The sequence below is a fragment of the Paenibacillus marinisediminis genome, from assembly GCF_054343325.1.
On sequence record NZ_JBTGUH010000010.1, the window covers coordinates 1 to 57,671 of the forward strand.

General features: G+C 44.3%; 53 protein-coding genes (1 of these 53 running past the window's edge). 13 read left to right on the forward strand and 40 right to left on the reverse strand.

Annotated elements, in window-relative coordinates:
* Window positions 1-226 precede the first annotated feature (226 nt).
* The 4 genes from ACXX53_RS18625 to ACXX53_RS18640 all read right to left on the reverse strand — a co-directional run bounded on the left by ACXX53_RS18625 (window position 227) and on the right by ACXX53_RS18640 (window position 3,843).
* Entirely contained in the window at window positions 227-1,264 is a 1,038-nt protein-coding gene (locus tag ACXX53_RS18625; protein WP_458570191.1) for a hypothetical protein, read from the reverse strand.
* A 439-nt stretch (window positions 1,265-1,703) separates the two neighbouring features.
* Window positions 1,704-2,465: an ABC transporter permease gene (locus ACXX53_RS18630; RefSeq protein WP_458570192.1), complete on the reverse strand. Its 762-nt coding sequence runs from the start codon at window positions 2,463-2,465 to the stop codon at window positions 1,704-1,706.
* A gap of 72 nt (window positions 2,466-2,537) precedes the next feature.
* Entirely contained in the window at window positions 2,538-3,236 is a 699-nt protein-coding gene (locus ACXX53_RS18635; RefSeq protein ID WP_458570193.1) for an ABC transporter ATP-binding protein, read from the reverse strand.
* Window positions 3,237-3,318: 82 nt separating this feature from the next.
* On the reverse strand, window positions 3,319-3,843 hold the full coding sequence (locus ACXX53_RS18640) for a PadR family transcriptional regulator (protein WP_458570194.1): 525 nt from the start codon (window positions 3,841-3,843) through the stop codon (window positions 3,319-3,321).
* A gap of 262 nt (window positions 3,844-4,105) precedes the next feature.
* Here ACXX53_RS18640 and ACXX53_RS18645 point away from each other — a divergent pair, with 262 nt between their 5' ends.
* A complete protein-coding gene (locus ACXX53_RS18645; protein WP_458570195.1) occupies window positions 4,106-4,582 on the forward strand; it encodes a hypothetical protein in 477 nt (158 codons plus the stop codon).
* Window positions 4,583-4,837: 255 nt separating this feature from the next.
* Here the strand turns inward: ACXX53_RS18645 and ACXX53_RS18650 are convergent, their stop codons facing one another.
* From ACXX53_RS18650 to ACXX53_RS18670, 5 genes are all read right to left on the reverse strand, one after another.
* On the reverse strand, window positions 4,838-5,299 hold the full coding sequence (locus tag ACXX53_RS18650; protein ID WP_458570196.1) for a DMT family transporter: 462 nt from the start codon (window positions 5,297-5,299) through the stop codon (window positions 4,838-4,840).
* 20 nt (window positions 5,300-5,319) lie between these two features.
* Window positions 5,320-6,018 carry a Crp/Fnr family transcriptional regulator gene (locus ACXX53_RS18655; protein WP_458570197.1) on the reverse strand — a complete coding sequence of 233 codons (699 nt, stop codon included), beginning with the start codon at window positions 6,016-6,018 and terminating at the stop codon, window positions 5,320-5,322.
* Between the two features lie 55 nt (window positions 6,019-6,073).
* Entirely contained in the window at window positions 6,074-6,502 is a 429-nt protein-coding gene (locus tag ACXX53_RS18660; RefSeq protein WP_458570198.1) for a DMT family transporter, read from the reverse strand.
* Between the two features lie 139 nt (window positions 6,503-6,641).
* Window positions 6,642-8,555 carry a threonine--tRNA ligase gene (gene thrS / locus ACXX53_RS18665; protein WP_458570199.1) on the reverse strand — a complete coding sequence of 638 codons (1,914 nt, stop codon included), beginning with the start codon at window positions 8,553-8,555 and terminating at the stop codon, window positions 6,642-6,644.
* Between the two features lie 656 nt (window positions 8,556-9,211).
* Window positions 9,212-10,288, reverse strand: a complete 1,077-nt coding sequence (locus ACXX53_RS18670) for an FAD:protein FMN transferase (RefSeq protein ID WP_458570200.1) — start codon at window positions 10,286-10,288, stop codon at window positions 9,212-9,214.
* Between the two features lie 365 nt (window positions 10,289-10,653).
* Here ACXX53_RS18670 and ACXX53_RS18675 point away from each other — a divergent pair, with 365 nt between their 5' ends.
* Window positions 10,654-11,124, forward strand: a complete 471-nt coding sequence (locus ACXX53_RS18675; RefSeq protein ID WP_458570201.1) for a ferritin-like domain-containing protein — start codon at window positions 10,654-10,656, stop codon at window positions 11,122-11,124.
* A 462-nt stretch (window positions 11,125-11,586) separates the two neighbouring features.
* Entirely contained in the window at window positions 11,587-12,603 is a 1,017-nt protein-coding gene (locus ACXX53_RS18680) for a LacI family DNA-binding transcriptional regulator (RefSeq protein ID WP_458570202.1), read from the forward strand.
* A gap of 96 nt (window positions 12,604-12,699) precedes the next feature.
* On the opposite strand, the gene ACXX53_RS18685 is transcribed toward ACXX53_RS18680, so the two are convergent.
* The 4 genes from ACXX53_RS18685 to ACXX53_RS18700 form a co-directional block, all read right to left on the reverse strand.
* Window positions 12,700-15,150, reverse strand: a complete 2,451-nt coding sequence (locus ACXX53_RS18685) for a glycoside hydrolase family 31 protein (protein WP_458570203.1) — start codon at window positions 15,148-15,150, stop codon at window positions 12,700-12,702.
* Between the two features lie 84 nt (window positions 15,151-15,234).
* On the reverse strand, window positions 15,235-16,077 hold the full coding sequence (locus ACXX53_RS18690) for a sugar ABC transporter permease (RefSeq protein WP_458570204.1): 843 nt from the start codon (window positions 16,075-16,077) through the stop codon (window positions 15,235-15,237).
* Window positions 16,074-17,465 carry a carbohydrate ABC transporter permease gene (locus tag ACXX53_RS18695; RefSeq protein ID WP_458570205.1) on the reverse strand — a complete coding sequence of 464 codons (1,392 nt, stop codon included), beginning with the start codon at window positions 17,463-17,465 and terminating at the stop codon, window positions 16,074-16,076. The genes ACXX53_RS18690 and ACXX53_RS18695 overlap by 4 nt, the downstream gene beginning before the upstream one ends.
* A gap of 116 nt (window positions 17,466-17,581) precedes the next feature.
* On the reverse strand, window positions 17,582-18,865 hold the full coding sequence (locus tag ACXX53_RS18700; RefSeq protein WP_458570206.1) for a sugar ABC transporter substrate-binding protein: 1,284 nt from the start codon (window positions 18,863-18,865) through the stop codon (window positions 17,582-17,584).
* Between the two features lie 276 nt (window positions 18,866-19,141).
* On the opposite strand from ACXX53_RS18700, the gene ACXX53_RS18705 reads away from it, so the two are divergent.
* Together ACXX53_RS18705 and ACXX53_RS18710 are read left to right on the forward strand one after the other, a co-directional pair.
* Window positions 19,142-20,170 carry a LacI family DNA-binding transcriptional regulator gene (locus tag ACXX53_RS18705; protein WP_458570207.1) on the forward strand — a complete coding sequence of 343 codons (1,029 nt, stop codon included), beginning with the start codon at window positions 19,142-19,144 and terminating at the stop codon, window positions 20,168-20,170.
* A 40-nt stretch (window positions 20,171-20,210) separates the two neighbouring features.
* Window positions 20,211-21,959 (forward strand): alpha-glycosidase, encoded by a 1,749-nt coding sequence (locus tag ACXX53_RS18710; RefSeq protein WP_458570208.1) that lies wholly within the window; start codon window positions 20,211-20,213, stop codon window positions 21,957-21,959.
* 88 nt (window positions 21,960-22,047) lie between these two features.
* On the opposite strand, the gene ACXX53_RS18715 is transcribed toward ACXX53_RS18710, so the two are convergent.
* The gene (locus tag ACXX53_RS18715) at window positions 22,048-22,626 is read right to left on the reverse strand and encodes a hypothetical protein (RefSeq protein ID WP_458570209.1); all 579 of its coding nucleotides are present in this window, start codon (window positions 22,624-22,626) and stop codon (window positions 22,048-22,050) included.
* A gap of 268 nt (window positions 22,627-22,894) precedes the next feature.
* Between ACXX53_RS18715 and ACXX53_RS18720 the strand changes: the two genes are divergently transcribed.
* Window positions 22,895-24,628 (forward strand): methyl-accepting chemotaxis protein, encoded by a 1,734-nt coding sequence (locus tag ACXX53_RS18720; protein WP_458570210.1) that lies wholly within the window; start codon window positions 22,895-22,897, stop codon window positions 24,626-24,628.
* Window positions 24,629-24,796: 168 nt separating this feature from the next.
* Entirely contained in the window at window positions 24,797-26,344 is a 1,548-nt protein-coding gene (locus ACXX53_RS18725) for an FAD-dependent oxidoreductase (RefSeq protein ID WP_458570211.1), read from the forward strand.
* Between the two features lie 227 nt (window positions 26,345-26,571).
* Here the strand turns inward: ACXX53_RS18725 and ACXX53_RS18730 are convergent, their stop codons facing one another.
* The 4 genes from ACXX53_RS18730 to ACXX53_RS18745 all read right to left on the reverse strand — a co-directional run bounded on the left by ACXX53_RS18730 (window position 26,572) and on the right by ACXX53_RS18745 (window position 28,923).
* Complete coding sequence (locus ACXX53_RS18730) at window positions 26,572-27,261, reverse strand: PspA/IM30 family protein (RefSeq protein ID WP_458570212.1); 690 nt, start codon at window positions 27,259-27,261, stop codon at window positions 26,572-26,574.
* Between the two features lie 82 nt (window positions 27,262-27,343).
* Window positions 27,344-27,604: a PspC domain-containing protein gene (locus ACXX53_RS18735; protein ID WP_458570213.1), complete on the reverse strand. Its 261-nt coding sequence runs from the start codon at window positions 27,602-27,604 to the stop codon at window positions 27,344-27,346.
* A 45-nt stretch (window positions 27,605-27,649) separates the two neighbouring features.
* Window positions 27,650-27,976 (reverse strand): LiaF transmembrane domain-containing protein, encoded by a 327-nt coding sequence (locus tag ACXX53_RS18740; RefSeq protein WP_458570214.1) that lies wholly within the window; start codon window positions 27,974-27,976, stop codon window positions 27,650-27,652.
* Window positions 27,977-28,206: 230 nt separating this feature from the next.
* A complete protein-coding gene (locus ACXX53_RS18745; RefSeq protein ID WP_458570215.1) occupies window positions 28,207-28,923 on the reverse strand; it encodes an AraC family transcriptional regulator in 717 nt (238 codons plus the stop codon).
* A gap of 174 nt (window positions 28,924-29,097) precedes the next feature.
* Here ACXX53_RS18745 and ACXX53_RS18750 point away from each other — a divergent pair, with 174 nt between their 5' ends.
* The 6 genes from ACXX53_RS18750 (at window position 29,098) to ACXX53_RS18775 (ending at window position 34,093) form a co-directional block, all read left to right on the forward strand.
* Window positions 29,098-30,372 (forward strand): ABC transporter substrate-binding protein, encoded by a 1,275-nt coding sequence (locus ACXX53_RS18750; protein WP_458570216.1) that lies wholly within the window; start codon window positions 29,098-29,100, stop codon window positions 30,370-30,372.
* A 2-nt stretch (window positions 30,373-30,374) separates the two neighbouring features.
* Window positions 30,375-31,679: an ABC transporter substrate-binding protein gene (locus ACXX53_RS18755; RefSeq protein ID WP_458570217.1), complete on the forward strand. Its 1,305-nt coding sequence runs from the start codon at window positions 30,375-30,377 to the stop codon at window positions 31,677-31,679.
* A gap of 431 nt (window positions 31,680-32,110) precedes the next feature.
* Entirely contained in the window at window positions 32,111-32,833 is a 723-nt protein-coding gene (locus ACXX53_RS18760; RefSeq protein WP_458570218.1) for a glycosyltransferase family 2 protein, read from the forward strand.
* On the forward strand, window positions 32,830-33,165 hold the full coding sequence (locus ACXX53_RS18765) for a DUF2304 domain-containing protein (protein WP_458570219.1): 336 nt from the start codon (window positions 32,830-32,832) through the stop codon (window positions 33,163-33,165). The genes ACXX53_RS18760 and ACXX53_RS18765 overlap by 4 nt, the downstream gene beginning before the upstream one ends.
* Window positions 33,158-33,502 (forward strand): EamA family transporter, encoded by a 345-nt coding sequence (locus ACXX53_RS18770; RefSeq protein WP_458570220.1) that lies wholly within the window; start codon window positions 33,158-33,160, stop codon window positions 33,500-33,502. Before ACXX53_RS18765 ends, ACXX53_RS18770 begins: the two co-directional genes overlap by 8 nt.
* Before the next feature lie 135 nt (window positions 33,503-33,637).
* Window positions 33,638-34,093: an AraC family transcriptional regulator gene (locus tag ACXX53_RS18775; RefSeq protein WP_458570221.1), complete on the forward strand. Its 456-nt coding sequence runs from the start codon at window positions 33,638-33,640 to the stop codon at window positions 34,091-34,093.
* Window positions 34,094-34,157: 64 nt separating this feature from the next.
* Here ACXX53_RS18775 and ACXX53_RS18780 read toward each other — a convergent pair whose 3' ends face one another.
* The 22 genes from ACXX53_RS18780 to ACXX53_RS18885 all read right to left on the reverse strand — a co-directional run.
* Window positions 34,158-34,631: a hypothetical protein gene (locus tag ACXX53_RS18780; protein ID WP_458570222.1), complete on the reverse strand. Its 474-nt coding sequence runs from the start codon at window positions 34,629-34,631 to the stop codon at window positions 34,158-34,160.
* A 39-nt stretch (window positions 34,632-34,670) separates the two neighbouring features.
* On the reverse strand, window positions 34,671-35,474 hold the full coding sequence (locus ACXX53_RS18785; protein WP_458570223.1) for an extracellular solute-binding protein: 804 nt from the start codon (window positions 35,472-35,474) through the stop codon (window positions 34,671-34,673).
* Between the two features lie 391 nt (window positions 35,475-35,865).
* Window positions 35,866-37,344: an Lsa family ABC-F type ribosomal protection protein gene (locus ACXX53_RS18790; protein ID WP_458570224.1), complete on the reverse strand. Its 1,479-nt coding sequence runs from the start codon at window positions 37,342-37,344 to the stop codon at window positions 35,866-35,868.
* Window positions 37,345-37,868: 524 nt separating this feature from the next.
* The gene (locus tag ACXX53_RS18795) at window positions 37,869-38,030 is read right to left on the reverse strand and encodes a hypothetical protein (RefSeq protein ID WP_458570225.1); all 162 of its coding nucleotides are present in this window, start codon (window positions 38,028-38,030) and stop codon (window positions 37,869-37,871) included.
* Window positions 38,031-38,126: 96 nt separating this feature from the next.
* On the reverse strand, window positions 38,127-38,855 hold the full coding sequence (locus ACXX53_RS18800; RefSeq protein ID WP_458570226.1) for a hypothetical protein: 729 nt from the start codon (window positions 38,853-38,855) through the stop codon (window positions 38,127-38,129).
* Between the two features lie 176 nt (window positions 38,856-39,031).
* A complete protein-coding gene (locus ACXX53_RS18805; RefSeq protein WP_458570227.1) occupies window positions 39,032-39,838 on the reverse strand; it encodes a MerR family transcriptional regulator in 807 nt (268 codons plus the stop codon).
* Between the two features lie 367 nt (window positions 39,839-40,205).
* Window positions 40,206-40,550, reverse strand: coding sequence for a putative quinol monooxygenase (locus ACXX53_RS18810; RefSeq protein ID WP_458570228.1), 345 nt, complete (start codon window positions 40,548-40,550; stop codon window positions 40,206-40,208).
* Window positions 40,551-40,843: 293 nt separating this feature from the next.
* Window positions 40,844-41,296: a GNAT family N-acetyltransferase gene (locus tag ACXX53_RS18815; RefSeq protein WP_458570229.1), complete on the reverse strand. Its 453-nt coding sequence runs from the start codon at window positions 41,294-41,296 to the stop codon at window positions 40,844-40,846.
* Between the two features lie 217 nt (window positions 41,297-41,513).
* Window positions 41,514-42,320, reverse strand: a complete 807-nt coding sequence (locus ACXX53_RS18820; protein ID WP_458570230.1) for a class I SAM-dependent methyltransferase — start codon at window positions 42,318-42,320, stop codon at window positions 41,514-41,516.
* A gap of 325 nt (window positions 42,321-42,645) precedes the next feature.
* Complete coding sequence (locus tag ACXX53_RS18825; RefSeq protein ID WP_458570231.1) at window positions 42,646-43,185, reverse strand: cysteine hydrolase family protein; 540 nt, start codon at window positions 43,183-43,185, stop codon at window positions 42,646-42,648.
* Between the two features lie 48 nt (window positions 43,186-43,233).
* Window positions 43,234-43,611, reverse strand: coding sequence for a VOC family protein (locus ACXX53_RS18830; RefSeq protein ID WP_458570232.1), 378 nt, complete (start codon window positions 43,609-43,611; stop codon window positions 43,234-43,236).
* A gap of 224 nt (window positions 43,612-43,835) precedes the next feature.
* Window positions 43,836-45,080 (reverse strand): DUF4153 domain-containing protein, encoded by a 1,245-nt coding sequence (locus ACXX53_RS18835; RefSeq protein ID WP_458570233.1) that lies wholly within the window; start codon window positions 45,078-45,080, stop codon window positions 43,836-43,838.
* A gap of 24 nt (window positions 45,081-45,104) precedes the next feature.
* Window positions 45,105-45,326, reverse strand: coding sequence for a helix-turn-helix domain-containing protein (locus tag ACXX53_RS18840; protein WP_458570234.1), 222 nt, complete (start codon window positions 45,324-45,326; stop codon window positions 45,105-45,107).
* Between the two features lie 10 nt (window positions 45,327-45,336).
* A complete protein-coding gene (locus ACXX53_RS18845; protein WP_458570235.1) occupies window positions 45,337-45,819 on the reverse strand; it encodes a DUF2975 domain-containing protein in 483 nt (160 codons plus the stop codon).
* Between the two features lie 269 nt (window positions 45,820-46,088).
* Window positions 46,089-46,985: a hypothetical protein gene (locus ACXX53_RS18850; RefSeq protein ID WP_458570236.1), complete on the reverse strand. Its 897-nt coding sequence runs from the start codon at window positions 46,983-46,985 to the stop codon at window positions 46,089-46,091.
* A gap of 56 nt (window positions 46,986-47,041) precedes the next feature.
* Window positions 47,042-48,706, reverse strand: coding sequence for a DUF4091 domain-containing protein (locus ACXX53_RS18855; RefSeq protein WP_458570237.1), 1,665 nt, complete (start codon window positions 48,704-48,706; stop codon window positions 47,042-47,044).
* A 31-nt stretch (window positions 48,707-48,737) separates the two neighbouring features.
* Window positions 48,738-50,792 carry a hypothetical protein gene (locus ACXX53_RS18860; RefSeq protein ID WP_458570238.1) on the reverse strand — a complete coding sequence of 685 codons (2,055 nt, stop codon included), beginning with the start codon at window positions 50,790-50,792 and terminating at the stop codon, window positions 48,738-48,740.
* A 203-nt stretch (window positions 50,793-50,995) separates the two neighbouring features.
* Entirely contained in the window at window positions 50,996-51,883 is an 888-nt protein-coding gene (locus tag ACXX53_RS18865; protein ID WP_458570239.1) for a carbohydrate ABC transporter permease, read from the reverse strand.
* A gap of 14 nt (window positions 51,884-51,897) precedes the next feature.
* A complete protein-coding gene (locus ACXX53_RS18870; RefSeq protein ID WP_458570240.1) occupies window positions 51,898-52,755 on the reverse strand; it encodes an ABC transporter permease in 858 nt (285 codons plus the stop codon).
* Window positions 52,756-52,862: 107 nt separating this feature from the next.
* Window positions 52,863-54,542 (reverse strand): extracellular solute-binding protein, encoded by a 1,680-nt coding sequence (locus ACXX53_RS18875; protein ID WP_458570241.1) that lies wholly within the window; start codon window positions 54,540-54,542, stop codon window positions 52,863-52,865.
* Window positions 54,543-54,699: 157 nt separating this feature from the next.
* Window positions 54,700-56,352: a response regulator transcription factor gene (locus ACXX53_RS18880; protein ID WP_458570242.1), complete on the reverse strand. Its 1,653-nt coding sequence runs from the start codon at window positions 56,350-56,352 to the stop codon at window positions 54,700-54,702.
* Window positions 56,336-57,671, reverse strand: partial view of a sensor histidine kinase gene (locus ACXX53_RS18885; protein WP_458570243.1) — the 3' portion only. 452 nt of this gene lie beyond the right edge of the window; the window shows 1,336 of its 1,788 coding nt (coding positions 453-1,788); the start codon falls outside the window, past its right edge — the gene reads right to left on this strand; the stop codon is at window positions 56,336-56,338. The genes ACXX53_RS18880 and ACXX53_RS18885 overlap by 17 nt, the downstream gene beginning before the upstream one ends.

The window sequence follows — 57,671 nt, forward strand, 5'->3', positions numbered from 1 at the left end:
TAGACGACTCTTCAATGTTCCATAAAGCAATGTAAAAACTCGAAATAACGAGCTATTCAATGCATGAGTAATTACTGTAGGGTAGGACTCCAGATTAAAGGGGCTTAGCCGCAGAGTACAACAATATCTCGAAAAACACGCGTGACGAGGCTTATCACGACTAAATTGTTGTATGATGTACAACAATTTAGTCGTTTCTGAGGAATACAGGTGAAAATGTTGTACTTCATACAACATTTGGATTCGCTGATAGAATATTCTCCGCCACATCCCACAATCTAGGCATAAAATGTAGAACCTCATTAGCACGGTGGTTTAACGCATCAATTGTGGGAATTCCAAGGTCGGCGATCAAGTCCTCAAAGGCCGGCGCGAGTGAACGCTGCAGCTCAGGCGGCGCGTCGGCGGCCAGAATCTTATGGCAGCGCGCATAGGTCGCGGCGATCCAAAATACCGCCTCGCGATGGCATCCGTCGCGGATGAGCGCGCGGCTGCCGTCAATCGCAACCGGACGAGCCGCCGGTGCGATGTCGCTGCTGAAGAAGAACGGCGTCTTAGCCGCCGCTGCAGCGGCATCAAACGTTCGGGCAAGCCCGTCGAGATGATGCTCGACTCGCTGCGGCGACAGATGCGCACAGCCTAACAGCTCCAGCAGCTCCGGGTAGAAGTCCGCTCGGCCGTATGCAATCAGCACATCACGCGCGGCGAGATAGCGTAGCCGCACAGTGGGGTTCCGCAGCGCGGCCACGAGCAGGACATGCGTGGTCACGCCTGTCGGGAACAGCCACGACGTGACCAGATCGTGCAGCGGTGCTGAAGGATCAATCGTCTGCAGTCCGCCCACGATCTTCTCCCTCACATTCTCGCAGCGGCGGCGAACCCATACCCGCTCCGCATAATGGCGAGACACGAGCGCTTGCAGCTTGCGAAGCTCCCCGCTTGGATCCGCAATGATCGTGTCCACGCGAAAGCTGCCTGCTAGATGATAAGATCGCAGAACCTCTTCGTAGGAAGCGATCTGGCTCCAAGAAAGATACGTCACTTCGATCAACACGCCGCGATAGATGAACTTCCCCAGCTTTAACGGAGGCTCAGCCTCTGTCGTTACGATCACGACGTCGATATCACTCACTGCTGGCAGCTCTGTATCATCTGACTGACCAACGGTGGAGCCGCTGTAATAGGCCCCTAGAAACCACGACTCCCGACTGGCATGCTGCGCGACCCATTCCACTGCTGCATTTCTCGCACAACCAATTTTCATGCGTATCCCCCTCGCATCAAGCATTTCTACGGACATTACTGTGCCCCTATGAAATAGAATACGCTCCGCAGATCAGCGTTCAGAATAACAAAACATCATTATTATCTTGTGTTCAATTATCAAAATGGGAGAACTGTGATCTGAGCATTCCTCGGATTAGCGTTAGGAGGTACTATGTTGCATTTCATACAACAATATGAACGATTAAGGGCATTGCTCAGTAGAATTGTTGTACAGAATACAACAATATCTAGAAAAAAACGTGAGATGGGTCTTATCAAGACTAAAATGTTGTATGGAGTACAACATTTTATCGTTTCCTAAGGAGTTATGGTGAAATTGTTGTACTTCGTACAACATTTCTACTGAATTTCTCGAATCGGACAGGTCCGATGACAAAATAGCCTCTGCCGGAAGCTCAAATACTTATATACGCCGTTCACGTCACCTGAATATGCTTATTTCTACGCGCTGCCGGACGCTCATGATCCCACCGGAAGGTTAGTGCGGCGATGACCAATAAGGCAACCGTAAATAAAGAAAGAATACCGAGCGGCAGCCATATGTCCGAGATCGAGCCCGCAGGATTCACGGCTATCCCCATCGCCTTAACTAGATAATAGAACGGCTGAAGCTCACCGATCACACGGATCCATTGCGGCGCATGCTCAAGGGAATAGAATGCCTCACTCGTAAATAGAAGAGGAAAGCTCATCAAGTTGGAAATCATGTTGACGTTGCTCTCATCTCGTGAGAGGTTTGCAGCTATGAAGCCAAGCGAGGTAAAGCATATAGTTCCGATCAGCAGTACGATCAACATAAGCAGCAAGCTGATGGGTTCAAGCTGAATATCAAGAAAGACAACACCGGTCACAATTACACATACGCTTACGAGCAAAGCAAGCACCGTTCTTGCCCCAGTCATTGCCGTTATAAACGATAGAGTAGAGAAAGGTGTCACCCGCAGCAATTTAAAGATCCCCCGATTACGATGCGACATCACGTAGAAGGCCGTCACCATTGTAGCGCTGAACAGCAGATTCGTCGTCAACACACCGCTAAGCAATCGATTCGAATAGTCAGGATTGTCAAAATATAACCCCAGTCCCACCAGCATGGCGATCGGAAAAGCGATATTCCATACAATCGTATGGATGTCGCGAATAATTCCACGCAGAAGCGTTGTTAATACAGTGAGCATCTTTATGTTCCTCCTTCAATAGTTGAATTAGCAAATGGATAGTTAGCTGCTAGTCATCCTCAAGGCATCCTATTAACCTCCGGTTAATGAGATATACAGATCTTCCAGCGTGTTCATCTCATATCGATCAAGCAGAGATGCAGGTGATCCCGATGCTTGGATCTGCCCATCCTTGAGCATAACGATACGATTGGCCAGCTTGTGTACCTCCTCCATATCATGAGAGGTGAACACGATCGAAGTTCCGCTTGCAGCGAGTGACTGGATCAGCTCGCGAATCTCGCGACGAGCCCGAGGGTCAAGCGCAGCGGTCGGCTCATCAAGGAACAGCAGCTTTGGTTCATGCACAAGCGCCATAGCGATAGCCAGCCGCTTCTGCTGTCCGCCCGACAATCTCAAAGCATTCGTTCGTGCGGCTTCGACCAGACCGCAGCGTTCCAAATGAACCATCAGCTGCCTATCCTTCAATCGAAGACCATAGAAGGCAGCGAACAATCTTAGATTCTCGATAACCGTAAACCCGGGAAAGAAAGGGGTAGACTGCAGCTGCAAGCCTATATAACGGTTAGCCTCAGACGTCCAGTAGGCTACGGAACCCTCATCCGGACGCCGAAGTCCTAGAATTAGATCTAATGTGGTTGATTTCCCCGCTCCGTTAGGACCGATGATCGCAACCACTTCCCCCTCTTCAATCACTAGATCCAGTCCATTTACCACCTGCTTCTTGCCATAGGTCTTCACTAGCCCTTGCGCTTTAATCAATGTGCTCATTAGAATCATCTCCTTTAACCAATGTTTATTATCCAACGTTGGATATATGCTTAAAATAAAAATCGCTCTTAACAAGCGACTTTTATTGCTGTAACAGTGAAATAATCTGCTTAAGGAAAGCAATATCCTGTTCATGCAGCGCGATCGCATTATCGAAAGTGGCAATTACAATTGGAGTCAGCCCATTCTGCCCCTTAATCTCCTTACCTAATTTCCACTGTGCCAGTGACTGCTCAACTTGTGCCAGATTCTTTTCAAGTAAACCAATCGCTTCTGGTTTCGGAATATCCTCTATCCAGATCAATCCGAGCGAGAATTCTGATTTGGCGGAATGGGGGGTTGAGGTGAGCGTTTCGCGGATCATTTGTTGATATAACTGCTCGCCTTGCTCCGTAATTCCGTAAACCTTGCGAATTCTTGCGCCGGTTCGTTCTTCAGCAACAGCTTCAATAAGTCCCTCATTCTCCATCTTGTTCAATGCATAGTAAATGGAGCCTGAGAGCACATTCGCCCACACATCCATTCGGCTCAACTGGATCAGCTGTTGAATCTCATACCCGTGCATCTGACGTTGTCGTAAAAATGAAAGTATGATTAGATTAGTCACTCGTATTACAACCTTCCTGCATCAGCCGTTAACTCATAGTTTGAATACATAAGTTTGTATATCCAACATTGGCTATTTGTGTAATAATCACACTATACTCCATTGTGGATTTTATTGTCAATCCCACAGTTTACTTTATGCAATGGCCACTCCTTATTTATGAACAGCTAAGACCAATGACGGTGCAAGTTATTATAATTTCCTTCATTGCATTACAATATAAATTATTGAAGAATATTACATTTAATTTGGAGGAGTAGATATGAAATACTTAAAATACTTATTTCTATTAATTTTGATATCATTAATAAGTTCCTGTTCAGATGTAGATTTTGAGACTAAGCTACACCCAAATATCTTCTTTAATTTAAAATATGAAATAATAACAGATCAAAATAAAATTATTGAAGAACACCATCTTAATAATGGATCACTAAAGGATGGTGAAACAGTAATGATAAAAGTTTATATCTATGCATACGAACATGAAAAAGCTAGTTCTCCAATTTCTAATATCGAATTATTTTTTAAAAATCCTGATAACTATATCTCTATAAGTGGAGGAGGATTTATGAACCCTCCCTTTGAGTCTAATAATTCGGATCACGCAATACGAACAATTATCATGTATGGTGGGTATGCTGATGCCATAAACTACTTGAATAGCGTTGATTTTGTTTTGAAGTGGAAGGAAGATGAAAATAGTAAATCGATTATTTTAAAGCCTGATACTGATTAATTTATATACCTTTATTAATACTGAGCATTTTGCATACCGGCACCCTTGGGTGTCCATTTTTACTGTTTTATAGGACTCAATGTAGGTTTCTTTTTCAATGTGTTTGTCGCAGTAGTTCTAACCATAACCTCAAGAAACTTAACTCGAATGACCTCCATTTCACTTACCTCCTAAATGATAATGCCAATCTTAATATGTCATGGAGCAATATATGGGGACATTAGAGTTCACGCACAGTGTCTCTTCGTCGTACTCTCAACTCACGCTCACTTGCTTCACGCGTGCGCCGCCTAATTTGAAGACCAAGATGCCACACGCGATGACCGTTACACCTAACAGCTGTTGAAGCGTAAATGGAACCTGTTCCAGACCGAACAAGCCAAGTGAATCCCACAGCAAGGCGAACCCTAGCTGGGAAGTCATAACGATAGAGGTGGCATACGTAGGACCAAGCAGCTTGATCCCATTCATCATGCAAATGACTACCCCGACGCCTATCATTCCGCTGAACCAGTACCATCCCTGCATATGCTGCAAGTTAAATAGATTTCCCCCTTCAACGATCAGGCCAATCGTCAGGGAAGCCGCGAATCCTAAACCCAGCACGATGGCAGTAGCGGTCCAAGATCCGGCATGCTGATTCATTTTACTATTAAAAATATTCTGCACACTAACTAATGAACCTGCGACCAATGCCATCAGCAAACCTGTAATCATGAGCATCACCCGCCTTTCCTTTATTCATAAATATTGTTACCAGCCAGCGCACGCAGCCCTTCCTTGTTCTTCACGATGATGCAATCCTTATTACGCTCAATTAGTCCCTCAGTACAGAGCTGATGGATAACTCGATTCACATGTCTATAGCTCGTTCCGATCAGGTCCGCAGCATCTCTCAAATTGCTCGTACTAAGCTGTCCTATGAAATGCTTATCTGATTCATCAAACGAGACCGACAACAGATAGCTCGCCAACCGCACTTCGACCGGATACATCAGATTAAAGCTCAACGAATTGGATTTCATGCAAAACTTTTGGGTAATAATCCGCAATAAGAACTGCAACAGAGGTGTGTAGTCGCTTCCGTATCTCTTCAGCCAGCGTTGATGAATCCCGATCATATGGACCTGCGATACAGCCTCTACAGTATTGATCATGTCATTGCCCGCTACGTATTCAATCTCCCCAACAACATCAAGCGGTTTCTTAAAGGATACAATCAGCTTCTTGCCTTCAGGAGAAGTAACATAGACTTTCACTTTCCCCTTCACCAATATATATAGAACCTGCGAAGGTTCTCCTTGTGAACAGATAATTTCTCCTTGATCATAGCTGTACAGCGACAAATGAGACATTAGCGGTTCATTAAATATACCCTCGATGCTATAAGCATGCAGATACTGCATCAGCTGCTCCCGATCTTGAATCTCTTTCATAGCTTGGCCTCGCCTTCTCTTCTTGCATTTCTCCCAAGATAACATAAATATCTGATCAAATTCCCAATATCACTACGCCCGCTATCATCATGCCGATGCCGATGAACTGCGGCAGTCTCATCTGCTGCTTCAGCATCCCAAACCATCCCCGACTGTCGATGAGAAAGGTTAGACTTAATTGGGCAATCAATACGGCGGATATCGTAATCGTAGCACCAACCTGGTGAATAGCTGTAATATTACTAGAAATAATGATTGCCGCAAAGGCTCCGCCCGACAAATATAACGGTCGTACCTGCTTTAGCTTCCGCCATTGTCCTCCGTCACGTCTAAATATCAGAATCAGCAAGGCTGTCATGAATCCGGTCCATTGCGTCAATGTCGCTGCTTGCCAAGTGCCAATATCTTGGCTGATCCGCGCATTGGCAACACCTTGCAGCGTAATAAAAGCTCCCGCCATGAATGCGAATAGGATTCCTCTCATGCTGCTCTCCCCCATATCCATTTATTTATTATTTAATAATGGATTCGAGGATTCAGGGAAGGACATATGTCCTCGGCTAATCATCGATTACATACAAATAATGCTGCCCCGCAGCAGCATTGTGCGGGACAGCATCTATTTACTTTCTTGATTGTATATCTGCTTTCATCTGCTCGATCATCTCTTCAATACTTACGATGCCGAGGTCGCCTTCACTGCGTTTTCTTACGGATATACGGCCCGAGCTCTTCTCATTCTCGCCAAGCACGAACATGTACGGCACTTTCTCGAGCTGCGCTTCGCGTATCTTGTAGCCGAGCTTCTCATCGCGCGCGTCTACCTCCACCCGAATCCCGGCATCGTCCAGAGACTTCTTCACTTGGAAGGCATAATCAACATAATTCTCAGACACCGGCAGCAGCTTCGCCTGAACCGGAGCCAGCCATAGAGGGAACGCCCCCGAATAGTGCTCGGTAATGATCCCTATGAATCGGTCAATCGAACCATACACGGCGCGATGAATGACGACCGGCCGATGTTTAAGACCATCCTCACCGATGTATGTCAGATCAAACTTCTCAGGCATCTGGAAATCCAGCTGTATCGTCCCGCACTGCCAGCTTCGCTTCAATGCATCTAAGATGTGGAAGTCAATCTTAGGACCGTAGAATGCTCCATCGCCTTCATTGATCCGATATTGGATGCCTCGCTTATCTAATACGTTCTGAAGCGATTGCTCCGCTTGATTCCACAGCTCTTCTGAGCCCATATAATCTTCAGGCCGAGTGGACAGCTCGATCTTATATTCAAATCCAAATACTTGATAGATATGGTCAATCAGCGCGATGACCCGGCTGATCTCATCCTCAATCTGCTCCGGCAAGACGAATAGATGCGCATCATCCTGACAGAATGTGCGGACTCGCATCATTCCGTTAAGAGCACCTGAATATTCATGGCGATGCACTTGGCCGAATTCCGAGAGACGGATAGGCAATTCCCGATAGGAATGTAGGCTGTTCTTGTAGATGAGCATATGCCCTGGGCAGTTCATCGGCTTCAGCGCGAACTTCGTGTCGTCCACGTCAGTAAAGTACATATTATCCTTGTAATGATCCCAGTGTCCGGACTGCTCCCACAGCCGATTATTCATCATCAGCGGAGTGCGAACCTCTTCATAATCCCGCTGCCTCTGTATTTCACGCGAGAAGTTCTCAAGCTCTGTGCGAATCGTCATCCCCTTCGGCAAGTAGAAAGGCATCCCAGGTGCTTCTTCCGAGAACATAAACAGACCTAGCTCTCGGCCAAGCTTGCGGTGGTCACGCTTCTTCGCCTCCTCAAGAACGTGCAGATACTCTTCCAGCTGAGCTTTTTTTGGAAATGAAGTCCCGTATATTCGCTGCAGCATCTTATTATTGGAATCCCCGCGCCAGTACGCACCCGCTACATTTAACAGCTTGAATGCCTTGATTCGTCCAGTAGCCGGGAGGTGCGGACCTCTGCAGAGGTCCAAGAATTCACCCTGTTCGTATAGGGATAGGACTTCATCCTCCGGCAGGTCGCGGATCAACTCCAGCTTGAGCGGCTCTTCCAGCTTCTCGAATAGTTGTATAGCTTCTGCTCGGCTTACGACTCGACGAACGATCGGAATATTCTCTTGGATGATCTTTTCCATCTCACGTTCGATCGCGACAAGATCTTCCGTAGACAACGGATTAGCGATGTCGATGTCATAATAGAATCCATCTTCGATTACTGGACCTATTCCAAGCTTAACAGCCTGAGCTCCATATATTCGCTTGATCGCTTGAGCCATCAGGTGCGCAGTACTGTGTCTATAGATATCTAGGCCCTCTTTACTGTCGAGTGTAACTATTTCAAGGAGGCAATCATGCTCAAGCGATTGATTAAGATCGACGAGCTTGCCATCCAGTTTACCAGCTACAGCCAGCTTCTTCAGTCCGGTACTAATAGATTCCCCCACTTGCATAATGGTCGTTCCTTGTTCTACCCTCCTAATTGTTCTGTCTGGCAAAGTTACATTGATCTCCATGATTGTGCCTCCATTTCTCCATTACTGGTTATCGTTGAACGCAAAAAAACGCATCTCTTCCCCCAAGGGACGAGTGCGTTCAGCTCGTGGTTCCACCCTAATTCGACCTCCAGCATGTCATTCGATGGCATTCGCCAAAGTATGCAGCAGCAAGGTCCTTATTAGTATCCGTTAACGGGGATAAGTCGGTGCCGCTTACAGCCGTGATCTATTCCGATCAACGGGTTCAACGCCACGGCTGCAAAGGGGTAATTCCACAACCGATATCTGGAGAAGCTTTCAGCCTGAACTTCTCTCTCTGGACAGCTCGCGTAGGGAATCATGTCTTTGGTCATTGCCTTGTATGTGATTATTGGATCAATAATACATATTACTCTTGTTAAAGTCAAGGTTAAGAAGGAATAGCTTCGAAAACATCGGAAGTAAAACTTATAATTAACCGAGACGTTTCCACCAACATTCGTGTCTATAATTATACGTTGATGTTATGCTGGAAAACGAGTGTCCAATGTGTTAGTCCCAACTTCTGAATGCATTCTTTAACAAGTTGATTCATATATAATGCTCCTTTCGTGTTGTCTTCCCAAATAGGCTAGACACTCTAGAAGATAGAATCACACCAGACATACAGAATCATAAGACTCTCCATTATGGAATCAGTTTGTATCAACCACTGTGTATTGGGGATTTGTTAAGTTAATCTTCCCTTTCAATCCCGGTGTCATATAAATCTTGTTATCTTCCATAATGAACATCGCTTCAAGACCAGGCTTCTGATTGATATAAGCGAGCCCTTCTTCAAGTCCCATTACAACGACCGCTGTTGAGAGTACATCGGCATCGGTAGCGGTTCCGCCGATGATCGTCACACTCTTGATCCCGTTCTGTGTAGGATAGCCTGTCTTAGGATCAATAATATGATGATAGCGGACGCCATTTTCCATGAAGAACCGTTCATATATACCGGAGGAGTCAATCGTCTCGTCCTTAAGCTGAACGACGGCTAATTGTTTTCCCCGTTCCCGGTCTGGATCTTGGAGACCAATGCGCCACGATTCTCCATTAGGTTTGCTACCAATCGCAATGATACTGCTGCCACCGAGGTCGATAATCGCACTCTTCACCTTCTCTTGACGTAAATAATCAGACACCATATCTGCCGCATACCCTTTACCGATTCCGCCAAGATCGAGAGACATACCTTCTTTGACGAGCTTGATCGTTAAGTTCTTATCATCCATCTCAATATCATGATAGTTCACAAGTGACTTGGCCTGTTGAATGAGACTATCAGCAGGAGGATGCTCTCCTCCATTGCCAATTTTCCATAAATTCACGAGTGACCCGATACTGGGATCAAAAGCTCCCTTGGTATCGATCGCATAGTCTAGAGATACTTTGACGAGATCGTACGTACCTTGTGAAACCTTTACCGCTTCTTTTCCTGCCGCAGCATTCACTTGGTAAATTTCACTCTGTTTATTGCTCATATTAATTTGTTCATCGATTTGATCCAGCATCTTCTCAATTTGTTTGAGATGCTTCTTCGATTCTTGATCCCCGTATAACTTCAGATTAATAATCGTATCGAACTTAAAGAGGGTTTTGGTCACCTGCTCATTCGACATTTCTTTCTTGCTGGAATTGCTGCTCCATTGAAAGTATCCGATTCCAGCCGCTGCGAACAAAAGGATTGCTGCCGCTGCTATTATAATCTTTGCTCTGTTCGCCATATTAAAGATCGCTCCTTACGAAATGTTGCCATGAAAACCATCAAAATTATCGTCGATGAGGCATTTGAATGTATGTGGTATTTATCACATTACAAGTCTTGCGATAATTCCAGCTCCAGAAACCAGTTATAGCTTCTTCCTGCTTCCATTTTAGCAACTTTCCCTTGAATCAGCAGATCTTAAAATCATCTCCCAAAAATTGACCTTCAAAACATCATTCGCTGGGGTGAATCCCCTATCGGGGACATGTGTCAGCAGTAATCGTAAGGCCGGCTGCACCTTTAAATACAAAATGAATAGGCTAATGTGAAATGCCTAGAAATTGAGGTCTTCCGTGACATTCGATCCTTGAGGGGGTATTAACATTGTATCGGGCACATTCGAATTTTTATCGAGCTAATTTTCAGCCGGTATGGGCAACAACTTATGCTCAAGCATTGGAAGGTATCTATCATGCTGTTCAGGGCGAGAAGCATGATGAATTGTTTTACGATGATCTAATCAATATGGCGCCGACGAAGGAACAGAAAGACATCATCGCATCGATCCGCAATGACGAACGAGGACATAATCGAATGTTCCGAGAGATGTACACCGAACTTACCGGCCGCCATATTCCAGCGAGCACCGATGTATCCTATACGAAACCCGCTTCTTATAATGAGGGACTGGTTACGGCGCTGTTCGGCGAACTCTCAGCTGTTGAGAATTACCGAAAAATATGGTCCGGTCTGCCTGCTGGCATTTACAAAGACACGGTACTCGGAATTATCATGGACGAACAGAAGCACGCATCAAAATACAATTACTTGTTCACACTGAATCATTCAACTTGATCTCCAACTACCAACTATTGATTAGACGTTCTATGTTGTATTTCATACAACAATATGAACGGTTAAGGTGTAGCTCAGCAGAATTGTTGTATAGAGTACAACAATATCTAGAAAAACACGTGAGACAAGGCTCATCATGACTAAATTGTTGTATGAAGTACAACAATTTATCGTTTCCTGAGGAATGTTGGTGAAAATGTTGTACTTTATACAACATTTCTATCCAACTCCTCGCCACCTCACTCTACTACCCCTTAATATCTGAGTTCGCTGGCAGAATAGCCTCCGCAACCTTCATCAATCAAGGCATAAACCTTAGAACCTCATTTGCTCGGCGGGTTAACGCATCAATTGTGGAAATTCCGAGATCGGCGATCATACCGCTCTATAGGTGTAACGTTTGCGCAATACTAGGATATAACTTATACTCGGAATATATTAAGCTAAGCGAGGATAATCCAAATGGCAGTAACTATTGTAGATGTAGCGCAAAAAGCAGGTGTATCGCCTTCTACGGTATCGCGCGTCATATCGAATGATGTACGCATCAGCCAGAAGACGGTCCGCAAAGTCCGCAAAGTAATGGAAGAACTCGGCTACCACCCTAATATGCTGGCAAAGAGTCTTGTCACCAAGACAACTAACAACATCGGCATCGTCCTGCCACGACCCGCAGATGAGTTATTCCTGAACCAATTTTTCTCTGAGATTATACGAGGTATTGTTACAAGAGCAGCTGCAAGCAGCTATGATGTGCTCATGACAACGGCAACGAATCAGATTGAAGAAAAACAGGCCATAGAACGTCTTGTTCAAGGCCGATACGTAGACGGCATTATCCTGCTGTCATCACGCCGTGATGACCAGATCATTTCATTTCTGCGGGATAAGAAGTTTCCGTTCGTACTTGTTGGACGAAGCGAACACTATGCTGACATCATTTCGATAGACAACGATAACGTTGCAGCCGCCTATGATATGACACGCAATCTCATCCAACGGGGGCACCGCAAGATCGCATTTGTGAGCGGTCCGTTTAACCTGACTCTGTCCAAGGATCGCCTGGATGGATACAGCAAAGCATTGCTTGAAGCAGGCATTCCAGTCCGCAAGGAGCTTATGTATGAAAGTGAATTCACGCAAGAATCTTCTATACATATAGCGGAATGCATAGCTAAGCTGGAAGATCGGCCAACCGCTATCATCACAATCGATGACCTTGTCGCCTTAAGTGTGATCCGCACCTTAAAGAACAACGGTTTGCGCGTTCCAGAGGACTGCAGTGTGGTCGGCTTCAATAATACGCTATTCTCTGAAATGGGCTCGCCTCCGATCTCAAGTGTCGATATCGGTATCTATAAAATGGGCAGTTCAGCCTCACAGGCGCTCATTCAGTCCATAAAGGGAGACGGCTTCGACCAAGCGCGTATTATTGTTCCGCATAAGCTCGTATGGCGGGAGTCTGTGAGCTCGATATAGTAAACTAGTAAACTATGTATTCACATGTAAACAGCGATGGACATCATCGGTATGAACCGATATATCCATCGCTGTTTTATTATTTCCTATTTATGATTACAGCGTAATGTTCAACTCATGACCGCCAGCGTTCTCTGGCAGCTTCACAAGCAATTCACCGCGTTCCGCATCATAAGCCCAGCCTGTCGCCAGACCAGCAAGCTGATCCATCTCCACCTTCTCGCCCATACCCGCAATCGCGGAAGGCGCAGAGGACAAGCCGATCAAACGGATACGCAAGCTGTCGCGCTTCGGCTCATATCCGCGTGCTGTATAAGCTGCCTTCACGTTCAACGACTGCACAGACTCTGTCACTTGGATGAGCATCTTGTTCCATTGCCCGTCTTCATAGGCAAAGGTCAGACCATCATCCTCGTACCATTCCAGCTCGGAAGTCCCGCTTCCGCCCTGCAGATAGATTGATGCCGTCACGTACTCGTCGGCAACCGTTTCCTCCGCATGCTGGCGAACCGGTCCTTCAAGCAGCACTGCGCCTGCGCGCACATAGATCGGAAGCTTCGAGAGCGGCGCATGTACATGGATGTGCTGCTTGCCTGCATAGCGCTCGCCGCTCCAGTAGTCGATCCACTCGCCTTCCGGCAGGTAGACCGAACGCCATTCCGTATTCGGACGATAGATAGGTGCGATCATCACGGAATCGCCAACTAAGAACTGGTCGCATAGGTTATACACCTGCGGATCGTTCGGATATTCAAGCACCACCGGACGCATAACCGGAAGCCCTGTCTTAGAAGCTTCATAGAACCAATGATACAGATAAGGCATCCATTGATAACGCAGGGCGATATACTGCTGGCAGATATGCTCGATCTCTTCGCCGAACGACCATGGCTCTTGGCGAAGCATATCAATGGCGCTATGGTTGCGGACGTATGGGAAGAAGACACCCATCTGCGTCCAACGCGCCAACAGCTCGCCGCTTGTGTGATGGGCGAACCCGCCGATATCAGGACCGGCAAATGGTACACCTGACATCCCCAGATTCAGCACCATCGGCATAGCCATCGACATATGCTCCCAGAAGCTGCGGTTATCGCCTGTCCATACAGCCGCATAGCGCTGAATACCGCTGTATCCAGCACGCGTGAGCACGAACGGACGCTTGCCATCGAGCAACGCCTTCAGCCCTTCATAGCTCGCCTGCGACATGCACATCCCGTACAAGTTATGAAGCTCGCCATGTGTCTTGCGGTCGCCTTCATTGCCGTGCATGACATTCACGTCCATCGTCTTCGTTTCATTGAAGATCGCAGGCTCGTTCATATCGTTCCAGATACCGTCAATGCCAAGGTCCGTGTAGAAGCGCTGGTTCTCCTGCCACCAGTCCCGCACACGGGATTCGGTGAAGTCTGGGAACGCACTCTCCCCTGGCCACACTGGCCCCGTATAGATGTCGCCCTCTGCCGTCTTGCAGAAGCAATCGTTATCGACGCCATCCATATAGACCGCGTACAGCGGATCTTTCTTCACGCCTGGATCGACGATCGGCACGATGTGGAACCCAAGCTCACGAAGCTGTTCCATCATCTGCTCCGGATTCGGAAAACGGTTCTCGTCAAATGTAAACACCCGATACCCGTTCATATAATGAATGTCGAGATGGATGACATCGCATGGAATCTCCTTCTCACGGAACGTATGAGCCAGGTCCAATACTTCCTTCTCATCCATATAGCTGTAACGCGATTGATGATAACCTAACGCCCATTTCGGCGGCAGCGGCATGCGTCCCGTCAGATCCCCGTATCGAACAATAACGTCCTTCAAAGTTGGACCTTCGATCCAATACAGATCGAATTCTCCCGTCCACGATTGAAGCATCGCCATATCCGCATAGGTACGCATATCGAATACCGTTTTACCCGGATTATCCAGGAACAAACCGTAGCTTTTGCCTTCATTCAATACCGTCAAGAAAGGAATCGATTGATAGAGAGATTCCATCTCCGGCACATGCGGCGCATACACATCGGAGTTCCACATCGTATATCGCTCACCGCGCTTGTCAAGGAATCCGGTCTTCTCCCCTAGCCCGTAGATATGATCCTCTTGATTCAATTTTACAAATGCCGTATAGTCGCCCACCGCTTCACGATTGCGCTGCAGACCTGCGATCTCCACGCTCGGCTGTGCTTCCGTTCTAATACTTAAAGTACCTGTACGACGGTTAACTTCAACCGTAGAACTGCCTATCGTGATCAACACTTGCTCATCGTTCTCCGTCCAGTGCAATGGCGATGGCTTACGAGCTTCTGAAGCGATGACAGCCTGTGTGGTCTTCCAATTCGGCTCTTGTCCACGATACGTCTTGAAGCGAATGACCCCGTTCCCTACCGAAGTGATCGCCAGATTAAACTGCTGTCCGACAAGCATTAAGGATTGATCTTTCTCTATCAGATTAGTAATGGTGCCAAGCTGAGCGCCGGTATGACCTTGCGTCTGCTGGGCTGCATTCTCTGGATGTATAGCTGCGCTTGTATCTTGCATGTTATTTCCCCCTACTCCCCGATCCTATAAGGTTTAGCTCTATTATTTATAGTGAACTGCGGTTCTAATTATTGTGCGATTTCCTTAGCCCTTGCTCGCCCCAGCCGTCAACCCTTCAACTAGGAAGCGCTGCAGGAATAAGTAGAGAAGCGCGATTGGAATAGCGATTAAGACAGCCCCAGCCGCAAACATCGTAAAGTTAGAAGATGCGTTGTTGACCATATCCCACAGTCCGATCGCAAGCGTCCATTTCTCTTTCGTACGCAGAACGAGTCGAGCAAAGATGAAGTCGCCCCAAGCGCCTGCAAATGTCATCAGTCCAATGTACGTAAGCATCGGCTTCGAGAGCGGCAGCATGATCTTAATAAATACCGTCCAATGTGTAGCACCGTCGATACGTGCCGACTCTTCCAAGCTCTTTGGAATCGTATCAAAGAATCCTTTTACGACAAAGGCACCAAGCGGCGCCCCCGCTGAGTACACCAGAATCAAGGCAAGATGCGTATCCAGCAAGTTCAATTGCATCAGCAAGATGTAGATGGCAATCATACTCATAAATCCAGGGAACATCCCGAGTACAAGCATACCTGACATCAGATTTTTCCGGCCGTAGAACCGGAAACGAGACAACGCATAAGCCGTCATCACGACTAGAATAACGCCGAAGATCATGTTAAACGTCGCAATCTTTAACGTATTGAGATACCATCGCCCATATTGATACTGCTCCGATGTAAACAAGTTGATAAAATGCTCAAATGTCGGCTGTCTCGGAATAAGCGTCTCGCTGTAGATGGATGTCCCCGGACGAATCGAAGACATCAATATCCAAAACGTCGGATAGAGGACGCAAAGCGCTATGATGATAAGCAGCGAATAGCTGAATATTAGACGAATACGCGAATTTTTCTTAGCACCTACACTCATTGGATGAGATCCTCCTCTCGGAACGATTTGGTACGACGATAGCTCCAGATCGATAACGAAGCTACGATGATAAAGATGATAATACCGATGGCCGCTGCCATATCGAACTTGTTATTATCCAAAGTCAGCTTATACAGCCATGTTACGAGCAAGTCCGTACTGCCTGCATACTGGTATTCACCGTTCGGTGGATTACCGTTGGTCATCAAGAAGATAACGTTGAAGTTGTTGATGTTGCCCGCGAATTGTCCAATCAAAATAGGAGCTGTTGAATACATAATCATCGGCATCGTGATGGCTCTGAACTTGTGCCAAGCCGTCGCGCCATCGACGTCTGCCGCTTCGTACATATCCTTTGGAATGGTCGTTAATATACCGATAACGAGTACCATTGTAACCGGAATACCGACCCACATATTAACTAGTAATACCGTTACCTTCGCCCAGAACGGATCTGACAGCCAAGGCAGCTTGCCTAAGCCGAAATAGCTCAAGTATTGGTTAATCGGTCCAAACTCACCATTAAACATGTTGCGCATAATCAGGAACGATAACATTTGCGGAATGGCATAAGGAATGATAAAGATCGTGCGCCACATTGTCTTGAATTTAATACCCGCTTGTTGTACGAGAAGCGCTACAAGAATACCGCCAAAATAGCAGCTAAACGTAGCTAGAACTGCCCATATAATCGTCCACGTCAATACGCCATAGAATGTACTGCTCCATGTACCAAGCTGAAGCAGATCCTTAAAGTTCTGCAGACCAACCCAATCTACAAGTTTCGCAGGCGGGATGTGGTCAGGTGCCGAATAGTTGGTAAATGCCAGCAGAATCATGAATATAATCGGCATTATCGTAAAGAACAACACCGCCGCTGTCGGCAATGCCAAGAACAGATACGCGAATTTCTGCTCTTTCACATATTCCACGCTTTGCAGGAAATTGTTCGGTTTTTCGCCTTTAGACCGCAAGAGTCCCACTGTATAGGCATTCTTTACAACAAGCACATACACCCATACAAAGATAAACAGGACAACCAGCGTAATTAATCCTTGAATGATCAAGTGAATCGAATGGTCTCCTGGGACCATTTGGTATATCTTGCCAACCTTCTTCATCTGAGAAGGTGTTTCTCCGAGTGTAAACAAACCCCATATCGCGCGCGGTAAATTGTTAATCAAATAAAACAAGCCTATTGCTTCGATCAGCATGAGCAAACAACCTTTTATATATTGACGGTTGAATATTTGCCCAAGACCCCAGAATACACCTGAAAGCAATGCAGCTTTCGTTGCGGTATTCGATCGTGTATCACTTGGCGACGGCTGAGGTGTAGAACTGTTCTTCACAGCACCGTTGGATATAGCCGAATGTATAGTTGCCATGAGGTCCTCTCCTTTTTTCGCTATCCATTATCGTAATCGCATGCGCATATCCGCGACTCTCTTATGAAACGACCCGGACAAGCATTAGACACTTCCCCGGGTCCCCTTTATCTTGTTTACTTAACTGCGTCTTTTATTTGTAGTACGGCATTATCAAGAGCCGCTTTTGGATCTTTGCCTTTGTTAAGCACATCTGCCAGACCTGCTGCCATTGGACTCCATACTGTACCCATCTCTGGGATTGAAGGCATTGGGTATGAATTCTTGAATTGTTCAAGTACAGCTAATGTAAACGGATCGTTAGCTACTTTAGGATCAGCTGCCGCTTCATTATTGGAAGGAACAGCACCGGTCATTTCATAGCTTTTCATCTGCGCTTCTTTATTAGATGCGAATTCTGCAAACAGTTTGGATGCGTTAGGATATTTCGTATAAGAGTTTACATACCAGGATTTAACGCCTGAGAATGTCTTGGACGGTTGACCTTCAATGCTAGGAATCGGTGCAGCGCCAAGGTTCACACCAGATGCTCTCAGGTCTGCAATCGCCCAAGGACCATCAATATTCAATGCCAATTGACCGCTTGCGAAGAGTCCCTTCTTCACGTCATTCGTTACATCGGATGTTGTCAACGGAAGCACTTGCTTAGCGAATTGCTGCAGGAACGTCGCGCCTTTGATCGCACCTTCGTTATTCAAGCCGATATCCGTCTTATCACTGCCGTTGTTGCCGAATACATAACCGCCAGTTGACGCTAGGAACATGTAGTCAAAATAGAAGTTGCCAATCTCCCACATGTAAGTATATTTTTTATTCTTTACGTCGTTCATCGTCTTGGATAGCTCCATTACTTCTTCCATCGTCTTAGGAGCTTCAGCAATCAAATCTTTGTTATAGAACATGATGAGCGTTTCTACCGAACGTGGATAACCGTACAAGATGCCGTCGTAGGAAGATGCATTAACCGCCAACTCAGAGTTCTCGGCACGCGTCTTCTCTTCATAGAAGTCATTTGGCAATAAAAGTCCTGCTGTCACCGCTTTGCCCAGGTTATCGTGCGGGAACACGACGACATCTGCCGCAATACCAGCTGGTCCGTCATTTACAAGCTTGTTCACTTGGTCAGGTGATGCGACTTCCTCATATTTCACAGGAACGTTATATTTTGCAGTAAATTCCTTCGCAATCGCTTCAGCGAATGGACGAGCTTCTTTACTTTCCCAGATAACTAGACTCGCTCCATCCTCTGGCTTCAACTCATCGCTTCCTGCTGCTCCGTTATCTGTCGCTGCTTCTGTTTCTGTCGTTGTCTTTGTCTCCGTAGAAGCATTCTTACTGCCACAAGCCGTAATTGAAAATACCATCATGACTGACAACATCATTGCTACCCATTTCTTCATGTTCTTGATTGCCCCTTTCAGTTCTGGTTCATATTGTGGAACAAAGCGCGCAAAGGTTTAGATAGAATAGATTTGCTATATTTGCACGAAGTTTGTGCAAACCTTTGCATAAGTGCCTAAAAAAATATTTCCTTGCTATTAACTTGATTGTAAGCGGTTCCGCTCAAAACGAATTATACACACAGCCAAACATCTTGTAAACCGTTTGCACAAAAAAATATTTTACTCTATACTTTGACCATAGTAGGAATAGTATTTTTAAGCGAGGTTTTACCTATGGCAGTAACCATTGTAAATGTAGCAGAAAAGGCTGGTGTTGCACCCTCGACTGTTTCTCGTGTCATCTCCAATGATTCACGCATCAGTCAGAAAACGAGCAAAAAAGTGCGTAAAGTGATGGAAGAGCTGGGCTATCATCCGAACATGCTGGCGAAGAGCTTAGTTACGAATACAACTCACAATATTGGTATCGTGCTCCCCCGTCCCGCAGATGAAGTGTTTCAGAATCAATTCTTCTCCGATATTATTCGAGGCATTGTCGCGAAAGCCGCTGCATCTCAGTACGATGTCATGATGACGACCGGAGCGAATGGAGAAGAAGAAATAAAGGCCGTAAAGCGATTAGTGCACGGACGCAATGTCGATGGCATTATTCTGTTAGCCTCTCATATGATCGACGCCAATATCTCCTTTCTGCGGGAAAAGAAATTCCCGTTTGTGCTTGTTGGTCGAAGTGAGGACTACAGCGACATTACTTCCGTCGATAACGACAATATCGCTGCTTCGCAAGCGATTACACGCCATCTTATTGAGCTCGGCCATCGCAAGATTGCGTTTGTCAGCGGCCCATTTGAGCTGACGGTATCCAAGGATCGTCTCGATGGATTCAGCAAAGCGTTGATGGAGGCAGGCATTCCGTTTGATATCGATTATGTATATGAAGGCTCATTCACGCCGGAATCGGCCGCGCAGATCACGGAACGTATTCTAGAGCTGGAGGAACGGCCTACTGCGATCATCGCAACCGACGATGTCGTAGCGTTTGGCATTATCCGCACGTTATGGAACAACGGCTTCAACGTGCCTGAAGATTGCAGCGTAGTCGGCTTCAACAACACATTGCTGGCTGAAATGTGTCTGCCGCAGATCTCAAGTGTAGACATCGGCACTTATCAGATGGGACAATCCACTGTCCAAGCGCTCGTACAAAGTATTAAGGGTGAGGGCTTCGATCAAGCGCGAATCATTATCCCTCATCAGCTCGTATGGAGAGATTCCGTCAGAGCACCAGTAATCAATTCGTAGTAGTCAACAATCTATAATCCAATCAAAGGAGAGTCACATTATGCTGCTGGAAGCCATCTATCACCGCCCGAAGCAGAACTGGGCGTACGCTTATGACCGCAAGACGATTCATGTTCGAATCCGCACGAAGAAGAATGACGTTAATCGCGTAACTGTGTACTATGGGGACAAGTTCAATTGCTGGGGGAGCTTGGACAAGACGGAATCGGTGTCCATGATCCGCTTGTATCAGGATGAGTTGTTCGACTACTGGCAAGCTGAGATCGTACCTCCTTTCCGACGTCTGGCGTACGCCTTCAAGCTGGAGTCTGAATCAGATACGATGTGGATGACGGAGCGAGGATTTCAGAAGGACGAGCCTGAGCCTACAAAGAACTGGTTTGAGTATCCTTTCCTGAATCCTGCGGACATCTTCACTCCGCCTGCTTGGGTGAAGGATGCGGTATTCTATCAGATCTTCCCTGAGCGCTTCGCGAATGGAGATAAGAGCAACGACCCGAAAGGCGTGCTGCCGTGGGGCGGTGAGCCGGAGCCGGACAATTACTTCGGCGGTGATCTGCAGGGAGTTATCGATCACCTTGATTATTTGGAGAAGTTAGGCATTACGGCTATTTATTTTACACCGATATTCGAAGCGACAACTAATCACAAATACGACACAAAGAACTATCTGAAGGTTGATCCTCACTTCGGATCCAACGAGAAGCTGAAAGAACTGGTTGAAGCATGCCATCGAAAAGGCATTCGAGTGCTGTTGGACGCGGTGTTTAATCACTGCGGCCATAAGTTTGAGCCGTATCTCGACGTGCTGGAGAAAGGTGAGCAGTCCGCCTATAAGGACTGGTTCCATGTCCGCCAGTTTCCACTGGAAGTCATTGATGACATTCCTACCTTCGATACGTTCGCTTTCACTCCGATGATGCCGAAGTTAAATACGGAGAATCCGGAAGTGAAGCAATACCTGCTGAATGTGGCCCGCTACTGGATCGAAGAAGTCGGCATAGACGGCTGGCGTCTGGATGTCGCCAACGAGGTGGATCACCAGTTCTGGCGGGAGTTCCGGCAGACGGTCAAAGCGGTCAACCCGGATGCCTACATCCTCGGCGAGATGTTCCATGAGGGCATGATGTGGCTGCAAGGAGACCAGTTTGATTCGGTGATGAACTATCCGTTTACTTACGCCATGCATGACTTCTTTGCAGAGGGAACCATCGATGGTCTGCAATTCGCGCAGGCGATTGAGCATCAGTTGGCATCTTATCCGCAACAGGCCAATGAAGTGATGTTCAACCTGCTGGACAGCCATGATACCGCGCGACTTCTTACCTTGTGCGGCAATGACAAGTACAAGATGAAGCTGGCATCGCTGTTCCAGTTGACGTTCTTAGGTACGCCGTGTATCTATTACGGCGATGAGATTGGGATGGATGGGGACAATGATCCCGGGTGCCGCAAGTGCATGGAGTGGGACGAAGCGAAGCAGGACCAAGAGCTGCTGCAGCATTATCAGAACATGATTGCGTTAAGACATCAGTATTCTGCGATGCGCAGCGGCAGCTTCCGATTCTTATACGCGAAGGAGAATGACCAAGTCATCGCCTATGAACGCGCTGATGAACATGGCCATGTTATAGTGCTGATCAACAACAGCTCGAGTGAACGCTCTATACACTTGCCTATTGCTGCAGGAATCTGGAAGAACGTGATCACAGATGAAACGCTTGAAGTTACAGACAGCAGCACACTGTTCTCTATTGATCCTATGAGCGCAATCATCTTACATCGCTAATCGATCCAACCATATCCTTCAATCACACGAAAGCCCTGAACGCCTCCTTTCGGAAGCAGTCAGGGCTTTGCTTAATGTTATATAAGAATTATTCGGTCACCTTGAAATTGTTCTTAATGTCATTGAGGCCTACTGCCATGTCGTCGAACTTCTTGTTTTCATCGGATGATTCCTCGTAAGGATTCGATTGCGGCGTAGTCATGACCCAGACATACTTATCGTCCTCGGCTAGTTTATCACCGATTGGAGGTCCCTCTTCTATCGACATTTCATCGTAGTTTTCCCTCGTTATCTTACTGATGGTCACTAGAGCTTCAGCGTTTTCGTCTGCTTTTCCGTTTACAACAAGATGGAAGGATGTTTGCCACTCTATAGCCGCCATTTGCTCATCCTTTCCTTCAACGGCGCTAACGTTGTTCTTCCACTTATCTGGTTGCACCAAGGAGAAGCCGCCTTCTTTGCTGGTGAACGTCTCAAGGTCAGCCTCGTTCTCATGACCATCCTTATGCTCTTCTTTGCTTGGTTGCTTGTTATCTTTCGATTCTACCTGCTTGTCAGGTGTTTTTGGCGTTTCTGCCGATTTATTATCAGAGCAGCCAGCGACGAGCACCATCGTCAATGCTGCTAAGATTGTGATGATCCATTTGTTTCGTTTCTTGTTATTCATTCGTATGTATCCTCCTATTAGTCCACAACATGGGCTGTTATGCAATAAATATATCAATTCAACTGTTAGGAGTTGTAACAGAACCGTTAAAGAAAGATAACAATGTGATGATAATTTGGTGAAAACTATGTAATAATTTCAGATAATGTGAAAAATTTATTGAAATCCATAAAAAAAGCTAATATATCTCATTCTATTTCCGATAAAAAATGAGTGAAACTTGTAGAATGAAGAAACTATTCAAGCAGGAGAGAAAGGTCAGGATCCCATGAAACAGAAAAGTTTAAAGAACTCCATTCTTAGTGTAGTGCTTGGTATTATCATTTTATTTTTAGCATTAAGTATCACCTTGTTGTACCTCAATACGGATTCCTCCATCATCAATACATTTCAAAAGTATGGTGAGAAAAATGCAGAACGAATTGCATCTAAAATCGATGTCGATAAGTATGAAGCCTTCCTCAAGAATCCAACCGAAGACGCTACATACCATGAATTATCAAAACAATTGAATTCGATCCGTAAAAATTCCGGCTATCTATATGTTTACACCTTAGCGGTAGTTGATGAACAATTGAGCATTATGATTGATGGAAACGATATACCGGTTCCGATTGGTTCTCAAGTGACTGGTGCGGAGTATGAGCATGTTAAATCTGTGGTACAAGAGGGGAAGCCGCACAGCAGCGGATTAATCACCGATAAGAGCTTTGGCTCTTACCTATCATCGTTTGCTCCTATTAAGAATAACAACGGAGAAGTGGTAGGGATCTTAGGAATCGACATAGAAGCCTCTATCGTTAATGATGTGGATAATTCCATTATGAAAAAGATGCTGCCCATTGTCATCACGATCACTGTCCTATTCAGTGTCATTATCTTATTCTGTATGTACCTATATCTAAACAAGAAGATGAAACCACTATCACACTTGATGAAAGTTACTCAATCCATCACCAATGGCGATATTTCTGAAGCCAAACAGTTGATTAATGAAAAAGACATCAAAGACCGTAATGAAATCGGTGCCTTGTATGTATCGACAAAAGCGATGACCAATACCATTGAACAGCTGATCGGAAATATGACTGAGATCTCTCAAACCTTGAACGAAAAAAGTACCTTCTTGAAAGGCGCATCGCAAGAGGTCAGCGAAGGTGCTCAACAGGTATCTAGAACGATGGAGGAAATGGCGTCCGCTTCAGAATCACAAGCCAATCTAGCCTCTACATTGAACGATGCAATGGTCGAATATACAGGCTTATACGAACAGACAAGCATACAGGGAAATGCAATTGCTGATGCTACACAACAGACACTGAATGAAGCTCATACAGGTACACAATTGATGAATGATTCAAGAGAAAAAATGGATCAGATCTATTCGATGATTCAGGATTCCGTTGCACAGATTATGGTTGTAAATAATGAAAACCAAGAAGTATCTGCCCTTGTGGGATTCATCAAAGCAATTGCCGATCAGACTCATCTCTTATCCCTTAATGCCTCAATCGAGGCAGCCAGAGCTGGGGAGCATGGCCGCGGTTTTGCGGTGGTAGCGAGTGAAGTCGGAAAGCTTTCCCATAAAGTCTCTAGTTCCGTAAATGGTATCGATACGATCGTGAAGGATATCATCAGTAATTCCAACAAAATGGTTGAAATGATGGAAGCAGGCTTGCAGAAAGTATCGGATGGCCGAGAGAATTTATTGCAAACTGGCGAGACGTTCAATGCTATTTCAATGTCACTGGAATCGATGAACGAGCTTGCATCAGATATGCGTGATCAGCTGAGATTGGTGAAGAAGAAAGAGACCGAAATCAAAGCATCCATCGTTGAGGTGGCAGCAATATCACAAGAGAATGCAGCATCCATCGAAGAGGTAGCCGCTTCAAGTGAAGAAATAACGGCGTCTATGGAGTCACTTAGTCAACTGGTAACCAATTTAAACGATGCCTCCGAACAAATGAAGCAGATCTCAGATCTATTTAATATTGAGTAGAATATGTGATACATTAGCCCCAAGATAAATACAAGCCCTGGCCAACTCCTAACGGAAGCAGTCAGGGCTTGCTTGTCGTTTATTGATAACGTTCCGACAGTTGATTAAACACCCTCCTCCAAGGCAATGAATATACAGACAGATCTTATAACAGGAGGAATAATTACGATGGACAAGGAACCTGTGATATCTGAAGATATGCCCCAATTCCCTGAGTCTTACTGGCGGGACACATTAAGCCTTCCCTCCTTCCCGAAGCTGACTGAGCATATTCACGCTGAGGTTGTTGTTGTGGGCGGAGGGATTTCCGGAATAACGACCGCGTATTTATTAGCCAAAGAAGGAATCAAGGTTGTTCTCTTGGAAGCAGGTCAACTGCTTAATGGCACAACTGGGCATACAACTGCGAAAATAACGGCACAGCACGATTTGATTTACGATGAGTTCATCAGTAACTTTGGTCAAGAAAAGGCGCAGCTCTATTACAAAGCCAATCACGAGGCCCTGCAATTTATAAAGCGAACCATCGAGGAACACGAAATTCAATGTGATTTCAGTGAACAGGATGCCCATATCTATACGAATTCGGATGAATACATAACTAAGATCGAGAATGAGCTGGCCGCATATGAGAAGCTCGGAATTAACGGTGAGATCGTAAGCCAGATCGCTCTTCCCATACCGATTAAAACGGCTATTGTGATGCATAAACAAGCCCAATTTCATCCGCTCAAGTATTTAAGCAAGCTAGTTGAATTGTTTATTCAGTCAGGCGGGATTATCTATGAACATACCACGGTAGAAACCGTTGAAAAGGAACCACAACCAACAGCAGTAACAACGGACGGCCACAAAATAACGGGGAAACACGTGATTTCATGCTCCCACTTCCCTTGTTATGACGGAAAGGGTTTCTACTTTTCAAGATTGCATGCAGAGCGCTCCTATATTATTGGGATAAAGAGTGATAAACGATATCTAGGCGGCATGTATATAAATGCAGAACAACCGAAGCGTTCCGTGCGAATGACACCGCTCGGCAACGGGGAGAATTTGATCTTAATTGGCGGAGACGGTCACAAGACCGGTCAAGGCATATGCACGATCAAACATTATGAGGCACTGCAAGAATTTGCGAACCAGACGTTTGGCATTCAAGAATTTTCGTATCGGTGGTCTACTCAAGATCTAGTCACTTTAGATAAGATCCCTTACGTTGGACAACTCTCATCCTCAGCCCCTAACATCTACGTTGCAACAGGGTATCGAAAATGGGGAATGACGAATGGAACCGCCGCCGCACTTCTGCTGCGGGACTTGATTATAGGGAAAGAAAACGCGTATCGTGAGTTATATACGCCTTCGAGATTCGATTTTGCGCCAGATGTGAAGAACTTTATCGTTCAGAATGCGGATGTAGCCAAGCATCTCATTGGAGGCAAGCTGGAGTTCGTTCGCAACAAGCCTGATAGCTTAGCGAATGATGAAGGCGGTGTCGTTTCCGTAAATGGAAAAAGAGCTGGCGCCTACAGAGATGAGAAAGGCAAGCTGCATATCGTCGATACCACATGTACCCATATGGGATGCGAACTGGAGTGGAATCACGGCGATCGAAGCTGGGATTGTCCTTGTCATGGCTCTAGATTCTCGATTGATGGAGATGTGATGGAAGGTCCCGCTACGAAGCCATTAACTAAAATAGAAGATCACAACTGATGGGAACTAGAACGGACACAGATGACGCTATTTGCTGCAAAACCAGCACTAAACTGCTTATTCGGGTCAAATAACGGCTCTACGGTCCGCTAGTTTAGCGAATTAGTGGTGTTTGCGGCAAATAGCGGCTCGTATGTCCGCTAGAACCGCATCGGCGAGCCGACAAACAAGGGGCTTTCCCAGGTGGAAAAAATCCACTTTTGGGAAAGCCCCTTGATGTGCTGCGATTATTCTGTTTCTTCTTCGGTCTTACCCAGCTTAGCCTTCATAGCTGCTAATTGTTCTTCCACCTTCAATTGCTTCTCCACATCAACAGGCGGTTGGTAAGCTGCTATACCTGCGCTGTAAGGTACACGCATAACTTCTGCCTCAGCTTCCAACTGCATAATCTTCTCTTCCATGCGGTGGAAACCAAGCGATGCGCTGCCGCTTTCAATCGTATGCAGAGTGCTGATGGAAGCCATCTGCTTGCGCGCTTCAGCCATCTGTGCACGAGCAGCTAGTTCATTGCGCTTATTGCGAAGCTTATAGAACTCATCCTTCATCATCTGCAGTTGCTGCGCTAACTCGGCTGCGTGGCCTTGAGCTTGGATATGCAGATCGCCATACTCTGCAATCTTCTGATCGAAGTAAACTTTTTCTTCAAGCAGCTTGCGAGCCATCTCCTCTTGTCCTGCTGCAAGTGCGCGCTCAGCTTGCGCCTCACGCTCAGCACTTATCCGGACAGCTTCCTCATAACGCTGCTTCATGCGGCGCTCTTCCGTCATTTGCTTGGCTACAGTGACCTCAGCGGCGTTGATTTCCAACTCCATATCACGCAGGTATTGGTTGAGCATTACAACCGGATTCTCCATTTTATCCAACATTTCATTCATCGAAGCCTTCGTCATATCTTTAATTCGTTTGAATACACTCATTGTTCGTATTCCCCTTTCTGGATTGGCGCGATCCTGTCGCGAAGATAGTTAATTTAAATTCAATAGGTAGCAGTAATTAGGATTAGAAATGGTACTGGTTCTGATCATAGTGACCTGGCCCAAATCCATTTCCATAATGAAATCCGTAAGGAGCAAGAGGCTCTTTAGGCACTACCAATGCGATGATAAAGTAAGGAATCAGTAAGGTAAATCCGGTGAAGAATACCCCGAGTATAAATAGTACCCGTAGAACCGTAACATCTATTCCCATCCACTGCCCAATTCCTCCACACAACCCTGTCAACTTCGAGTCATGTCTTGAACGATACAATTTCGTATTCATAAGACTCACTCCATCTTTAGATTTATATTCCGCGATCCTATTCGATCAATAATTCGGGTAAGACCGTTTCTTGCCTGACAGCATAGACACGCCCCACACGATCAACCCTACTGCGAAGATGATGCCGATCAACCATGAGAATTTGCCGATTAGTGAAAATGCTCCAATGATGAGGAACACCCAACCAAAAAATGAATTCCCAGCCTTAATTCCATAGTACCCGAGAGCGATCATCACGAATGGCAGCAAGTAACTGAGAAATCCGCCAAACCAGTCCCCTAAGTTGCTAAGCAATATAAAGCCGCCTAGAACGATAAGGACAATGGCTAATGTACTTCCTTTCTTCTGCATGTATCTCTTCACCACTTTCATTGTTTTTGGTTTATGTTGTTCGTTAGTATCGTTTGCTTATGTCCTTATTCTAGTCCCTTTTCGGTGAGCGCAAAACCGTCGTGAGTCGACATTTATACCTAGACTGAAGTTGGGGTGGAGGTCAGACCACAGATAGAGCCGAGGATATGCAGGAGTGGATCCCTGATAATCGCTCGGCTCTTTGGCAATTGATATTAAGCTTTAGTCGCAGTCGCCTGCAATTGGATGTCCTAGGCTTCTTTTGTGGATTGAATGATTTTGATATATTGCGTATCCCCCAGACCATACTGAGGAAACCGTTTAAATAAATGCTTAAGCAATTCATCCTGAGACTTATCTAGGTGTTTATTAATAAATGCTGTAATCTCATTATCTTGCTTTATGTATTCCAAATATAATCTGATTCCCTGAGACATGACAGCCATGAGCTGAGCTTCAGGAAGACGATGATGGATCAACACCTGTTGATACATTTCTTTAAAGCCTTCTGGAAGAACTTCCGTTGCTTCCACCTCATAAGACATCTCATTAACCGTATGGAAGAACACTTTCCCTCTATACCCCGCTTGGTCTAGATACGCCAGCACTGTCAGCACATTCATCTGACAGAACATGTCGTAACCAAACCATAGAACGATGCACTTGTAGTGCTTTTCAAGCAGCGATTTTAAAGGAGTCATGACCACACTCTCGTATTCCTGTACAGTTACCTGATGTCCTGACGCCCTCATTTTTATAAACTGAGCACTGAATATGGTCTCATCTGTGTCATGCGAGCACATGGCTTCGTTAAAAGGAACATAATCCCCACTTCCCATTAACTGATATGTATGAAATTGTTCATACATCGCCTGTCCATTTAAGATATGTAATGTATCTTGGCCAAACTGTTCATAAATGTGGTTCTGCAACGCTTCAATCTTTAATTTCTGCGAAATATCGATCATAACGTTCTCCTTTCTACCATTCATAATTAAGATCTTGGTTAATCTACTCTAAAAACGATCCACAAACCAAAAAAGATTTATATAAATATACATTATATGATATATTTTTTATCAGATTACAATATTATACAAGTTATCTTATCGACACTAATGTTAAAGACAAGGAGGATCTAAGTGATACGCTCAATCCTAAGGATCATATGTTTACTGGCAACTATAACGCTTGTTACTGCTTGTTCACAAGAAGCCCCTACTTTTGATAAAAATGAAAAACTCACCTTAAATATTGGTTATGTAAATGAAAGTCACTTTAACTTAAGGTATAAAGACTTATTAGAAAAAGAGTTTCCCAATATTCGCTTTAATGTCGTGTCCACGATTCCTCTGAATAATCTAGAAATTAGTCCTTCTCAATTGATCAAAGAGAATCCGTTAGATCTCATCGCTATTTCACCTCGAATATACCCTACATTCATTAATGAAGGTCTATTGCTCGACATTGAACCTCTAATTCTAAAAGATAACATTGATCTTTCAGTTTACCTTCCCAGCGCAATTGATGAAATTCGTTATTATGGTAACGGTAAATTATTTGGATTGGCGCCTAGTTTCTTTGGGAAGGCCTTGGTATATAACAAAGAGTTATTTGATAAGTTTAAGATCGACATTCCTAAGAATGATATGAATTGGGATGAGCTCTTACAACTTGCATCAAGATTTAAATCACCAGATGATTCATTGCAAGGAGATCTAAAAGGGATCACATTGCCCTTTGACAGTAAGTTTGAGTTCATTGTAAATGTAGGTAAAACAGAAGGCTTGCGAGTTTACGATGAAAAGGAACGTCGTGCACACATTAATGATAAGTCTTGGATCCCCATTTGGGAGGATATAATGTCAGCATTTAAACAAGATTCTATTGACTTAAATAATAATCTAAATACATATATAACACCATTTGTAGATGGACAACGTGCGCTAATGCAAGTCTCTTATGAGGAATATCGAATGCTTGAAAATAGAGATCTGCCATTTGAATGGTCTAGCATTTCCATGCCGGTTAGTCATCATGCTCCTGATCGATCGGGTTCTTTAGTTATAGTTGATATCTATTCAATCGCGAATGAATCAAAACAAAAAGAAGCGGCTTGGGAAGTTTTAAAGTTTCTAAATTCAGACAAGGCTGCTAGTTGGGATTACCGTTCCCAATTTGGTTTTTCAACTCTTTCGTCCTTTGTGACCACAAAGGAAACTGATCGGTCTAAACTCGAAGCTTTTTATAGCAGATCATATAAACCCACTTATTATGATTATCCTCCATCAGAATTAATCAGCATTGGAGAAGAATATATAAATGATATTTTGTCAGGTAAGCTAAATGTAGAGGAAGGTATTCAAGCGCTGCAGATAAAAGCTGACCAGGTAATCTCTAATTACAACGGGGGATAAATATGGTGAGGAAAGCGATAATATTAACATTCATTTGTGCATTACTTCTTACTACAGGTTGTCTCCATGAGCAAAATAAAGAGCCGATAGTTATATCTATTAATTACCCATCAGAGAATTTGTTTTATAAGATGTATGGATATGACTTTGAAAATAAATATCCTCACATTACTGTTAAGGTAATTGAGCATGACTTTACAGATACGACTCTAGATCCTGATTCAGACATTATCTTCTTTGATAGATTACAAATATATCAACAGTATATTGAAGACGGAAAACTCCTCTCATTAGATCAAAAAATAAGAGAGAGTAAATATCCAATATCGGAAATGCCGCAAGTCATAACTCACTCTCTACGCTCGAATATTGATCATGCTTATTATGGATTAAGTCCCTCTTTTATTAGTTACGCTCTCTTTTTTAATAAGGATCTTTTTGAATCTTTCGGGGTTCCTATGCCTACCAATCAAATGACGTGGGAAGAGATCTTCGAATTGGCTAGCTTATTCCCGAATTACACCAATGACAAGGATAGACTATATGGGTTTAAGTCGGATTATTACACTTCAATTGCCATAGCTATGGTGTTGGAAATAGGTAAGACAGAAGGGCTTCGGTTTATTGATCCTAATTCATTTGAAATAAGCTTTGATTCTACCGAATGGAAAGATATTTTCCATCAGGTTGTTAAGGCGTTTCGTAGTGGTGCAATCTACGATAAAGAAGACTCCATGACAGGTAATGTCGAGCCTTCTCCCATACTGGCAGGTCAAGCCGCTATGGAAATTCAGCCTTACTCGATGGTTCATAATTTTGAGGCATACAGCAAGCATCAAGGGGGTACAACAATTAATTGGGGATTGGTTACAGCACCAGTATCGTCAAAGTCGAGAGATGAAAGTATTTACTATGATATACAAGAAATATATGCAATATCGTCAAAGACACAGAAACATGAAGCAGCATGGCAGCTTATTGAATTTATAACTAGTGATAAACAGAACATGAAATCGAACGTGGAAAGACAATTTACATCGGGTTTACCCGCTAATATTAATCTAATTCAGGATCACTACACTCAGGACCTAACCCCACTCTATATGCTGAAGCCTGCAAATCAAAGTCATAATCCTTACGATTATATTCATCATGATATCATTAATGCTTTTAAAGAAGTCGGAGAGGTTATCATCAGAGATGCTATTGATGAAAAAATCACAGAAGACGAAGCCCTTGAAAAGTTAGAGACGGAGGGACAGAATGCTGTTAACCTCGCTCGAGAAAAATTGAAAAATAGGGATTAGAATCAACCTTTATTCAGCTTGCCCTGTTCTAAAAGACTTAGCAAAAGCATTCTGCGAGCACTCCACCTTATGGGCTATAGTGATTATGTGTATCGGCACATTGAGCATTTCAAAGGTGAACAGCTCCAGAAATACTTACAAAAACAAAAGCGCCAATTCAATATTCCCGCATAGAGAGGACTTTGGATCATCCGTTCTCTCTTTTTTTGTGCATATTTTCACTCCCCCTCTTGCAATTCTACTCTTCTATTCATGATGAAAAGGCTATTGTTGCACAAAATGGAAAGATTAATATAATGGGATAGAAGGAACTTATATCCTTTTTCATCATATTGCAGAGCTTTCTTTATACAACATGCTTCTTTATTTTCAATTCATAGGATTAGGGTCAGAAGACATACAAATCAAGTAACCACGTATTAGGTGGAAGGATGATTAACGTGAATACAGGGAAGAAGCTCGTCATTATTCCAGCCTATAATGAGGAGAACAGCATTGGAGCCGTGATTCAAGATATTCACGCACATGCTGCTGATGTTGATGTGTTAGTGATTAATGATGGATCTACGGATCGAACTGCTGAGATAGCATGCTCTCACGGCGCCAAAGTACTGACGATGCCCTTTAATGTTGGGATTGGCGGCGGAATGCAGACTGGTTACCAATATGCGTTGAAATACGGTTATGACATCGCTGTACAAATGGATGCTGATGGACAGCATTGTGCGGAAGAGCTGCCTAAGTTGTTCAAGCAAATTGAGCACCATGATCTTGTCATCGGCTCTCGCTATGTAGAAGAAACGTCATACAGCTCGACGGTGATGCGGCGGATCGGAATGGTGTTCTTCACTGGCTTGCTGCGTGTCGTCGTGGGTCAGCGATTCACGGATACGACCAGCGGTTTCCGTGCGGCTAATCGCAAAGTTATCGCCTTATATGCAGATTATTATCCAATGGATTACCCGGAGGTAGAATCGATTGTCTATCTGAAGCGCAAGGGATGCAAGATCGCAGAAGTGAAGACAGAGATGCGAGCACGACAAGCCGGCAAATCTTCAATCACTCCTATAAAATCTATCTACTATATGATCAAGGTATCGCTGTCTGTCATCATGTGCGCTGCCCGTCTTAAGGAAGTGAAACAGCCATTATGAGCATCTATTTATTATCTGTGCTGCTGTCATTAACGTTTTTGATTATTGTACTTGAGCTGGTTAGAAGACAGAAACTAAAGGAACAGTATTCCCTGTTGTGGATAACGTTTGGTGCAACGCTGACAGTGGTATCTTTGAATGTCACGATCGTGGAGCAGATCGCACAGTGGCTAGGTGTTAAATATGCGCCTGCAATGCTATTCCTATTCGGACTTCTATTCTGTTTTGCCATCATGCTGCACATGACGATCGTCATTACCAAGCTAAGCAATCAAGTGCTGCGATTGGCTCAAGAATTGACGATTATGAAGGAGAGCAGACAACATGAGTAAGACGCTGAGTTATGGCTTGCTGTTCAGTAATATTATACTTTTGGTAATCGGGCAAATATTATTCAAGATTGGATTACAGCAGAGCGGGGGCTTACAATGGGTGAAGCTGGCCTTATCACCCGCCATCTGGGTTGGATTGATGCTTTACGGTGTCGCAACCATAGTCTGGTTTATCGTGTTATCCCGTTTACCGCTTGGCGTTGCTTATCCGATGCAAAGTCTTGCTTACGTGCTGGCCATGTTCGCTGCAGTATGGTTGTTCGGCGAGGAATTGACACTCACCAAAGTCGCAGGTGTCGTTGTTATTTTGTTTGGCGTATATCTGATTGCAAAGTAAACACTAAGTCCCTATCTCACTTTTGGCCTCGATAAAGGGGTCATTTTTGTGTTTTAAAAAAACAAATGAAACTATTTTTATATCGTGATAGCATTCGGGATGTAGTAAATATGAATACAGAAAGGACAAGAAAAGATGAATATTACACTCGAAACTCTTCCAACCTATCGTATCGCATACGTGCGACAAGTTGGTCCATACGGCGCTGCCAATGTTCAACCTATGCAAAAATTGAAGGAATGGGCTGCGGCAAAAAATCTGCTCTCCGATACATCCATAATCCTTGGCATTTCACATGACAACCCTGAAACAACTCTGCCTGAAAACTGCCGCTACGATGCCTGCATCATCATTTCAGACGATTATCAAATTGACGGTCTCGTCAGCGAAGGCGAACTTCTTGGTGGAAAATATGCCATCTTCAAAGTCAAACACACAGCGAAAGACATTCAAAATGCTTGGAGCGAAATTCTTTCTGAGTTGTCCAACTGTGGTTATCAGATTGACGATCGGCCCATTTTTGAAAGATACATTGGAGAGTTGGTTGCCAATCATTATTGCGAAATCTGCGTGCCTATTAAATATATATGATTTGATGGTTTTACGGCAAAAGAAAAGAAGGGAACGACCGTGACTGATCGTTCCCTGGACAAGCTTATTTAAATTCTGTTTTGCTGTTTACGACAAACCATACATCTTTTACTCCTTGCCCGTTTACATCCCCTTTTTTCTGGTCGTTCACAAAATAATAGAGAGGAAAGCCTTTGTACGTGACCTGCTTCTCTTTGTTGTCTTCTCTTGTGATCGTAGCGAAATCCTTTTTGTCGAAACCTTCAGGGACGGCGAAATCCTTCTGGGTAAATGCCGGCCAGTTTACCAGGCAGTCTCCGCTGCAATTGCTTTTTCCTGCTTCGTCCTTCGTGAAGTAATACAGGGCCATTCCCTTTGAATCCGCTAGGTACTCTCCAGCCTTCTCATTCTTCAACAGCTGGAGGCTGTCAGCTGGGGCTTTTTCCGTTTGGGCTTGATTGGATTGACCCGTCGTTGCTTTTTCCTCCGTGCTTTTTCCGCAGGCAGCCAAAGCAAATACAACCGAAAGTATCACGAGAGCAAAAATTCCTTTTTTCATGTAGGTTCCTCCTAGTTTTATTGAATTTAAGAATAGTCCTTACTTCCAGCCCCATTTTTGAAAGATTTGATGAGATTCTTCTGTTCTTAAATAATCAATAAACTGTTGGGATTCTTTCTTTTGATCGGTGAAATTCGTCAGGGCGATCGGTGTTCCACGATAGAGCTTTTCTGCTTCGGGCAGTTCGACCAGTTCGGTCACATCCTGAAGCCGGTAATGCCACGATTCATAAGTAATCCAAGCGTCCAAGCTGGAGTTCGATTTCCATCGTTCAATGGCTTCGGCACTCGACTTTACAGAGAGATCAATATTTTGGGAAATGCCTTCGATCAGCCCTTTTCTGCCCGCCATGTCTTCCCACAGGCCAAGCTGGCCAGCCCCATTCACATCGATTATTTTTACTCCCTTTTTCGTTAAATCCTCCAGGCTTTCAATCTTCTTGGGATTTCCTTTCCTCACCAATATCCCTGCAGCACGCGAGTAAAGCTCCGTTCGTGATTTCGTGTCGATCATATCGGGGTGGTTAAAGATGAAGTCCTGCAGATTATACTCGGAGCCGCCGAAAATAATATCTGCATCCTGCTTGGCCTGGTCGATCCATTTGCCCTCTGGTCCGGCTGTTACTTCCACCTTGATTCCCGTTTCAGCTGAAAAATGTTCAGCTGCTTCCTTGATCGGTCCAAGTGGTCCGCCCGGTCCGTACACCCGGATGACGTGATCACTTTGGCTGGAAATTGGTGACGCTTGGGACGCCGGCTTAAAGTCCATTTCTGCATAGGCTGACCATCCGGCTGCCGTTATGGCAAAGAGCATTAGTGCGGATAGGATCACGGTCTTCTTCATCATTCTTCCTCCATTTCACACCTGATTTTTACCGGTATTATCAAAGGAAACGAAGGGAGGCTGTAAACGGTTTGATGAAAATTGATAAATAGTTATAAAGTTCCATGAACGTATTGTAAGTTAGTCTGCTGTGCCTGCCTAAGGATGGTCCGCAAGGGTCATTGCTTGTAGGGATTCGTGCCTCAATTGTTGCAATCAACATTTACCCCTTAAACAGGAAAAGGCCCCGATATAATTTCATCAGGACCTTTCTAGCTAATTATTGTGTATTTGAACTAACGTTCCTCGGGTTAGTTGAATAGGAGGCTCATAGATATTTTTTATTAAATATACGCACCCTATAGTTTTATAAACTGATTTACTGATTATATCCTCAATTCTTCATATCCAGCTACATAGATATCGTTTTTGTTGCAACTGTTTGTTGAAATGCCTGATCATGCTCAACAATAACCATTGTAGGATTAAATCTTTGAATAAGCTCTTCAATCTGCATGCGCGAATAAATATCAATAAAATTTAACGGTTCATCCCAAATATATAAATGAGCTTTTTCACATAAACTTTTGGCTATAAGTAGCTTTTTCTTTTGTCCACCAGAATAATGAGATATATCTTTCTCAAATTGAATTCGGTCAAAATCCATCTTGCGTAGGATGGATTTAAATAATGTTTCATCAATCTCATGCTCTTCAATAAAGTCCGATAAAAGTCCCTTCAAATGAGAAGTATCTTGTTGGACATAGGAAATGATGAGGCCAGAGCCTAAATTCATTGAGCCTATATGCTGTATCGGATTTCCTAAGATTAGTTTTAGGATACTACTTTTTCCGCTTCCATTTTTTCCATCAAGTACTATTCGGTCACCTTGTTCAACTTTAAAGCTAATTGGCTTATTCACTATTTGGTCATCGTACTTAACAGACACATCAGCCAAAACAATCAATTCATTTGACTGAAATTCCAATGGTTCTAATTTTAATGACTCGGTTTGTTCCACATTTTTTAGCAGTTTTGACTTTTCCTCAATAGCTTTTTGTTGCCTTGATTCAATGTTCTTTGCTCTCTTCATCATCTTTGCCGCTTTATGTCCTACGAAACCCTTGTCCAACTTAGAACCCGAATTCGTTGTCCCATTTTTGGAAGCCTCCACTCGATTAGACCAATCCGCAGAACGCTTTGAAGACTGTTTTAATCTCCCTATGTCTTTTTGTAGACGCTGATTTGTTGCCTCTTCGTGTTCCTGCTGTCTATCAAAATTTAACTTCCAAGTAGAATAGTTACCACTTTGAACTTCAATATTTGCTCTATTTATAGATAAGATATGGTCAACGCATCCGTCTAAAAAGATTCTGTCATGTGAAATTATAATAAACCCCTTTTTCTTCCTTAGATAATCAGAGACAATCTTTCGTCCATCAGTGTCTAGATGATTGGTCGGCTCATCAATTAAAAGAAATTGACCCTCATTCAAAAATAGTGCAGCAAGCAACACTTTTGTTTGTTCTCCATTTGATAATGTTTTAAATGGTCGGTACATAACCTCAGCATCAACATTTAGATAGGATATTTCACGAAGAAATTCCCAATCTTCTGCTTGGGGGCAAATTTCTTCAAGGATTTCATAAGTATACTTGTTTTTATCCGAAACTGGATAAGGGAAATAATTAAATTCTACCGAAGAAATGATTTTCCCACTATACTCATAATTCCCAAATAATAAATTAAAGAATGTTGTTTTACCTCGTCCATTTCTACCGATAAATCCAAGCTTCCAATCCGTATCTATTTGAAAGTTTACACCTTCAAAAATATTGTCAAAGCTACCGGGATAAGAAAATGTTAAGTCTTGAACTTGTATCATTGACATAATAATTCCTCCTTTGTATATCAACACTTTTTACTTTTTATACAAAGTCGGCACATCCATCTATTCTAAATTTCTCCGTATAAGTTCGATGGATAATAACGACTTATACGGAGTATTACATGCGTAACAATAGTGTCTGAATCGCTCATTTGTCTCACTCCCATATTTATCAGATTAAAGTTACAGATTAAAAAAAATCAATCTTATCTATGAGAGAATAAAAAATCCTCCCAATTTGTAATTGGAAGGATTAGTCTTTCACTTATATTAAATAAGTTCTTTTATGCCATTGGATCATGACAAATGAAGTGTAAACTGATTAATAAAAATGGATAGACTAACCCTATATTTTGTAGTTTGAAGTTATTCATTTCAAATAAAAATATAGATTAGTTAATCATTGTCCATCCATCAGTCCTCTCATCATTGTATTTCTATATTAACAATTTTTATTATGGAATACAATATCAGCATCATTTCTTCTCCAATTACTGCTTGTTGCTCTTTTGATAATTTCCATATAATTAACCACAAGCAGTATCTATATCAATTCCAAATTGACTTCTAATGGTCACATTAATACCTGATGATTTTAATTTATTGTAAAAATCAACAACATTACCTTCATCAACTTCGCCGAACATTAAAGGAGAACTGACGATTGGGTTAAATCTGAATAAATTCACATGATATAAACGTCCTTCATTATATCGACCTTTTAATAAGACTTATGTTTGTAAAGATTTAGGAAGAACGAATGTTGAATGAATGATATGGTACATTTACATTCCCGCCGCTGCTTTGATTTGTTTTCTTTGCTCCATGATCAACTCATTTAATCTTTCCGTTCCGAAGGCCCCTGCCGAGAAGGCATTCGCTTTCGGATAATAAACCATACGGAATGATGTACCGTCCTCAAGGTGTACGCGCAGAAAAACCCCAGATTCATGCTTTATTTTCTCGTAAACTGCGTTATAGCCGACATACGACAGAGGCAGCAATTCTCGAACGAATTCCGACGACGCTTTCTCGCTGAAGTCGCCGATTGGGCTTCCGTCGTTGCCGCTTTCTAGAGCAACCTTTGCTACTTTACCCTCGATATCCAAGAGCTCCCCTACGGTCTTAGCGTTCGGATTATGAGCCACCTCATAAATTTTGTTGTCTGCGACAACTCGGAATTCGGATTTATAGCCTTTCAGTTCGTAGATAACGGTTCCGACGGGAAGGTAAGCAGCATCTCCGTTTTTGGACACATAATCCGTACACGCATGATCGTCCAACATATAGGCAACTTCACCTACCTTGTTCCCGAGTTGTTCCGTAGTTATTGCTTTGGTTCCATCATATTTTTGATGATATTTGATGTCATTGATCATAAGGAAATCAATCCAGTCAATTACAGCCCTACATCCATTGGATTCGGTCCCTTTCTGAGCCTCGCTGCAACCAACCAGAGCCAATATAAAAAGAAGCACCATTGAAGTTCGACCCATTCGATTCATCCAACCCATTTGAATATCACCTCAATCAAGAGACGTTCTTGCTTATCTCGAAGTTTCAGATGAAATCAATTAATTTTCCAATTTATAGTTTAAAGAGCCTCCGATTAATTTCGGCAGCCGTTCAATTATCGTTCCTAATTAGCGTAATAAAAAACGGAGAATTGTCTTCCTCTTACGGGTTGCTATCAATATTGGGTTGATTGCTTGTACATAATGATACACGCATGTTTGATGAATTCCTGCTCTTCCTTGGACAGCGTGTACATCTGTGGCTTCTTATCGTCAGACAACGCGTTGAAGCTATCCCAAGCCTGCCTCATTCCTTCAAGGATTTCTGGGTCTCCCTGTGATCGACGCGTATTTAGATCCGTTAAAAACCGGGCTAATTCCTGAGCTTCTCGGCTACTCGGATCAGCTTTAGCAGCCACGAGTCGCTTTAGCTCGGCTCGGAACTCTGTATATTGGATATGCGATTCTTCGACGAAATCTTGCCCCGCAAGCTTCTTCAACGCCTCTTGAGAATATGAATTTACCGTCAGATTGTGCATCGCCTTCCGTTCGTCAGACGTCAAATATTTATTGACCCATCCCGGTTTTAATTCCATCTGCATAACCTCCATTATTTTGACGATTGAGTTATAGTCGACTTCGCCTCCATCCACCAGCTTCTCCGTTTCTTCGATAGCGAGTATGATCGAGTCAAGCTGTGTTCGCTTTTCCAACAACATGTCTTTTTGTGTTTGCAATGCAGCCGAGAATTGCTGAGGTCCTGTTTGAATCAGGATCTTGATTTGGGCGAGAGAGAAGCCGAGATACTTTAGAGCCAGAATGTGTTGCATCTTAACCAGATCATTGTCAGAATACATTCGGTACCCAGCCTGCGTATACTCTGTGGGGGAAAGAACGCCTTCCTTATCGTAATATTGTAGAGTACGAACAGTTACGGACGTTTTTTTTGCAAATTCGTTCGTATGGTAATATCGTTGACCCAAGCCATATCCTCCTTTCCACATAAATTTAAAGTATGACGCTGCGTCGTACTCAAGCTTTTTTTATAATTATTTCACCTTCCGTATTGTGAACCCGAGAATTGTCGCCGCTTCAAAGTCTTATTGAAGCAACTTGCCCGTCAGCCTGATAAAGGGTACTTCATTCCGACAATGTAGGTTTATTTGTGTCCCTTGCGCACAATATAGGTTATTTTGTGCCTTTTTTCATGACATAATTTTCTCGACAAACAAAATAAAAGCCTGATTTCTCAAGCTTTCACTAAATTATTTATGTTGGTGGATTTGTGTCCCTAGGCAGGCAGCTGTTTTATTGAACAAACGTGTCCCGTTAGCATAATAATCTACAGAATTAATCTATCTTTTTGTTTGTTAAATTAGTTCTCCACTCATTCGTTGGTGTAAGATAACTAATCATTCTTTCATCAATTAAATCCCCAAGTTGATTCTCATATGTTTTTCTATAAGGTTTAGGAAGTTCTTCTTTTAGCCAACTTTCCTTTGTTCCTTTCCAGATTTCAAAAAGAGTAACCTCATTTGGATTATCAATATCATCTGAAAGAACGGCACTTACAAAAGCTGCTTCATGTTCCATCGCTCTCATATTAGCGGATAATAATTCTTTGAATTCTTCCTTTTTTCCACTTTTAACTGTAAATCTTATATAGAGTATTACGTTTTCTTTATTATTACTCATAAATATCCTCCAACTGAATAAGTTTAGATTTATTATCTAAGTAATCATATCATGTAGTAGACGTTGAGCAAAATGCCATTACCATTGAAAGAACCAAAGTAATTATAAATCTTTTTGAGCAATACTGGCTCTTTTAAAATATGTAATTGTAACTACCGTACATTTTTCGATTGCCTATTGTACTAACCTGCCCGTTAACTTAATAAAATGAGCAGGCTGCGGTAGCCTGCTCAACATGATGTATTATTGAACTAGCGTCCTCGTTAATTTAGTCCAATTGTCACCAGATCACATCATTTTGGGGATATCCATTCATATTGAATATCAGATAAATTCTCTTCATTTTCATGTCCTCTACCAATGACTTTAAATCCATGCTTTTCATAAAATCGTTGTGCGATTTCATTTACTTCAAATGTGTATAATGTTAATTTGCCACTTGATTTATCTTTTACTTTATTTATTAACGTTTGACCTATACCGATTCCTTGATAATCTATATGAATATATAGTTGGTTTATTTCACTCTCATTATAAGCAATCATTCCAACTACTTTTTCATCAATTAACACTAATTCTATTTGAAACTGCTCTGGCAATATATGATTTAAGAAATAAATGTGATCTTCAACACTGTGGATTTCTTTCTGCCCAAGTGCCTTTTCCTTACTATCACGCCACATCTTCACTGTTTGTTCAGCATACTTGGGATTGTACTGAGTGATTATAATTTTGTATTGCTTCACTGAAATACCTCCTTAAGTTTTGTGAACAGCCTATATGTTTTTCCACTGAACTGCCCCGTTGTTGAGAAAAGGCTGCCACATGGCAGCCTTAATGCAAATGAACTATCGTTCCTCGTTAGTTTAGTACCACAACATAATTAAGTCCTGATTTCAGAATGACTGATAAGTAAAGAGGCTCTGCTAGTAAATACAGAGCCTTCTGACACGCTATTAGTGCTTATTTACGAATCAGCTTACGATACCTGTATATATCGCCGCCAGATTTACTAACATGATAAAAAGACTCAAAACCTCTTTTTATTAATTCTTCATCGGGTTCTCTTTTCCTATTATCTTCACCGATGCAATCAATAATGTAACCACCGTTTTTAACAACCCTCGACAGTTCAGCAATTTCAAGGTCATAATTGTCTCCTACTACATGCCCCGACATCACAATATCGAAGGTATTATCTTCATAAGGGATTTGCTCGATTGTGCCGTCTACGACTACAACATTATTAATATTCTCACGTTTGAATTTATCACGCATGTACTCCCTCAGCATATCTGTAGGTTCGCTTGCATAAACACGTTTCGCCTTTTCAGCTGCGGCAAATGCAAGCCTTCCTGTACCGCTTCCTAGGTCGAGAACTACCTTATCCGTAAAATCTGCAAGTTCAAATAGTAACTGTTTATCCCAGTCGCAAATATAATCGCAATTTTGGTTCATAATATCGGGATAAACATAAACGACCGAAGTTTCCATTGCGTGAATTACAAATACCTCTGCTTTCCGAACTTCATGAGGTGTAAGATTTTTGGGCGCCATTGAAATCATTTTTTCAATGGAAGGCTTGCTTTCATGACTTTTATGAGCAAAGTACCATGCTACTGATGGGTTATATGCTAAAGCTATACCTAAGTTATCGCCAAACTCGTCCCATCCAACATACTTGTTACATATCATTCGTACAATCCATCTGTCCATTAACAAGAAGCTGTTAAAAGAAAACTCTTCTGCGTTTATCCAGTCAATTGACATAGTAAACCAATCCTCCATTTTTTAGGAGGGTAAAAGTATAGTCACCCTCCAAGAAATTATGCGAGCGGACAATTTTGTATTTAACATTTGACATCATCTTTTCATCATTTAATACGAGAGCTGGAAAATAACTAAAAAAGCAATATAAAACTGTGCTTTCTATGATTTTAACTGGCGCAAATTGTATTAACAATGTAAACATCTTTTATAACTATTCTGCCCGTTAGCGCAACAAGACTGCCAATCGAGCTGGCAGCCTTGTCATGGTTGAACTATCGTGTGACGTTAGCTTAGTGTGTTACTCAATCTGCTTTTAGTTAACCCGTCATAATAAATATTTAAAAACAGGATAAGAGATGAGATTTCGATCCCTGTAAGTTGATGTTATTACGTCACTATGTGTACTTAAAATTCCGTTTTGTAAAATTACGGATGTAAATCCTCTTTCAATGGCTCCGTTATGGGTAAATAAGACACAATGTTCTGCAGCAAATCCTGAAATGATAATAAATTCTACGCCTTGATTCAATAAAATTTGTTCAAGTTCTGTTTTCCAAAATGCATTCGAATTCTCTTTAGTCAAAATCAAATCTTTATCCTTAATTTGAATTTCAGGAATTGTATTAAATGAATCTCTATCTGATTCTGTCATTCCTTCAGTGTCTTGAATGTGAATGACAATATGGTCTTTAGAACGAAGCATATCTGACACATGGTTGATATACTCGCAAGCTCTATCTATTATTTTCTTTTCTAGACCCTGTAGATGGACTGTTTGCATATCAATAATTAAAAAACCTATTTTCATTGAAGTTACTCCCTCAAAATGTATTTTAAAAGTACTTAATTGAAAAAAGGCTGCCATGTGGTAGCCTTAATGGAATCAAACTATCATGTCCCATTTGTTAAATCATTACTTACATACCATCAATAAATTGCCATCTGGGTCACGAAATGCAAACCAGTGTCCATTTTCAATACCAGTAACCAATTCTACTCCGTTGTCCTTCATGAATTGATAGGAGCTTTCAATGTCATCGGTTGCGAACATAAATGCAGGTGTCTGATAAGTAGGTGGTCCGCCTGGTTCTTTGCCTCCCCACATCGGCATCGTGTCCAAAATAAGTCCTGCACCTTGCATTGGTAGTGGGCACAGATGTCCACTCATTATTTCAGGTATTTCCGAAATGCCGAAGATCTTGCAATACCAATCTCGTGCCCTTTCGATATCCCTAACTGGCATGAACGTCCCACCGATTCGGTTTTTTATTGGACTGGTTGATGTGCTCATAAAGCCCTCCAATTAGCAGTTTATGGTAACTTATTCGATTTCATATGCGTTATTTCCTTTGTCAATCTACAAATATTTAACGGATAGATTCTGAGGTTATTCCAAATATTTCTCTAATAGTTCAACTAATGCAGACAGCGACTTTCCACGTAATCTGTCCGTTACTTCAATTAGCTAAAAAGGAGCTGCCCAAGGCAAGCTCCTCAATTATCGTTCTGCGTTTATTAAAAGATTAAAGGAAATATAAATGTAACGAAAGCTGCCCAAAGTCCGTAGACCGGCAAATACTTAGTAACCGCATCCTGGATGGTTGAAAGTCCGGTTTTGTTAAGTAAAAATCGCATATAGGAGAACATAATCCAAATTAGATTGGCACAGATCAGTATGTTTACGCCTAAAACAGCAAGTCTGTTGGGCGTAATCCCATAAGAAGAGAGCCTGAACACTATGGCTGATAAAGCCACACAGTCAATGATAAGTGCAAGAACGATTAGGCCAAAATTTATATAATCAGAAATGCTCTTTTTCTCGTCAGTGCCACTCTCGGTAATGGAGAATATGGTAACGGCCAATACACTAAGGAGTATTCCGTTGAAGGATAGGAGAAAATCGCGGTCCAAGAATGGATTTTTCCCAACCCAAATCACCGTTATAAGATAGACCAACAATGTGATCAGTACAAGAGGACTAAAAATTTTGGCTATATAGGGTGCTATATTTTTAGCAAGTTTAAGGTTGCTTGATACCAGGTATGCAGCTACAATAGCGAGCGCGGCAGCACCAAATAAAACGACATTTTCAAAATAGAATTGAGATATATCCATGCCGACAAAACTAAATAACCGCATGGTTAATACTGTTAGCAGCATTCCGCTAATTGCCATGCTGGCGTAGAGTATGCAGAATTCCCCATTGAATTTAAGATAGGCTAATCTTGTCCTGCTTATGCCATATTCATTTCCCGTAAATGCAATCCCTACTAATACCCATAAGAAAATGGGCAAGTGTAGATAAGCCAGGATAATACTGTCTTTATTCTCTAGTGGAAGCATATTCATATAAATTCCTGAGAATAGAAATAACGCTACAAGGGTGTATAGAATATTTTTGTTGGCTGAATTCTTGTATACAAAATAGGCGGCCATAAAGGGAAGTACACCAAATACAAGGTTAATAGGGGATATCGCTTGCTGTTCAACAAAATGCATAATGATCCTGGTGCTAATCCCGGCCAGAACTGCTAAAATGCCCATTAATAAGAAATCTTTCTGAAACAAGGATGTTTTTTCTGTATTTACCGTCTCCTTGAAATGCAATCTTTCAAACCAAACGGCAAGAACCTGCGAATCAGGGTTTTGTTCCCAGGCGTATGAGAATGATTTTTTAAAAGCTTCGGGTTCTATTCTAAACATTCTCTCTAGCTCATGGGGGTTATCCATATTATCAATAATCTGATTGTTAATGTCCATGGTTATACTTCCCCTTATAATTGTTTATCCTTGCGTATCATTGTCACTTCTATATTCTAAAATATCGCCAGGCTGACATTCTAAAGCTTTACAAATCCCCTCTAAAGTGGATAATCGAATCGCTTTTGCCTTTCCATTTTTCAATATAGAAAGATTAGCCATCGTTATTCCAACCCTCTCCGAAAGTTCAGTTACGCTCATTTTCCTTTTAGCCAACATCACGTCAATATTGATTACAATCGCCATGTTATTCACCTCAGACCGTCAAATCATTTTCTGATTTTATATCAATAGCCTCTTTTAAGAGCCTTTGAAGAACAGCAGCAAAGAATGCAATCACCATTGAAGCAAAAATAATGACCAATCCGATTACTATGACGCCCGGAGCGTCGTCTTTTTCCCCAATGAGATAAAAGAGCGGCATGTCTACAACATACAAGATACTGATTGTAACTGCACAGTATTTTATAGTCTTTAAAGCCTCTACAGATAAATCCGAGAAAGCTTTATTCTCGTCAATATAGTTCAAAAGTTTAAAAGCTTGATACAGAGCAAAGTAAAAAGGTATTGCTGTGACATACAAACCGATAAAAACGAGATATTTCAGAAAAGTCATATCTGGATATATTTCTACTGCATAATTCGCTATCTCAGGCACCAAAAAGATACACAAAGCAAGAACAGGAATTCCAATAATAATAACAGCTATCTTTAAAAAGATTGTTGTTCCTCGTTTCACAAAAAAGCACCTCACATATGATTAAATTCAACTCGACTTTAGCACATGATTTATCGTTTTGCAATAAATAAATTCTAATATTAGATATATTATTGTTGTTTTCCAAAAAAATATTGAAAAAAAAGCCGAGGGAAAACAGGATCGAATACCTGCTTCTCGCTCGACTTGCAGTAGGACTATTTATGCTTTACTACAACTATTTTATATCATATTAACGCAGTGTCGTAATGTATTATTTAGATATAAAGTAAGCTGTCCCTCTTTATCTTTTAGAAATTGATAATGACAATAGCCGCTAAGCCGAGTGTAAGTCCGATTCTCCCAACACGGCTGAGATGTTCACGGAAGATTAGCACGGAGCACAGGGTAATGGAAACAAGGATGCTGCCCTGCACAAGCGGGAACAGATAAGAGCTCGGTACGAAGCCTGATAAATAGGTCATGATCAGATTGCCAATCAGTGAAGTAGCTGCTAGCAATACCATGGGTAAAATATTGTTGCGCAGCAAGGTGACTTCACCCACTAAAGACATACTCATCTTAGCGTTACGTACCATACACATGACTCCATAAGCAATTGCGTAGAAAACAAAGGCTGAACAGAACCCCACAAGCATCAATCCATCCGATTGTGTACCCTCCATTTTATATTGATGAACCTTCTGAATGACGGCGAGTGATCCGTTGCACAAGAAGGTAAGCAAGCAATAGATCTTCCATTTCTGACTAGTCTTGTTACCGCTCCTCGTATCTGGGTTTACATTAATAAAGTAGAATGCTGCCAGAAAAAGCATAATAGCTGCGATGACAGTTACCTTTAACGGTTCATCAAAGGCAATGATACCTGTCAACGCGGGAATAATCATACTGGCGGAAAAGTAGAATGCCGTATAAGAAAGAGGTCCTATACTAATAGCTAGATTGTAAAAGATAATCGTGAGCGTAAAGACAAGACCGAACATGATTCCAAGCAGCAGCGTATCACTACTAATAAGGAGTACCTTTGGTTGAAATAGACTGTAAAGCAGTAATCCGGATGATGCGATCAGAGTGAATCCGGTGTTGATGAGCAATCTTTGACGAAGATTGTCTGCTCTGATTAGCTTCATAGATAAGGTTTGTGCTGCAAACAGCAAGATCGTCATGGCAATTAGCAAGATAGTCAACAGTATTTCCTCCATAATTCTTATACCTTCATGATGATTGGAACCTCTTTACGCTCTTAAGTATAATAACTTGCTAAGACTTGATTGATCCGCTCTCTTGCCGCTAAGAGCCACACTCCACGATCCCTCGGGTATACAGCGAACGTCAAAGGTTCACTCAGACCCTCTTCCATAATGGCTATGGTTGCTTCCTTGCCAATTTTCTGTTCAAGTAATTCTAGTGCGCGCAAATCCTGTAGCCCTTCATAAAGAACTTCCAATCGAATCGATTCAATCGGGCCTTCTTCACCCGGATATACCAAGTAGGCATCTCCTGAAGGAAATGCATGCTCCGCGTCAGTCGTACGATACGGATCCAGCTGCTGATTCAAGGAATATTGCGAGTACCAGAAGTTATAACCCCAGTGCAGGAAGCCTTGTAATCTAAATTTATACAATTGAAATCCGATTATGCGATTTCTTGAAGATGGCATGTTAAAAAACCGGTTTGATACTTGTTCACCTTGGGCGCAGCAATAATACGTCCAAAGGTCTGGAACCTGATGCTCTAAGAAAGGCTCAATATGGGTATTCGCTGGAATCGGTCTTTTTACCAGGCCCTGCTTATACAACTCTAATTCGGACAAGGCGTCCATGATCGGATAACCTGATAAGTGCTTATGAATGATTTCACTTGCAGCTCGGTACGATTCCAAATGTTCCTCTCCTGGTTCATCTGAAATATGGAACCAGCTCTGCTGATCTAGGCCATGCTCTTTCAAATATCGATCTAAACAAGGTAAAAATTGATCCAAGAAGCTACGATACTCCGCTGAGGATGCGTTAGTATCCCAACCGAATAACTGTTGCTCTTCACCTTGAATGGTTACCATGATCTTCGGTGCACACTTTGCACCCCATTGGGTGAATAAATGAGAGAACTCAAAATATTGGAAGCCAAGCCGACGGCACATCGTTACCCAACGAGTAAGTAGATCAAATCCAAATTCATAGGTATCTCCCATTTTAGTCACGGATATGAGTTGAACCGTTGGACGTACTCCACCAATGGCTGTATCCAAAGGTGGTGTGAACAACGGGGTCAAGATCATGTTCATGCCATGCTTAACCATCGTGTCTGCATAACGTTCAATAAGTGCCCAGTGAGCTTCACTAAATACTTCGACACCATACTTTGTGGCAAGACAATCTACATGAAACCATTCCGTATGAATCAACTGTTGCGGCGGTAGTGTAGCAGGGATAACGGTTAACTCGAATACATCTGATTCCCTTAATAGCTGTCCTTCAGATGATCGAAATAGGACCTGAATAGAATGAAGCCCCGTAGTAATCACGGATTCATCCAATGTTATCGTCACCCATATCGAACGCCATTGTCCTGAGACCGAAGATACGGATTGCTGATCTAGCTTATATAATGGATCTGGATAGAGTCCCGGCGTGGTGCGTAATACATCTGTATCATGGTTACTGAAACAAGGCATTTCCGAGGGAACAAGTCCAACCGATCTTATACATATATGGTCTGAAAGGGATGACTTTATCTCTACATCGATGTTCTTCAGAAGTGTATCTGAGGTATAAGCGACTTGGAACGAAAATGTCTCTCCAACAAGTGCGGTTGCACGACTATAGGATTCATGATTTGGCACTTCATCTGCAAATACCTTAGCCAACGAACTTAATAACATCGTCTGAAATGGCTGCGAAGCATTCATCGTTTACTTCACCTCTTTATCATCGCAAAGCTTACATCGCCTGATCGCTCAACCGCAAAACAAGCGGCTGCAGCGTAGCGAAGGCTCCCCGGACATTCAACATCACCTTATCCTTCGACGTCACGTTATCGGCTTGATCCAGCAACTCCCACACACCGTCGTCCTGCAATCGGTATGCATAAGATTTGCTCCATCCCGCGTCGATCGCCAGCGTTACTTGCTCAAGCGGATCCAGGCTTAAATTGTAGACGGCAATCAGCTTATCGCCGGTTTCCGGATTTTCTTGAGCGCTGACGAACACGTTCGGTTCCTTGACCGCGTAAACCGGCAGATTGCTCCGACCCAGCCATTCCGTAATGCCTCTAATTTGTTCCTTGCGCTTGTAATTGTAAATAGAAGCGGACGCGTTCTGCCGTAAATCGTACGCCATCACAGCAACCCGGCCGCCCAAGCTGTTCTCATAGAGAGTGACGGCAGGAACGATCGCTTCTTCGCTGTCGTTCCAGAGCTCGGACATCACACGAACCTCCGGATGTTTGGACGAGATGTGGAAAACGCAGGGATACTGCTGAACAGGTTGAGCCAGATTGACAAAATACATCATCGTTCCAGCCCCGGGCTCCGTCCACTCATCCAGCTTCGTCAGCCGTTCGCTTACGAGCGTATTGCAAAGCGCAACTTCAAGCTCCGTCACCTCGACACCGAGCAGCTCCCCGTATCCTCTGCGGCAAGCGTACATAGCGGCAAGCCCGTCCAGAAATACGCCGGAGCCCAGCATTTCGCGCAGCTCCGCGTCCGATAGATCGAGAATATCCTCGCCGCAGATCATGACCGGACCTTTCCCGGTACGAGCGGTATAAGGGATCCCCATCTTGCCTAATACCGAAGCCCACGCCGATGTCACAATCACAGGGGGTTGGTTCCCGATAACAAGTCGGTGCGCGTGTGCATGAGGTCGGTACAGCACATGCGGACCCGCCATGCGGAAGCCTTCCACGGAACGCTTCAGTTCGGTAAAAAACGCCTTGTTTCGGGCGATCATCCGGAAGTAGCCTTCATCCTCGAGAGGTCCGTCCGTATATTGCGTAACATAAGACAAGGAGCCGTCAAACCCGTAGAACAACGCCAACGACATCAGCGCGCGCAGCTTGGCCGCCGAGAAAAAGAACCGTGAATGCGGAAACGGATCGGATTCGTGAATCAACTCGAACTCATCGCCCAGCGTCTGCTTGGAATACAGCATATGGAATGTTAGCGAAGCAAACTGATCCGCCCGATCGCTGCTATAATCGCTGCCAAACAAACGGACGAGCGGCTTCGTCCCCCCTGCGAGCGCTTTGGCTACGTCTTCTGTAAAATCGCCGTCCAGATCGCAAACATAAGATTGGCATAATGCCATGCGCGTTTCTGGCGCAATCTCGTCAACCGATCTCCGCATGCTGCTTGCCAGTTCCACAAGCGAATCCTTCATCAACCCTGCCCACACTTTCCGGTATTCCACAGCTTGATCGCCGCCTGAACCGAACAGCGCTTCCAGCTCTTCTCTGGAAACCTCTTTGCCGACAAGCTCGGAAAATCGCTTCATATGCAGCGGACAGAAACAGCCAAATCTGACCACACCTTGATTGCTCACTTCATAATCGTCTTCGATGAAAATATATGGTGGTCTGCCTCGCTTCACAATCGTTTGCATATATGCGCCCATTGAGGCTATGAACTGTTCGTCCAGCGGACAATATCCCCCTTTGGAAACAGCCCCGTCGATGCCCACAATTTTTTGCGCAGGCGATTCTCCCTCCGACGGTAACGGTTCGATCGACAAGCTCGGCGCGCACCACCATCCAACTTCAATGCCGTCAGCCGCCAAGCGGCGCCCCACTTCGCCGAGAAGATCGCCGAACGCTTCGAACGCTTGGAGGATTGTAGCCCCTTTTGCCTCCCCATCCCATATCGGAAAAACGAGAATGAATCGTCGCAGCCCCGCTTCCCGGTTTAATTTTCTCATCGCTTCTATCATTTGTTCTTTCTTATCTTTAATAAATAAGAACGGAACGATCGGATCAAAGGAATAATCTTTCATCGTCAAAACATATCACCCTTTCCCAACAGGATTAGCATAATTCTAATGACCAAGGGCTGTTTCCATCGATATGAACTCTTGTGGCACAGCCCTTGGCCGCTGTTATTGTTTTTTCAAATAGTTACAAATGGCTTGAGTTGCCTCTCTTGCCCAAGGGGAAATTTGCGCATCTTCAGCATAGTTATGCGATTAGGGAGGTGGTTGGTTCATTATTCCTTTACGCTCCCCATCACGATGCCTTTCATGAAGAAACGCTGCAAGAACGGATAGGCAAGCAAAATCGGAAGTGCCGCTATAAAGATTTGTGCTGCCCTGCCCGTTCGGCTGTTCACGCGGAGAAACTTCTCGGCTTCTTGCGCGCTCATCTCTGTCAAATCCCTCGAAACGATCGTTGTCTGCAAGAACGTCTGCAGCGGATAATGCTTCGGCTGATTCATGTAGATGAGTCCGTCGAACCAACTGTTCCAATGCCAAATCACCGTGAACAGCAGCACGGTCGCCAGCGCGGGCAGCGATACCGGCACATAGATGCGCCACAGAATCGTCCAATGATTCGCACCGTCCAGCTTGGACGACTCCTCCAGCTCCTTCGGAAGATTGCGGAAGAAGTTGAGCAGCAGCACCACATTAAACACAATAATCGCCGACGGTATGACAAGCGCCCAGATCGTATCGATCAATCCCGTTGACTTGACCACCATGTAAGTAGGAATAAGTCCTCCGCTGAAAATCATCGTAAAAACGAAATACCACGCATACACCGTACGAAACCGAAACTGCTTGCTGTCTTTGGACAACGGGTACGCCAGCAGTGTCATAAGAATCATGCTGATTGAGGTGCCCATAAAGGTGCGCTGCAACGTTACCCAGAACGCTTGCAGAAACTCTTTTTTCGCTAATGCGGCTTTATAGGAAGCAAGGGTAAACTCGACTGGCCACAGATTGACCGCACCGGCCGATACGGCCTGGGCCGAGCTTAGTGAAACCGCGAACACATGAATGAGTGGAAACAGGCAACTGAAAGCCAACAGCGTCAGGAAGACCATGTTGCCTATCGTAAACAGCCGGTAGCCGATACTTTGTCGATACGACGGCATTACAATCACCTTCCTTAAAAAATTCTGTAGTTGGCAAACCGATATGCCAAGTAATACGAGATCGAGATCAGCACGAACGAAATAATCGACTTGAACAAGCCGACGGCGGTAGCTACGCCGTATTGGAACTGCTGCAAGCCGATACGATACACTAATGTGTCGATAATATCGCCCGACTCGTACACTTGCGGGCTGTACAGATTAAAGATTTGATCAAATCCGGCATTGAGAATATTTCCGAGACTTAACACGGCCATCAGCACGATAATCGGCGTCATACCCGGCAGCGATACGTGCCAAATTTGTCGCCAACGTCCTGCGCCGTCCGCTTCCGCCGCTTCGTATAGTGTCGGATTGATTCCGGTCAACGCCGCCAAGTACACAATTGTTCCGAAGCCGAATTCTTTCCAAACGTCGGACATCACGACCGTAAACCTAAACCAGCGATTGTCACCGAGAAAATAAATCGGCTCGATGCCAAGCCAGCCGAGCGCCTGATTGACGATTCCCGATGTCGGGGACAAAATATCGATCAAGATGCCGCTCAAAATGACCCAGGACAAAAAATGCGGTAAGTAGACAAGCGTCTGGAACGTTCTGCGAAAAAACGATTTCCGGACTTCATTAAGCAAAATTGCCGCCGTGATCGGAACGATAAGGCCAAGCGCCATTTTCATCACGGCGATCACGATCGTATTAACAATAATGCGCGACGTATCCGGCATCAGAAAGACATACTTGAAATTTTCCCACCCCACCCACGGCGAATCGAAGATGCCTTTGGCGGGCAAAAACTTCTTGAACGCTATGACGGTGCCTGCCATCGGTCCGTAGCTATAGATCAGAACGATAATCAGGCTGGGGAGGACCATCAGATGCAGCAGCTTGTTTTGTCTCCATTCTTTTCGTAACAGTTTGCTCTCCTCCTTGAGGAAGGGAGAAGGTTATGAAACATCCCCTTCTCCCCCCGAAACCATTCTTATTGTTGCGACTTGTACCACTCGTTTACTTCAGCCGTAATTTGATCGCCGCCGAGTTTCTTCCACTCGGAGATGAAATTATCGTATTCGTCCACGGACGAAGCGCCCATAATAATTTTGGTAATTACTTCGTCCTCCTTCGCCTTCAGCACGCTCATTTTGTCGCCCATCGTCGCCGTAGGCGCACCGTAGAATTCGTTAAAGTGGAACAGTCCTTTCTGGAACCCGTCAAACATCATTGCAAAGGTGCCGCCTTCCTTGACGATCATATAATTGAGCCAGCTCGAAAAGGTAACCTCACCTTCCATGTACAATTTGGCCTGTTCGTATCTGACATTGCGGTCTATATCCACGCCGAGCTGCGATTTATCGCCGGTTTTCAGCGCGCGCGGGATTAGCTCTCCAGACAGAACAAACGCATCCATAGAGTTTACGACAATCGGATTGATGTCCCAGAAACCGCCGGTTCTATCATTATCTTTGCCGAACAGAAGTACGCTGTTCTCTTCCGTCGGATGCAGTACTAAATCGGTCCATTCGTTCAACAGCTTGATAACCGCTTCCGGGTTCTTCGCATTCTTGTTGATGACATAGAATCTATCGACAGCCGCACTGGTCGGGCTGAGCGCAGGCTGATCGTCAACGGAAGGAATTGGGTAGACCTCCCAATCCTGCACAAGCTTGCCGTCTTTCACGGCGCTTTCGAGAGCGGCGCTGTACCAGAATGCGCCATATGTCAATCCGACACGGTTGTTCGCGATCAATTCGAGCTCTTTGCTCGTACCCTTCACACCGAATTCAGGATCGATCTGTCCCGCCTTGAGCATATCCTGCAACTGCTTTAGCACCGGCTTCATATTCGGATCAAGACTGCCGTATTGCAGATTGCCGGAGGCATCCTTCACCCATTGCTGCGGGTACACGTGATAACCGGCGAAAAATCCGGACAACGGCAACGACTTGGACAAGGACAGACCGTACGCCTTCCCAGCGCCACCCGTATCGCGCTTCGAGAAAGCCTCCGATATTGTGAGCAGATCCGCCATCGTCTTCGGCTCCGGCAAGTTCATCTCCTTCAGCCAATCCTTGCGCACCCAGACGTAGCTCATCGAGTTGTACGGGCTGCCCGTCACGGGAATCGCCATCAGCTTGCCATCGAAGGTAGCTGTTTTCAACTGGCGTCCGCCATCTTTCGTAAACTCGTTCTTCGTATCTTGCGAAGCGGTCTTATCCCACAGCTCCGTCAAGTCCATAATCATGTCATTGTCGACCAACTGCTTAATATCGTTGACGCTGACTTTGTAGAAATCCGGCAGTTCGTTCGAAGCAATCGCAATTTTCAGCTTCGAGTCGTAGTCACTAACCGAATTGACGACCCAATTGTTTTTCAGCTTAATCCCGAGCTTCTGCTCGTAATAATCGTAAATCGTATTCTTGTCGATGTTATCGCCTGGGTCGTATTTTTGCTCTACGTCGATGGCGCGGATCGTAGTCAGTTCAATCGGCGGATCGTACTTGCCGAGCGGATCGATTGCCTCCGGACTTTGGACTGCGCTTGCAGAAGGCGACTTTGAAGCTTCCGGTGAATTGTTTGCTTGCTGGTTGCCGCTGCAGGCAGTCACCGTAAGCAGCATTGCGGATAATAACACGGCTAATCCGCCTTTGGCATAACGTTTCATAGATACTCCCCCTGATTCGTAGTGATTTTCCTTGACCGTTGTAAGCGCTTTCCACTTCTGTAATAAGTATATAAATTTGTGCGCATCCGCAACAAGATTCACCTGTTGACATCCAGTTACATTCCTTGACCACTTCGCGGCAAAAACAGCAGTACGGCTACGAATCCCGATATTCCTGCGGCGTTATACCCATGTTCGCTTTGAAGAAACGAATAAACGACAAGCGAGAGTCATAGCCGACCATCGCGGAAATTTCATAAATTTTATAAACGGAATACTTCAGCAATTCCTTCGCTTTCTCTATCCGCGCCATATTAATATATTCGGATAGCCCGATCCCCGACGTCCTTTTGTACAATCTCGACAAGTAGGAAGGGTTGAGGTGGACGATTCCTGCCAGCTTGGCCAGAGATACATCTCCCGCCAGATGGCTGTCGATGTACTCGTTGATTTGGAGCACCACAACATGCTCGTCTTCGATGGCCGGCTGGTCGTGATTGTCAAACAACAGCTCGGCCAGCTTGCGAAAATAAGAGCGCAGCTCCTCCCAGGACAAGTTGACGTCGGCATGCGACAGGCGATCCAGGCCGATCTGCGTGGCCAGCTTCCCGTCCAGCGGATATTGATTCAAGTAAGAAAGGAAGACGGAGGCGAGCCCGTGATACACCTCCAGCTTGACGAAGCCGGAACGGTTCTCATCCGCCGCGTGGTCGATTATCTCATCAAGCAGGCTGATAAAATCCGCTTTTCCTCCGTTTTCCAGATGGTGGCCGAGCAGTCCGATCTTTTTCATTTTGCGGTTGGCCAGCTTCGTCCTGGCCGCTTCAAACGACGAGCGCGGGGTACTGAGCTCGGCCGATCCCCTCAGCTTCACTTCGCTTCTCGCCCCCTGCTCTCCCCACAGCAGCGACAGCAGCGCGTCATAGGCTCCCGAAAGCGATTCCCATCGCACAGCGACAGGGCTGATCGCGAATGACACCGCCAGATCGATCGTCTCGCGGCAGTTCGCCTGAATCGTGTCGAGCTCGCCGAACACCCGTTCAAACCAGGTTTCCTCCGCTTCGTCTTGTGAATCTTCGTCGGTCTCTCCGTGCGAACCCGCCGGCTGCAGCAGCCAGGCCACATTCGATCCGTCCACCTCCGCAGATGCCAGCTTAGCCGCCAGCTGCAGCCTTTCCGCTGCGATGTTCTGAACAGCGTACAACATCAGCTTACGATCCGCGCCTGCTCCTTTGCCTCCCCAGGAATCGATGCGTTCCAGCAACAAATAAACCGGCCGCTCCGCCGACAATCCCATCTCCATCTCGCGAAGCTTGGCCCGCAGAGAGGATTCCGATACCGGCGCCCTCCCCCTGAGCAGCGTGTTGATGTACTGCTGCTGCAAGAGTGAAACCGCCCTCTTGCTTTGGTGATTCGCCTCGAGCAACCGTTGGTTTGCCGCAGCTTGCTCGTCCAGCTCCATAATCGCCTTATCGATGGACCGCACAATACCGTCGTCGCTCTCGGTCTTCAGCAAATAATCGAAGCCGCCTCCAGAAATCGCATGCTTGATATAATGAAAATCGTCGAAGCTAGTGAGAAAAATGACTTTGCACATCGGCCAGCGGCGCTTGATCTCATTCAGCAGCTCAGTCCCTTCCATCCCTGGCATCCGAATGTCGGACAGCACGATGTCGATCCTGATACGATTGAGCACTTCAAGCGCCTGGTGAGCCGAGTACGCTTGGTGCAGCTCAAGCTCCGGTTTTTTCTTGCCGAACATATTCATTAACCCTTCCACGATCACCGGAAAATCATCCACGATCAGCATCCGATACATAGGATCCCGCCTTTCCGCTGCCATCCAGTTTTAGCCGAATTTCTACGCATAAACCGCCTAACTGCGACCTCGTCAACGACAGTCCGCTGCCGCTGCCGAACATCAGCTCAATCCTGCGATGGACGTTAATAACGCCGGTCGTTTCCTTCATAAAATCCCCGCTTTCCGACAGCTTTGCCGCCAGCTCCGCCAAGTGGACATCCGGCAGCGTTTCGCCGTTATCCTCGATCCAGATCGACAAATAACCGTCGGACTCCGAGAAGTGCACCCAAAGCTCCCCCTTCGAGACAAGCGTTCCAAAGGCATACTTATAGGCGTTCTCCAATATGGGCTGCACAATTTGACGGGGAACGAGCAGCTCGCCGTACGCATCGGCAAGTGCCTCGAATTCAACGTCGATATGATCGCCGTAAATAATTAACTGCATATCTACAAAGATTCCGGCGTGCTTCATTTCTTCCCGGAGTGAAATCCGGTCGTTCGCATTACGCGTGATGAACCGAAAGTAATCGCCCAAATACAATGTAAACCGATAAGCGCGGTCGTTATCGTCCGCTTGAATCAAGCGGTTCAGACTGAATAGGCTGTTGTACAGAAAATGCGGGTTGATTTGCGATTGCAGCCGCTTAAGCTCGGAACGCTGGTTGCGAATTTCCTTCTCATAGACTTCGCTAATCAGCTCGTCAAGCCTGGCTATCATGCTGTTGAACCGATGGTATATATATTGAAATTCGTCGCGTCTTGCGCCGGCTTCGATTGGAAGGAGCTTGCCGTCTTCCACCTTCCGAAAAGCCGCTACGAGCCGACGCAGCGGATGATGGATGATCCGGTAGATAGAAATCGCAAGCAGGAGGACGATACATAGCGAGAAACCGAGCAGTACCCAGATCCATCGCTCATAACGATGCAGAGAGCCGAGAATTTTATCTTCAGGAACGTAAACGAGCAAATCAGTATTCAAAGCAGCCGCTTTGCGGTATGAGATCAGATAGGACGCGCCATCGAGCACAAAGGGAGTAATGCCGAACGATACGTCTTCCGCCAATTGCTTCTCTGCAAACATCCTCATTCTTTGTACGATGACCTCGTCATGCTCATTGGTGATCTCCCAACCCTCTTCGACATTGAACAGAATGGAGTTTCCTTGATTCGCACTAACAATATTTTTCAAGCTTTCGCGAAGCCTGTTCGCCGATAGCTCAACGACAATGATGAAAACGGGCTTCCTCCCTGATACGCTCACAGGAAACCGCATGCTCATAAACAACCGTTCGCCAATTGCCATGACCCGGCTCGGATCCACATTATTG

Bases quoted from the DNA above. Each gene is read 5' to 3' on its own strand.
- ACXX53_RS18625 (WP_458570191.1), bottom strand. From the start codon at position 1,264: ATGAAAATTGGTTGTGCGAGAAATGCAGCAGTGGAATGGGTCGCGCAG.
- ACXX53_RS18630 (WP_458570192.1), bottom strand. From the start codon at position 2,465: ATGCTCACTGTATTAACAACGCTTCTGCGTGGAATTATTCGCGACATC.
- ACXX53_RS18635 (WP_458570193.1), bottom strand. From the start codon at position 3,236: ATGAGCACATTGATTAAAGCGCAAGGGCTAGTGAAGACCTATGGCAAG.
- ACXX53_RS18645 (WP_458570195.1), top strand. From the start codon at position 4,106: ATGAAATACTTAAAATACTTATTTCTATTAATTTTGATATCATTAATA.
- ACXX53_RS18650 (WP_458570196.1), bottom strand. From the start codon at position 5,299: ATGATTACAGGTTTGCTGATGGCATTGGTCGCAGGTTCATTAGTTAGT.
- ACXX53_RS18655 (WP_458570197.1), bottom strand. From the start codon at position 6,018: ATGAAAGAGATTCAAGATCGGGAGCAGCTGATGCAGTATCTGCATGCT.
- ACXX53_RS18660 (WP_458570198.1), bottom strand. From the start codon at position 6,502: ATGAGAGGAATCCTATTCGCATTCATGGCGGGAGCTTTTATTACGCTG.
- thrS (WP_458570199.1), bottom strand. From the start codon at position 8,555: ATGGAGATCAATGTAACTTTGCCAGACAGAACAATTAGGAGGGTAGAA.
- ACXX53_RS18670 (WP_458570200.1), bottom strand. From the start codon at position 10,288: ATGGCGAACAGAGCAAAGATTATAATAGCAGCGGCAGCAATCCTTTTG.
- ACXX53_RS18680 (WP_458570202.1), top strand. From the start codon at position 11,587: ATGGCAGTAACTATTGTAGATGTAGCGCAAAAAGCAGGTGTATCGCCT.
- ACXX53_RS18685 (WP_458570203.1), bottom strand. From the start codon at position 15,150: ATGCAAGATACAAGCGCAGCTATACATCCAGAGAATGCAGCCCAGCAG.
- ACXX53_RS18690 (WP_458570204.1), bottom strand. From the start codon at position 16,077: ATGAGTGTAGGTGCTAAGAAAAATTCGCGTATTCGTCTAATATTCAGC.
- ACXX53_RS18695 (WP_458570205.1), bottom strand. From the start codon at position 17,465: ATGGCAACTATACATTCGGCTATATCCAACGGTGCTGTGAAGAACAGT.
- ACXX53_RS18700 (WP_458570206.1), bottom strand. From the start codon at position 18,865: ATGAAGAAATGGGTAGCAATGATGTTGTCAGTCATGATGGTATTTTCA.
- ACXX53_RS18705 (WP_458570207.1), top strand. From the start codon at position 19,142: ATGGCAGTAACCATTGTAAATGTAGCAGAAAAGGCTGGTGTTGCACCC.
- ACXX53_RS18710 (WP_458570208.1), top strand. From the start codon at position 20,211: ATGCTGCTGGAAGCCATCTATCACCGCCCGAAGCAGAACTGGGCGTAC.
- ACXX53_RS18715 (WP_458570209.1), bottom strand. From the start codon at position 22,626: ATGAATAACAAGAAACGAAACAAATGGATCATCACAATCTTAGCAGCA.
- ACXX53_RS18720 (WP_458570210.1), top strand. From the start codon at position 22,895: ATGAAACAGAAAAGTTTAAAGAACTCCATTCTTAGTGTAGTGCTTGGT.
- ACXX53_RS18725 (WP_458570211.1), top strand. From the start codon at position 24,797: ATGGACAAGGAACCTGTGATATCTGAAGATATGCCCCAATTCCCTGAG.
- ACXX53_RS18730 (WP_458570212.1), bottom strand. From the start codon at position 27,261: ATGAGTGTATTCAAACGAATTAAAGATATGACGAAGGCTTCGATGAAT.
- ACXX53_RS18735 (WP_458570213.1), bottom strand. From the start codon at position 27,604: ATGAATACGAAATTGTATCGTTCAAGACATGACTCGAAGTTGACAGGG.
- ACXX53_RS18740 (WP_458570214.1), bottom strand. From the start codon at position 27,976: ATGAAAGTGGTGAAGAGATACATGCAGAAGAAAGGAAGTACATTAGCC.
- ACXX53_RS18745 (WP_458570215.1), bottom strand. From the start codon at position 28,923: ATGATCGATATTTCGCAGAAATTAAAGATTGAAGCGTTGCAGAACCAC.
- ACXX53_RS18755 (WP_458570217.1), top strand. From the start codon at position 30,375: ATGGTGAGGAAAGCGATAATATTAACATTCATTTGTGCATTACTTCTT.
- ACXX53_RS18760 (WP_458570218.1), top strand. From the start codon at position 32,111: ATGATTAACGTGAATACAGGGAAGAAGCTCGTCATTATTCCAGCCTAT.
- ACXX53_RS18765 (WP_458570219.1), top strand. From the start codon at position 32,830: ATGAGCATCTATTTATTATCTGTGCTGCTGTCATTAACGTTTTTGATT.
- ACXX53_RS18770 (WP_458570220.1), top strand. From the start codon at position 33,158: ATGAGTAAGACGCTGAGTTATGGCTTGCTGTTCAGTAATATTATACTT.
- ACXX53_RS18775 (WP_458570221.1), top strand. From the start codon at position 33,638: ATGAATATTACACTCGAAACTCTTCCAACCTATCGTATCGCATACGTG.
- ACXX53_RS18780 (WP_458570222.1), bottom strand. From the start codon at position 34,631: ATGAAAAAAGGAATTTTTGCTCTCGTGATACTTTCGGTTGTATTTGCT.
- ACXX53_RS18785 (WP_458570223.1), bottom strand. From the start codon at position 35,474: ATGAAGAAGACCGTGATCCTATCCGCACTAATGCTCTTTGCCATAACG.
- ACXX53_RS18790 (WP_458570224.1), bottom strand. From the start codon at position 37,344: ATGTCAATGATACAAGTTCAAGACTTAACATTTTCTTATCCCGGTAGC.
- ACXX53_RS18800 (WP_458570226.1), bottom strand. From the start codon at position 38,855: ATGGGTTGGATGAATCGAATGGGTCGAACTTCAATGGTGCTTCTTTTT.
- ACXX53_RS18810 (WP_458570228.1), bottom strand. From the start codon at position 40,550: ATGAGTAATAATAAAGAAAACGTAATACTCTATATAAGATTTACAGTT.
- ACXX53_RS18820 (WP_458570230.1), bottom strand. From the start codon at position 42,320: ATGTCAATTGACTGGATAAACGCAGAAGAGTTTTCTTTTAACAGCTTC.
- ACXX53_RS18825 (WP_458570231.1), bottom strand. From the start codon at position 43,185: ATGGCAGCCTTTTTTCAATTAAGTACTTTTAAAATACATTTTGAGGGA.
- ACXX53_RS18830 (WP_458570232.1), bottom strand. From the start codon at position 43,611: ATGAGCACATCAACCAGTCCAATAAAAAACCGAATCGGTGGGACGTTC.
- ACXX53_RS18835 (WP_458570233.1), bottom strand. From the start codon at position 45,080: ATGGACATTAACAATCAGATTATTGATAATATGGATAACCCCCATGAG.
- ACXX53_RS18840 (WP_458570234.1), bottom strand. From the start codon at position 45,326: ATGGCGATTGTAATCAATATTGACGTGATGTTGGCTAAAAGGAAAATG.
- ACXX53_RS18855 (WP_458570237.1), bottom strand. From the start codon at position 48,706: ATGAATGCTTCGCAGCCATTTCAGACGATGTTATTAAGTTCGTTGGCT.
- ACXX53_RS18865 (WP_458570239.1), bottom strand. From the start codon at position 51,883: ATGCCGTCGTATCGACAAAGTATCGGCTACCGGCTGTTTACGATAGGC.
- ACXX53_RS18870 (WP_458570240.1), bottom strand. From the start codon at position 52,755: ATGGTCCTCCCCAGCCTGATTATCGTTCTGATCTATAGCTACGGACCG.
- ACXX53_RS18875 (WP_458570241.1), bottom strand. From the start codon at position 54,542: ATGAAACGTTATGCCAAAGGCGGATTAGCCGTGTTATTATCCGCAATG.
- ACXX53_RS18880 (WP_458570242.1), bottom strand. From the start codon at position 56,352: ATGCTGATCGTGGATGATTTTCCGGTGATCGTGGAAGGGTTAATGAAT.